At 37.0% G+C, this 57363-nt stretch carries 63 protein-coding genes, 6 tRNA genes, 1 rRNA gene and 1 pseudogene (1 of these 71 running past the window's edge); 54 read left to right on the top strand and 17 right to left on the bottom strand.

Features of this window, described 5'->3' with window-relative positions:
- The first annotated feature begins 44 nt into the window (after positions 1–44).
- The 6 genes from BN990_RS17740 (at position 45) to BN990_RS17715 (ending at position 6515) form a co-directional block, all read left to right on the top strand.
- Positions 45–791, top strand: coding sequence for an SDR family oxidoreductase (locus tag BN990_RS17740; RefSeq protein WP_021292657.1), 747 nt, complete (start codon positions 45–47; stop codon positions 789–791).
- A gap of 127 nt (positions 792–918) precedes the next feature.
- Positions 919–1791, top strand: coding sequence for an ATP-binding protein (locus tag BN990_RS17735; RefSeq protein WP_021292656.1), 873 nt, complete (start codon positions 919–921; stop codon positions 1789–1791).
- Between the two features lie 8 nt (positions 1792–1799).
- Positions 1800–3716: a vWA domain-containing protein gene (locus BN990_RS17730; protein WP_238323684.1), complete on the top strand. Its 1917-nt coding sequence runs from the start codon at positions 1800–1802 to the stop codon at positions 3714–3716.
- A 57-nt stretch (positions 3717–3773) separates the two neighbouring features.
- A complete protein-coding gene (locus BN990_RS17725) occupies positions 3774–4211 on the top strand; it encodes a GNAT family N-acetyltransferase (protein WP_238323683.1) in 438 nt (145 codons plus the stop codon).
- A gap of 238 nt (positions 4212–4449) precedes the next feature.
- A complete protein-coding gene (locus tag BN990_RS17720) occupies positions 4450–5124 on the top strand; it encodes a hypothetical protein (protein ID WP_021292653.1) in 675 nt (224 codons plus the stop codon).
- Complete coding sequence (locus BN990_RS17715; protein WP_021292652.1) at positions 5124–6515, top strand: efflux RND transporter periplasmic adaptor subunit; 1392 nt, start codon at positions 5124–5126, stop codon at positions 6513–6515. Before BN990_RS17720 ends, BN990_RS17715 begins: the two co-directional genes overlap by 1 nt.
- Positions 6516–6547: 32 nt before the next feature.
- On the opposite strand, the gene BN990_RS17710 is transcribed toward BN990_RS17715, so the two are convergent.
- Positions 6548–7399, bottom strand: coding sequence for a YihY/virulence factor BrkB family protein (locus BN990_RS17710; RefSeq protein ID WP_038245905.1), 852 nt, complete (start codon positions 7397–7399; stop codon positions 6548–6550).
- A gap of 130 nt (positions 7400–7529) precedes the next feature.
- Here BN990_RS17710 and BN990_RS17705 point away from each other — a divergent pair, with 130 nt between their 5' ends.
- The 3 genes from BN990_RS17705 to BN990_RS17695 are packed head-to-tail and all read left to right on the top strand — an operon-like array spanning position 7530 to position 8693.
- Positions 7530–8012 (top strand): DUF948 domain-containing protein, encoded by a 483-nt coding sequence (locus BN990_RS17705; RefSeq protein WP_021292650.1) that lies wholly within the window; start codon positions 7530–7532, stop codon positions 8010–8012.
- A 2-nt stretch (positions 8013–8014) separates the two neighbouring features.
- Positions 8015–8479, top strand: a complete 465-nt coding sequence (locus BN990_RS17700; protein WP_021292649.1) for a DUF948 domain-containing protein — start codon at positions 8015–8017, stop codon at positions 8477–8479.
- Positions 8460–8693, top strand: coding sequence for a hypothetical protein (locus BN990_RS17695; RefSeq protein WP_038245902.1), 234 nt, complete (start codon positions 8460–8462; stop codon positions 8691–8693). The genes BN990_RS17700 and BN990_RS17695 overlap by 20 nt, the downstream gene beginning before the upstream one ends.
- Before the next feature lie 98 nt (positions 8694–8791).
- Here the strand turns inward: BN990_RS17695 and BN990_RS17690 are convergent, their stop codons facing one another.
- On the bottom strand, positions 8792–9229 hold the full coding sequence (locus BN990_RS17690) for a DUF948 domain-containing protein (protein WP_038245900.1): 438 nt from the start codon (positions 9227–9229) through the stop codon (positions 8792–8794).
- A gap of 243 nt (positions 9230–9472) precedes the next feature.
- On the opposite strand from BN990_RS17690, the gene cwlD reads away from it, so the two are divergent.
- Both cwlD and BN990_RS17680 read left to right on the top strand, forming a co-directional pair.
- Positions 9473–10207 (top strand): N-acetylmuramoyl-L-alanine amidase CwlD, encoded by a 735-nt coding sequence (gene cwlD, locus BN990_RS17685; RefSeq protein ID WP_021292646.1) that lies wholly within the window; start codon positions 9473–9475, stop codon positions 10205–10207.
- 113 nt (positions 10208–10320) lie between these two features.
- Positions 10321–11379, top strand: coding sequence for an Mrp/NBP35 family ATP-binding protein (locus BN990_RS17680; protein ID WP_021292645.1), 1059 nt, complete (start codon positions 10321–10323; stop codon positions 11377–11379).
- 31 nt (positions 11380–11410) lie between these two features.
- Here BN990_RS17680 and gerD read toward each other — a convergent pair whose 3' ends face one another.
- Positions 11411–12055, bottom strand: coding sequence for a spore germination lipoprotein GerD (gerD, locus tag BN990_RS17675; RefSeq protein ID WP_021292644.1), 645 nt, complete (start codon positions 12053–12055; stop codon positions 11411–11413).
- A gap of 164 nt (positions 12056–12219) precedes the next feature.
- Here gerD and BN990_RS17670 point away from each other — a divergent pair, with 164 nt between their 5' ends.
- Complete coding sequence (locus BN990_RS17670) at positions 12220–12876, top strand: KinB-signaling pathway activation protein (RefSeq protein WP_021292643.1); 657 nt, start codon at positions 12220–12222, stop codon at positions 12874–12876.
- 50 nt (positions 12877–12926) lie between these two features.
- On the opposite strand, the gene pdaB is transcribed toward BN990_RS17670, so the two are convergent.
- Complete coding sequence (pdaB, locus tag BN990_RS17665; protein WP_021292642.1) at positions 12927–13685, bottom strand: polysaccharide deacetylase family sporulation protein PdaB; 759 nt, start codon at positions 13683–13685, stop codon at positions 12927–12929.
- A 241-nt stretch (positions 13686–13926) separates the two neighbouring features.
- On the opposite strand from pdaB, the gene BN990_RS17660 reads away from it, so the two are divergent.
- From BN990_RS17660 to BN990_RS22085, 7 genes and pseudogenes are all read left to right on the top strand, one after another.
- Positions 13927–14148 carry a hypothetical protein gene (locus BN990_RS17660; RefSeq protein ID WP_021292641.1) on the top strand — a complete coding sequence of 74 codons (222 nt, stop codon included), beginning with the start codon at positions 13927–13929 and terminating at the stop codon, positions 14146–14148.
- Between the two features lie 606 nt (positions 14149–14754).
- Positions 14755–14870, top strand: a 5S ribosomal RNA gene (rrf, locus tag BN990_RS17655).
- A 24-nt stretch (positions 14871–14894) separates the two neighbouring features.
- Positions 14895–14969, top strand: a tRNA-Asn gene (locus tag BN990_RS17650).
- Between the two features lie 7 nt (positions 14970–14976).
- Positions 14977–15049 (top strand) — tRNA-Thr (locus BN990_RS17645).
- A 336-nt stretch (positions 15050–15385) separates the two neighbouring features.
- Positions 15386–16084, top strand: a complete 699-nt coding sequence (locus tag BN990_RS17640; protein WP_021290390.1) for a hypothetical protein — start codon at positions 15386–15388, stop codon at positions 16082–16084.
- Positions 16085–16111: 27 nt separating this feature from the next.
- Positions 16112–16354 (top strand): hypothetical protein, encoded by a 243-nt coding sequence (locus BN990_RS17635; protein ID WP_038245899.1) that lies wholly within the window; start codon positions 16112–16114, stop codon positions 16352–16354.
- Positions 16355–17164: 810 nt separating this feature from the next.
- Positions 17165–17302: pseudogene (locus tag BN990_RS22085) on the top strand (SDR family oxidoreductase); the annotation flags it as partial.
- Between the two features lie 63 nt (positions 17303–17365).
- Here the strand turns inward: BN990_RS22085 and BN990_RS17630 are convergent.
- Together BN990_RS17630 and BN990_RS17625 are read right to left on the bottom strand one after the other, a co-directional pair.
- Positions 17366–17857 carry an ImmA/IrrE family metallo-endopeptidase gene (locus BN990_RS17630; protein ID WP_021290392.1) on the bottom strand — a complete coding sequence of 164 codons (492 nt, stop codon included), beginning with the start codon at positions 17855–17857 and terminating at the stop codon, positions 17366–17368.
- 91 nt (positions 17858–17948) lie between these two features.
- The gene (locus BN990_RS17625) at positions 17949–18293 is read right to left on the bottom strand and encodes a helix-turn-helix domain-containing protein (RefSeq protein WP_021290393.1); all 345 of its coding nucleotides are present in this window, start codon (positions 18291–18293) and stop codon (positions 17949–17951) included.
- Positions 18294–18460: 167 nt separating this feature from the next.
- On the opposite strand from BN990_RS17625, the gene BN990_RS17620 reads away from it, so the two are divergent.
- The 5 genes from BN990_RS17620 to BN990_RS17600 all read left to right on the top strand — a co-directional run bounded on the left by BN990_RS17620 (position 18461) and on the right by BN990_RS17600 (position 20618).
- On the top strand, positions 18461–18661 hold the full coding sequence (locus BN990_RS17620) for a hypothetical protein (RefSeq protein WP_021290394.1): 201 nt from the start codon (positions 18461–18463) through the stop codon (positions 18659–18661).
- Positions 18600–19022 carry a hypothetical protein gene (locus tag BN990_RS17615; protein ID WP_031335339.1) on the top strand — a complete coding sequence of 141 codons (423 nt, stop codon included), beginning with the start codon at positions 18600–18602 and terminating at the stop codon, positions 19020–19022. Before BN990_RS17620 ends, BN990_RS17615 begins: the two co-directional genes overlap by 62 nt.
- 250 nt (positions 19023–19272) lie before the next feature.
- On the top strand, positions 19273–19551 hold the full coding sequence (locus BN990_RS17610) for a hemolysin XhlA family protein (protein ID WP_021290396.1): 279 nt from the start codon (positions 19273–19275) through the stop codon (positions 19549–19551).
- 3 nt (positions 19552–19554) lie between these two features.
- Positions 19555–19788: a phage holin gene (locus tag BN990_RS17605; RefSeq protein WP_021290397.1), complete on the top strand. Its 234-nt coding sequence runs from the start codon at positions 19555–19557 to the stop codon at positions 19786–19788.
- 65 nt (positions 19789–19853) lie between these two features.
- On the top strand, positions 19854–20618 hold the full coding sequence (locus tag BN990_RS17600; protein ID WP_021290398.1) for an N-acetylmuramoyl-L-alanine amidase: 765 nt from the start codon (positions 19854–19856) through the stop codon (positions 20616–20618).
- Positions 20619–20645: 27 nt separating this feature from the next.
- On the opposite strand, the gene BN990_RS17595 is transcribed toward BN990_RS17600, so the two are convergent.
- From BN990_RS17595 to fabI, 4 genes are all read right to left on the bottom strand, one after another.
- Positions 20646–21281: a glycosyltransferase family 29 protein gene (locus tag BN990_RS17595; RefSeq protein ID WP_148530726.1), complete on the bottom strand. Its 636-nt coding sequence runs from the start codon at positions 21279–21281 to the stop codon at positions 20646–20648.
- Between the two features lie 155 nt (positions 21282–21436).
- Positions 21437–22108: a cupin domain-containing protein gene (locus tag BN990_RS17590; protein WP_021290400.1), complete on the bottom strand. Its 672-nt coding sequence runs from the start codon at positions 22106–22108 to the stop codon at positions 21437–21439.
- Positions 22109–22199: 91 nt separating this feature from the next.
- Positions 22200–22841, bottom strand: a complete 642-nt coding sequence (locus BN990_RS17585) for a YwaF family protein (RefSeq protein ID WP_074436693.1) — start codon at positions 22839–22841, stop codon at positions 22200–22202.
- A gap of 187 nt (positions 22842–23028) precedes the next feature.
- Positions 23029–23805 (bottom strand): enoyl-ACP reductase FabI, encoded by a 777-nt coding sequence (fabI, locus tag BN990_RS17580; RefSeq protein ID WP_021290402.1) that lies wholly within the window; start codon positions 23803–23805, stop codon positions 23029–23031.
- Between the two features lie 251 nt (positions 23806–24056).
- Here fabI and BN990_RS17575 point away from each other — a divergent pair.
- The 9 genes from BN990_RS17575 to rocF all read left to right on the top strand — a co-directional run bounded on the left by BN990_RS17575 (position 24057) and on the right by rocF (position 30222).
- Positions 24057–24131 (top strand) — tRNA-Glu (locus tag BN990_RS17575).
- Between the two features lie 7 nt (positions 24132–24138).
- A tRNA-Val gene (locus tag BN990_RS17570) sits at positions 24139–24214 on the top strand.
- A 3-nt stretch (positions 24215–24217) separates the two neighbouring features.
- A tRNA-Thr gene (locus BN990_RS17565) sits at positions 24218–24293 on the top strand.
- A gap of 67 nt (positions 24294–24360) precedes the next feature.
- Positions 24361–24433 (top strand) — tRNA-Lys (locus BN990_RS17560).
- Between the two features lie 288 nt (positions 24434–24721).
- Positions 24722–26011 carry a hydroxymethylglutaryl-CoA reductase, degradative gene (locus BN990_RS17555; protein WP_021290403.1) on the top strand — a complete coding sequence of 430 codons (1290 nt, stop codon included), beginning with the start codon at positions 24722–24724 and terminating at the stop codon, positions 26009–26011.
- Positions 26008–26976 (top strand): mevalonate kinase, encoded by a 969-nt coding sequence (gene mvk, locus BN990_RS17550; protein ID WP_021290404.1) that lies wholly within the window; start codon positions 26008–26010, stop codon positions 26974–26976. The genes BN990_RS17555 and mvk overlap by 4 nt, the downstream gene beginning before the upstream one ends.
- Before the next feature lie 29 nt (positions 26977–27005).
- On the top strand, positions 27006–27980 hold the full coding sequence (gene mvaD, locus BN990_RS17545) for a diphosphomevalonate decarboxylase (protein ID WP_021290405.1): 975 nt from the start codon (positions 27006–27008) through the stop codon (positions 27978–27980).
- 9 nt (positions 27981–27989) lie between these two features.
- A complete protein-coding gene (locus tag BN990_RS17540; protein WP_021290406.1) occupies positions 27990–29096 on the top strand; it encodes a phosphomevalonate kinase in 1107 nt (368 codons plus the stop codon).
- A gap of 220 nt (positions 29097–29316) precedes the next feature.
- Entirely contained in the window at positions 29317–30222 is a 906-nt protein-coding gene (rocF, locus tag BN990_RS17535; protein ID WP_021290407.1) for an arginase, read from the top strand.
- Between the two features lie 136 nt (positions 30223–30358).
- On the opposite strand, the gene BN990_RS22080 is transcribed toward rocF, so the two are convergent.
- On the bottom strand, positions 30359–30511 hold the full coding sequence (locus BN990_RS22080; RefSeq protein ID WP_021290408.1) for an aspartyl-phosphate phosphatase Spo0E family protein: 153 nt from the start codon (positions 30509–30511) through the stop codon (positions 30359–30361).
- Positions 30512–30657: 146 nt separating this feature from the next.
- Between BN990_RS22080 and sigW the strand changes: the two genes are divergently transcribed.
- From sigW to glmS, 17 genes are all read left to right on the top strand, one after another.
- Entirely contained in the window at positions 30658–31221 is a 564-nt protein-coding gene (gene sigW / locus BN990_RS17530; protein WP_021290409.1) for an RNA polymerase sigma factor SigW, read from the top strand.
- A gap of 7 nt (positions 31222–31228) precedes the next feature.
- Complete coding sequence (rsiW, locus tag BN990_RS17525) at positions 31229–31870, top strand: anti-sigma-W factor RsiW (RefSeq protein WP_308436514.1); 642 nt, start codon at positions 31229–31231, stop codon at positions 31868–31870.
- Between the two features lie 303 nt (positions 31871–32173).
- Positions 32174–32995, top strand: coding sequence for a diadenylate cyclase CdaA (gene cdaA, locus BN990_RS17520; RefSeq protein ID WP_021290411.1), 822 nt, complete (start codon positions 32174–32176; stop codon positions 32993–32995).
- Positions 32988–34229 carry a CdaR family protein gene (locus BN990_RS17515; RefSeq protein ID WP_021290412.1) on the top strand — a complete coding sequence of 414 codons (1242 nt, stop codon included), beginning with the start codon at positions 32988–32990 and terminating at the stop codon, positions 34227–34229. The genes cdaA and BN990_RS17515 overlap by 8 nt, the downstream gene beginning before the upstream one ends.
- 52 nt (positions 34230–34281) lie before the next feature.
- Entirely contained in the window at positions 34282–35628 is a 1347-nt protein-coding gene (gene glmM / locus BN990_RS17510) for a phosphoglucosamine mutase (protein WP_021290413.1), read from the top strand.
- A 352-nt stretch (positions 35629–35980) separates the two neighbouring features.
- Positions 35981–37315: a S8 family peptidase gene (locus BN990_RS17505; protein ID WP_021290414.1), complete on the top strand. Its 1335-nt coding sequence runs from the start codon at positions 35981–35983 to the stop codon at positions 37313–37315.
- Between the two features lie 154 nt (positions 37316–37469).
- Positions 37470–38396, top strand: a complete 927-nt coding sequence (locus tag BN990_RS17500; protein ID WP_021290415.1) for an endonuclease I family protein — start codon at positions 37470–37472, stop codon at positions 38394–38396.
- Positions 38397–38766: 370 nt separating this feature from the next.
- Positions 38767–39363 (top strand): TetR/AcrR family transcriptional regulator, encoded by a 597-nt coding sequence (locus tag BN990_RS17495; RefSeq protein WP_038245897.1) that lies wholly within the window; start codon positions 38767–38769, stop codon positions 39361–39363.
- Positions 39364–39377: 14 nt separating this feature from the next.
- Positions 39378–40061 carry a YqeB family protein gene (locus BN990_RS17490; protein WP_021290417.1) on the top strand — a complete coding sequence of 228 codons (684 nt, stop codon included), beginning with the start codon at positions 39378–39380 and terminating at the stop codon, positions 40059–40061.
- Between the two features lie 345 nt (positions 40062–40406).
- Positions 40407–41081 (top strand): response regulator transcription factor, encoded by a 675-nt coding sequence (locus BN990_RS17485; RefSeq protein WP_021290418.1) that lies wholly within the window; start codon positions 40407–40409, stop codon positions 41079–41081.
- 21 nt (positions 41082–41102) lie between these two features.
- The gene (locus tag BN990_RS17480; protein WP_021290419.1) at positions 41103–42476 is read left to right on the top strand and encodes a HAMP domain-containing sensor histidine kinase; all 1374 of its coding nucleotides are present in this window, start codon (positions 41103–41105) and stop codon (positions 42474–42476) included.
- 66 nt (positions 42477–42542) lie between these two features.
- Positions 42543–43586, top strand: coding sequence for an ABC transporter permease (locus BN990_RS17475; RefSeq protein WP_021290420.1), 1044 nt, complete (start codon positions 42543–42545; stop codon positions 43584–43586).
- Positions 43583–44236, top strand: coding sequence for an ABC transporter ATP-binding protein (locus BN990_RS17470; protein ID WP_038245896.1), 654 nt, complete (start codon positions 43583–43585; stop codon positions 44234–44236). The genes BN990_RS17475 and BN990_RS17470 overlap by 4 nt, the downstream gene beginning before the upstream one ends.
- Before the next feature lie 160 nt (positions 44237–44396).
- Positions 44397–46190: a S9 family peptidase gene (locus BN990_RS17465; protein ID WP_038245895.1), complete on the top strand. Its 1794-nt coding sequence runs from the start codon at positions 44397–44399 to the stop codon at positions 46188–46190.
- A gap of 71 nt (positions 46191–46261) precedes the next feature.
- Positions 46262–46762: a DinB family protein gene (locus tag BN990_RS17460; RefSeq protein WP_021290423.1), complete on the top strand. Its 501-nt coding sequence runs from the start codon at positions 46262–46264 to the stop codon at positions 46760–46762.
- Between the two features lie 104 nt (positions 46763–46866).
- Complete coding sequence (locus BN990_RS17455) at positions 46867–47412, top strand: DUF2812 domain-containing protein (RefSeq protein WP_021290424.1); 546 nt, start codon at positions 46867–46869, stop codon at positions 47410–47412.
- A gap of 443 nt (positions 47413–47855) precedes the next feature.
- Positions 47856–49658: a glutamine--fructose-6-phosphate transaminase (isomerizing) gene (glmS, locus tag BN990_RS17450; protein ID WP_021290425.1), complete on the top strand. Its 1803-nt coding sequence runs from the start codon at positions 47856–47858 to the stop codon at positions 49656–49658.
- Positions 49659–49877: 219 nt separating this feature from the next.
- On the opposite strand, the gene BN990_RS17445 is transcribed toward glmS, so the two are convergent.
- The 5 genes from BN990_RS17445 to BN990_RS17425 all read right to left on the bottom strand — a co-directional run bounded on the left by BN990_RS17445 (position 49878) and on the right by BN990_RS17425 (position 53465).
- A complete protein-coding gene (locus BN990_RS17445; RefSeq protein WP_021290426.1) occupies positions 49878–50342 on the bottom strand; it encodes a DMT family transporter in 465 nt (154 codons plus the stop codon).
- An 11-nt stretch (positions 50343–50353) separates the two neighbouring features.
- Complete coding sequence (locus BN990_RS17440; protein ID WP_021290427.1) at positions 50354–50782, bottom strand: DMT family transporter; 429 nt, start codon at positions 50780–50782, stop codon at positions 50354–50356.
- 88 nt (positions 50783–50870) lie between these two features.
- On the bottom strand, positions 50871–51185 hold the full coding sequence (locus BN990_RS17435) for an ArsR/SmtB family transcription factor (RefSeq protein ID WP_031335345.1): 315 nt from the start codon (positions 51183–51185) through the stop codon (positions 50871–50873).
- Between the two features lie 85 nt (positions 51186–51270).
- Positions 51271–52317, bottom strand: a complete 1047-nt coding sequence (locus BN990_RS17430; protein ID WP_038245894.1) for an NADH:flavin oxidoreductase/NADH oxidase — start codon at positions 52315–52317, stop codon at positions 51271–51273.
- A gap of 14 nt (positions 52318–52331) precedes the next feature.
- Complete coding sequence (locus BN990_RS17425) at positions 52332–53465, bottom strand: NADH-dependent flavin oxidoreductase (RefSeq protein WP_038245893.1); 1134 nt, start codon at positions 53463–53465, stop codon at positions 52332–52334.
- A 148-nt stretch (positions 53466–53613) separates the two neighbouring features.
- Here BN990_RS17425 and BN990_RS17420 point away from each other — a divergent pair, with 148 nt between their 5' ends.
- From BN990_RS17420 to BN990_RS17405, 4 genes are all read left to right on the top strand, one after another.
- Positions 53614–54027: a MarR family winged helix-turn-helix transcriptional regulator gene (locus BN990_RS17420; protein WP_021290431.1), complete on the top strand. Its 414-nt coding sequence runs from the start codon at positions 53614–53616 to the stop codon at positions 54025–54027.
- A gap of 412 nt (positions 54028–54439) precedes the next feature.
- Positions 54440–54742, top strand: coding sequence for an NADPH-dependent FMN reductase family protein (locus BN990_RS17415; protein ID WP_021290432.1), 303 nt, complete (start codon positions 54440–54442; stop codon positions 54740–54742).
- Positions 54743–54887: 145 nt separating this feature from the next.
- On the top strand, positions 54888–55409 hold the full coding sequence (locus tag BN990_RS17410) for a TetR/AcrR family transcriptional regulator (RefSeq protein ID WP_021290433.1): 522 nt from the start codon (positions 54888–54890) through the stop codon (positions 55407–55409).
- A gap of 69 nt (positions 55410–55478) precedes the next feature.
- Positions 55479–56432 carry an NAD-dependent epimerase/dehydratase family protein gene (locus tag BN990_RS17405; RefSeq protein ID WP_038245892.1) on the top strand — a complete coding sequence of 318 codons (954 nt, stop codon included), beginning with the start codon at positions 55479–55481 and terminating at the stop codon, positions 56430–56432.
- A 927-nt stretch (positions 56433–57359) separates the two neighbouring features.
- Here the strand turns inward: BN990_RS17405 and BN990_RS17400 are convergent.
- On the bottom strand, positions 57360–57363 hold the end of the coding sequence (locus BN990_RS17400; protein WP_038245891.1) for a Ger(x)C family spore germination protein. 1067 nt of this gene lie beyond the right edge of the window; only the last 4 of its 1071 coding nucleotides appear in the window; the start codon falls outside the window, past its right edge; it ends in the stop codon at positions 57360–57362.

Genomic DNA, 57363 nt, shown 5'->3' with positions numbered 1-57363 from the left:
CCAATACTTGCCTTAAAGAATAATGATAATGGAGGTTTGTAAATATGGCGGATTGGAAAGGTAAGTCCATCGTAATTACAGGAGCAAGTAGTGGAATTGGTGAAGCGACAGCGGAACGTTTTGTTAAAGAAGGTGCAAATGTTGTTTTAGCAGCAAGAAGAGAAGATAGACTAGCTGAGATTCAAAGCCGCTTACAACCTTATGCTGGGGAGGTAAAGATAAAAGCAACGGATGTTACTTCCCAGCAAGAAGTAGAAGCGTTAATACAATATGCCATTCGTGAACATAATCAAGTAGATGTGTTGTTTAATAATGCCGGTTTAATGCCACTTAGTTTCATGAAGAATACGAAGGTGGATGAGTGGGATCGAATGATTGATGTAAATATTAAAGGTGTGCTGTATGGAATAGCAGCTGTCCTACCACATATGCTAGAGCGAAATGAAGGTCATATTCTCACCACATCTTCTATTGCGGGACATGAAGTAATGCCTTCTGGAGCTGTATATTGTGGAACTAAATTTGCTGCGCGTGTAATTATGGAAGGTTTGGGCAAGGAGATAGCAAAAAGCAATGTCCGTACGACTACCATTTCCCCAGGTGTGGTTGAAACAGAACTTACCAATACGATTACAGACCTAGAAGTTCAAGAAATGATGAAACAAGGTTTTGGTGAAGGAATGGTTCCTCTTGAAAGCTCGGATATAGGAGAAGCTGTCTTTTATGCTGTAAACCAACCACAAAATGTCGATGTGGGTGAAATCATTGTTAAGCCAACAAATCAACAATAATTAAATAGTAGTGATAGGAAGCAGGCACATAAAACGTGCTTGCTTTTTTTCTTTTTTAAGGAAAAAACGCTCTTACTTTTGTAATTCCAGGCAAAAAGGATACAATAGCTGTGAAAGGAGTTTATGCATGACTACGAACTATGAAATACCAGAAAACATTACAAAATTAGTAAGTACGTATAAACGGAATCAAGATTCTTACAATGAATTAATTCGTAATGGCGGCTATCTACCGCCAAATCAAGAATTATTGATAGATGCGATTACAGCATTAAGCATGAGAAAGAATATCTTATTAAAAGGACCAACTGGAGCAGGAAAGACAAAATTTGCTGAAACACTCTCTAGTCTTTTTCAACAGCCGATGTTTAATGTTAATTGCTCTGTAGACTTGGACGCTGAGAGTCTATTAGGGTTTAAGACCCTTGCTTATGAGGGAGATAAACAAGTAATTGACTTTGTACCTGGGCCAGTAATTAATGCAATGCAACATGGCACCTTCTTATATATTGATGAAATTAACATGGCCAAACCAGAGACGTTGCCATTAATTAATGGTGTGCTTGATTACCGAAGAACGATTACCAATCCATTTACGAATGAGATTGTAACCGCAAATGAAGGGTTTAATGTAATTGCAGCAATTAATGAGGGGTATGTAGGCACGGTCCCATTAAATGAAGCACTGAAAAATCGGTTTGTGGTAATTGAGATTCCATATATTGAAGGAGAACAGCTGAAGCAATTAATAGAAACGAATACACAATTAAAAGACAGAAAAACCATTGACTTATTTGTTAAATTATCAAGTGATTTAATTCAAGCAGTCTACCAAGGCAAGGTAGCTGAAGATGCTGCTTCCATTCGTGCTTTATTGGATGCTTGTGATTTGAGCACGTTTATTCCAGCAAGACGCGCGATACAACGAGCGATCATTGATAAACTAGATGAAGATCGCGAACGTGAATTTGTATTGAACTTAACGGAAACCCTTTTCTAGATAGGAGAATGAGTATGTATCGTTTTCATGATTCGAAAGTAGATACGAATTTATTTCGACAGTTACAAGACCTTACTACTGTACTCTCAGGTAATTCAGAGTTAACGTTTGAATACAGTTTTGGGTCGTATATGGATTTAGTCGACATGAAAGTGACAGCAAGTAGGACATGGGATACGGTTCAAGCAGATATGCAAGCAGCTGGCCTAAAAACCGATGTATTGCTACGAACGATTGGGTCATTTCGATATGCAAACATACCAGCAATGAAAGACTTTCTGGAGATAGCAGGTGAATCTTCATTACCAAAATTCGCTACTCAATTATTTGCTTTGTTTGAAGATATTCGGTTAGAAGAAACGATTAAACAAGAACGACCTGGTACACGGCGGTTATTTGAAGTACGAAAAAACTATTATCGGCATAAATTTGAAAATGAGCGAGCTGCTCATGTAACGAGGGGGCTGCCACTAGATGAATTGTTTTGCTTAATTTATTTAACACTTCAATCGAATCGTCCAGACCCGAGTTTTCCTGGAGCAACCGACGAGCAACTTGAGCAATTAAAAAAGTTGAACACCCTCATTTATTCCGTATTTGAAGCAAGAAACACGTATCAGATTTCGCAAATTGCGGCAACTATTGTTACCCAATTACAACAATTATACAAGGATACTGTTCATCAGTATTTTGTGTTTCCAATTATGCATATTGATAATTATGAGAAAAACACCCTATTCGATGAGTTAACGCGCACAGATGAGCTAGCAAATGATGATAAAGAAGAACTAAATGAGGATAAGAATGAGTATATTGACGAACAGTTCTCTACATGGCATAGGGAAAATGAAAATAGTGATCGGAAGCAAACCTTTCTCCAATTTGAACTGGAAGTTGGTACAAAAACAAATGTTTTGGGAAATGGAGCCAGGGAAACCGAAGATGGGGATCAAGCAATGGGTACGATTCAAGGATCGTCTGGACAAACTAACAATAATGATTATTCGGATTTAGAATCACTAGATAAGCAAGAGACGAAGCAAGGAAGCAGCGGAGAAAATAGATACGGAGAAGAAAATAAAGATGCTGTTAAACTGGAAAAAGAAGCAGATCCGCCAACAAAAGAACAGATGGATTTATATCACGAGTATATGCTTGAGGTTGAGCCGTTTAAACGAAAATTATCCAATGTGATAAAGAAAACAATCGAGCATAAGGTGAATGCTCCGAGAAAAGATTTGATGGTTGGTAGACTATCCAAAAAATTATTACCAATCGTACTTGATGAAAAACCACGTCTGTTTTATAAAAAAAACCAAGAATCGAAAGAGTTTGATGCCGCATTTACATTATTAGTAGACTGTTCTGCTTCGATGCAAGGTAAGATGGAGGAAACGAAACGTGGGATTGTATTATTTCATGAGGTTTTAACCTCCTTCCATATTCCTCATTCCATTGTTGGTTTTTGGGAAGATGCAATGGAAGTGAAGGAGCATTATCAACCGAATTATGTCCACCGAATTCACTCGTTTTCTGACTCTTTCTATGAATCTCAGGGGGCGAAAATGATGCAATTGGAACCCCGGGAAGACAATCGTGATGGATTCAGTATTCGGGTAGCAACAGAAGAATTAGAGAAGCGCCGTGAAAAGAATAAGTTTTTACTTGTTTTTTCAGATGGCGAACCTGCTGCTGCGAATTATAATCAAAATGGGATAGTCGATACAAACCTTGCTGTACTTGAAGCTCGTAAGAAAGGAATAGAGGTAATTGGGATATTTCTTGCTGATGGTGCAGTAGATGAATCAGAAGACCAGTTAATGCGTAATATTTATGGGAAAGAGCGGGTTATTGTACCTAGTGTTTCAGAACTTCCAGAGCATTTTGCTCCGTTATTGAAAAAGTTATTATTAAAGGTTATTTGATCATTTAATGATTACCAACGAAAGTGAAGTGGAAAAATGAACCTCCAAATCCGAGAGGTGAGTAAAGATAATTGGAAGACGATCGCTTGCCTGTCTGTTAGTCAAGAGCAAGAAGCGTTTATCGAAAGCAATTCATTCTCGATATTACAATCTATCTTTGAGGAAGAATGGTATTCCGTAGGATTGTATGTTGACGATAAAGCAATTGGATATGCGATGTATGGAGAGGATAAGGACAGCGGTGATATTTGGCTTGATCGTTTTATGGTGGATAGGCATGCTCAAGGCAACGGATATGCAGCAAAACTATTGCCTAAACTATTATCGCTTATTGAAAAGCAGTATGATTATCCAGCTCATATTTATTTGAGTGTCACATCAGATAATATTCACGCACAACAGTTTTATAGGAAATTCGGTTTTCGTTTTAATGGGGAACAAGATAATAATGGTCTGATTCACGGAATGATAATGGTCCGATATAATCAGTCATAAACTATAACGTTCTGGTTTTCGATTTTTTTCGGAGCCTGAACGTTTTACGTATTGTTGGAAGCATTCATCTTTTCGCTGAAAATCCGACAGGAATCCGTTTTTTGCTAAAAAGTTGTAATAATATGGAATCTTATTAGCAATCATTTACAAAAATAATAGATTTTTATCTGATTCTGCGATAAAATTGAGGAAATATTTGAAATTATGATAACTGAGATACAGAAAAGGGATGTAGCGGATGACATATCGTAGCAACGTGTTTAAATTTCTTTTTTCCACGGAGGATCATTTATTTCGAATAAAGAAAGCAGAGAAATTACATAATCTGTGGAAAATGAATAGTCTACTTCTATTGAGCGCAGTCATCTTATATGCGTGGATGGCGTATTTGGGAATAGGAACAAATTTTCTTTCCAATGGCGCTGTAGGGCTCACCCCGCTGGAATATGAACAACAGAAGTTCTGGTTCTTAATAGGAAGGGTCCTATACGCCTTATTAATTGCGGCCTTTATATTATTTATTCCTTCGTTGATTTATTATGCTATTACAGGTATCCCTTATCAAAAACTAGTAATCTTGCAACAAGTGGTACTACTAGTTATGTTATTGGAGCGGTTGATTTGGATTCCCCTTGCCCTTTTTAATGGCTTGGACTGGTACGTTTCCCCATTGTCTTTGGGTATTATTGCTTCCTACTTATTCGATCATGCTTATCCTATTTACTTTTTTGGAGCAATTTCATTGTTCCAAATTTGGATAATTTGGTTTCAAGTTACGTTTATAGGTTATTTATCAGAAATAAAAAAGCGATGGCTATGGGTAATTATCGTCGGATTACATATTTTTTATTGGGCACTTGCCGCTTTATTAGCATTTGCTGATCAATACATCATAAATGGGTGGTTTGGGTAATGCGAAAATATAAAAAGCGTTTCCTGCAAGCAGCAGTTATCTTATTTATTGGTTTGAACTTTATTCTAGTCTATATCGATAAGGAAGAAAAGGTTGATCGAATTGCCTATATATCGGAGTGGTCAAAGGCTTTTCAAACAGATTTAGAAGAAAACCTTCATACTTCAGGAGTCTTAACAGCAGTGGATGAGAATTATGTGTACTTTGATGAACAGGCAGGGAGTTTTGCTGAGTTTTTAGTTGAAAAGGGGGACCAAGTAACTAACGGTGACCCCCTGTTTTCTTATACAGTAGATAATTATTATGAAGCCGAATCGCAGTTACTACAAGCAATCACGCAACTAGAAGGCGAAATAACAGCAATTCAACAAGCTATTTCGCAAATGAATGCTGTCCAAATTCCGCAGACGAATACAGAAGCCCCGCCATCTTTAGAAATTACCGAAGAAGAAATACAAGTAGAATTTCCGCAAGACCCAATACAAGCTGCAATTGTGAAGGAGCAATACCTTGTTGAGAAAGAGAAAGAGCTGGCTCAAAAAAATGCTGCATTAACGAGCATGGAAGACCAGTTAACAGAACTTCAATCAACTGGAGATACGATCACAGTAGAAAGTCCATATTCAGGAAGTGTAGCTGCCATTTCACCAGAATTAAAAGACCCTATTATGATAATCGAAAGTCAAGAACTGCAAGCAGAAGGGGAATTATCTGAACAAGATCGAGCAGCAATCGAAACTGGTCAGCCCGTAGAAATAGAAGTAGTTGAGAAGGATATTCATTTACAAGGAACGATTGAACAGGTAAGTGATAAGCCAAAAGATACACCTACTGTAAATGATGCTAGTATTTATCCGTTCATTGTAAGCTTACAAGATGATGGTCATGATAGTCGAACAACAGAAGCTACACTACCATCAGACGAATCAGCAGATGAAACCCTGCCTACTGAAGGTGGAGATACCCAGGATAACCAAACAGACCTCCCAGAAAAAGAAGTAGACAAAGAAAACAACGTTGATCAGCAGTTGCCAGAAGAAACAAATTTGTTACCTGGTTATCATACGAGACTAGTGATTACAACGAAGTCATCTATGCAAGCGACTGCCCTTTTTGAAGAGATGGTTCATCAAAATACAGTATGGAAAATGACAAATGAAGGGAAGATTGTGGAACAGCAAATCGAATCAGGGATTTTGATGAATAAAATGCTTGAGATAACTTCCGGTGTCCAACCTAATGAATGGGTGGCGGGAAATCCTGAGAGTCAACTTCGTAATCAAGCTGCTTTTATTACACCGTTAAAATGGGGTAATGGGTTTAGAAGCACAATAAACCCTAAGGAAATAAAATGGTACGAACCACTCCTTACTGGATTGGTATCAAGGTAAAAAGAAATCGGTTCATTGCCGATTTCTTTCTGTTATAATGATGAAACATTCGTAGTTTTATCGTATATATTCGATTGTCGAGAGTGAGAAATAACATTAATAATGGCACCACTCATAAAAATCATACCCGTTAGAAAGAACCAAATCATAAGAATGATAATTCCACCTAAGCTACCATAAGTTGCGGAGTAGTTACTGAAATTGCTAATATAGAAAGAGAATCCGAACGAAATAAATTGCCAAAGAATACTAGCTGTAATAGCTCCTGGTAAGATATGTGTAAAAGGAAGCTGTTTATTTGGTGCAAATCGATACAAAATAAGTAAAAAGCCAGTTAAGATGGTTAGACTTATTAACCAACGTAAAGTCTGGAATAAAATTCCCATCCCAAGGGAAAATCCAAGTAATGAATCCAAAAATTGTAGTATAACATCTCCGAATACAGGAACGATAATAGCGATGACTAATGCAGCAATCATGCTTAAGGTTAGTCCAAGTGCAATTAGACGTATGAAGGCAGCGTTTCTTGTCTCTTTGATTTCATAAGCTTCATTACTTGCCTTAATAAAAGCGTTCATAGCTGCCGATGCGGACCATAAAGCCCCAATAATACCAATTGTTAATATACCACCATGTGGTGTTTCAACAAGGTTTATAATATTATCTTCTAAAATGGAAGCTAGTTCATTTGGCAATGCCGTTTCAATAAAGGTAACTGCATCATGGGGGTTAATATTAAAATAGGGTATTAACGAAAAACATACTAAAAATAGCGGGACGATAGATAACAGAAAATAATAGGCTAATCCAGCTGATAACAAAGGTACATTGTCCGTTTTAAATTTTGACCGGAATAATCGAGTATACGCTTTTAATTTTGACATATTTAATCCTCCAGGATAGGGTTTGTTATGGTATACCCGACTCAAAGAGGCTTTAATCATTGAAAGGCTTGAAACGTTTTATTCCCAATGACAAGTGGTATAATGCAAGTATAGAAAGGGGGAGTTATTCATGGAAGAAATATTATATATAGCTATCATTATCGTTGCTATTGCTTTTGCTTTAACTGCAATCTACATAGCCTTTGTATTACATCGTGTATCAAAATTATTAAGATCAGTTGGAATTACATTAGGAGAATTGGAACAGGAAATGCAGCAGATAACTCCGGAATTAAAGGAGAGTTTACACCAAACAAATCAAATGCTTGATGACATAGACGATAAACTAAAGGCAACCGATTCTGTGTTTGATACTATTGATAACATGGGCAATTCTGTAAGTAATGTGAATCAAGCCATCAGAAAAAATAGCGACAAACTAACAGATGTTGAAATGGCAGAGAAAACTAAACCTTATATTGAAGGAATTCGTTGGTCGGAGGCTGCTACGTATTTATATAACAAGTGGAAGAAACGGACAACCAACGGGGATAAAAGGCAAGAAGTAAATACACCTATCGCAGGAAGTAATCATATTAGGAGAGAGGGATAATTATGTTAACAGGAATTGGAGTACTATTAATTGGCATTGCTTGTTTGGTTATTGCCGTTTTTATTGCTCATGTGTTGAATAATTTAGCAGGGGTACTTAGAGGTGTGGAGAAGACGGTTAATCAGCTACCTGACCAAATGAATTCCATTTTTAGTGAAACTAGCGGGCTGATCAAAGAAAGTAATCATACATTAGCTGATATTAATGATAAAATGAAACAGTTAAGTCCGTTATTCTATATTGTCAGTGATGTTGGGAATGTTACACGAAAGTTTTCTTCTTCTTTAGTAAACGTAACCGATACATTGAAAACCAAAACGGGAGATACGAAGGACGTTGCTAATAAGAATAATGCAGGTGGTTTATATGGCACGTTTGCTCTTGGTTACTATTGGTTGCAAAAAAAGAGACAGCAAAAGAAGAATCAACATGAAGGGGCACCAGTAAATGGCGAGGATAATAAGTAGGAATGTCGGTTCTATTTCCGCAGGAACGATTATAGGAATTGCTGCTGGTTGGGCATCTAAGAGTTATGTGAAAAGGCGCAATCAACGAGATGAAAACAGGTCGCTGGTTGAAACAATAAAACGCTTCGAACGAAGATTATATGAAGCTGGGCATATTCGTGCAAAGAAAATCGACCAGCTTAAGACCGATATTAATAAAAAGATATCATTATAAATAGCCAGATGGAAGGCATATACTTATCGTATATGCCTTCCATCTCTTTGTACGATATGTAGAATAATCAGCTTTTTACTAACTATCCTTTGCTGCAATTATGACATATCTATTGTTTTGCGATTTTTGCTTGTTTGAATCATAAAGTAAACTAAGGTCATCATACCATACAAACCTTCTAACTGATTTCTGCTTGTAAATACATTCCCTTCAGACTTATCCTCCCTCACTTTCATTACGACATCTGCCATTGATGAGGAAGCATGATTAGCTGCTCTTGTCGCATTCCCGAGCATGTAGAAAATGGGGCTTAGCTCCTTCACTTGTTTATTCACAGTTTGTAGGGTATCATTACTTGCACTCAATGTATCTCTCGCTTGGCTTGTTAAGTCCTCTACCTGGTTAGGTAAATTTTTAGTGCTCTTCTGTAAATTACTTAAAACGGCAGCTAGCTTATTTAATGGTCTGATTAATAATAAAACGAGAATTAATAATGCAACGCCGATAATCGAAACTCCAATTCCTAACCAATCCATATTCTCCATCCTTTCTTTCTTTTTATGCAGCACCTATGTTCTAGGTAATATCTCAAATTATATGAGTACTGACTTTTCTTTAATATACCACGAAATGGGTATTTGTAAACGAAGAAGCGGTAGGTAAATACTGACTTGAGACATATTTCCAAAGCGTGTCCCATAGAATAGAACAGCATTATTTATTCTAGAAAATGTGAAGTAAAAAACGGCTATATGGAATGGAAAAGGGGACGAGGATAGATGAAACAAGCATATAAATGGATGTTGTGGGGAATAGGTGCACTGATATTATTATATTTAATTCAAATGCCGATTCAACAAAATGAGTCAAGCTGGGTGGGCACATCATTCTCTTTGCCTTTATCTGGAAAGACGATTGTAATCGATCCTGGGCATGGGGGTCCAGATGGTGGGGCTGTTGGGAAGGATGATACACAAGAAAAAGACATCGCTCTAGAAGTGTCGAAGAAATTACAGAAGTACTTACAGCAATCAGGTGCTTTAGTTTATTTAACGCGGGAAGAGGATACCGATCTGGCTGCAAAAGAAACGAAAGGATTAGCACGTAGAAAATCGGAGGATATTCGCAACCGATTGAAATTCATAAAAGATAAAGAAGCTGATTTATTTATTACCATGCATTTAAATGCCTTATCTTCAACACGCTGGAGTGGAGCACAAACATTTTACTATCCAGGTAAAGATGAGAACAAACATTTAGCGAAAATGATACAAGCTGAGATTATTCGTAATTTAGAAAATACAACACGTACTGCGCTTCCAATAAATAGTGTTTATTTATTAAAACATGCGAACATACCAACTGCTTTAGTCGAGATTGGTTTTTTGTCAAATGAACGTGAACGAGAATTGTTAAAATCAGGAGATTATCAACAACAGATGGCCGCGAGCATTTATGAGGGAATCTTACGCTATGCAACCGAAGATATTCCAGAAGAGGAAGAAGAGCAATAACTGTGCCCTCTTTTAAGCTATTGCATATTACTTAGAAATTTCATTTTTTATGTTATACTAGCGTTGTATGCATTTACAAGAAGCATTAGCTGATAAAGGGATGGTGAATTATTATGCTTACAAAAGAAGAGATTATAGAACTGCTTCATCCTGTTAAAGATCCATTTTTACATATAACCCTCGAAAAAACAGACGGTATAAAAGAAATTACAATTAAAGAAGAAAAGAAACATGTCAGTGTAAAGATAGCAATTGCTAAAACCAATACGGCTGAACAGATGCAGCTTCAACAAGAGATTGTAGGTATTCTAAAGAAAAATGGAGCATCTACGGTAGGGTTGCGTTTTGAACAATTACCCGATGAGATGATACAAAAATATCAACCTGCAGCAGAAAAAGAACAAGAAGCGGCATTGATGGGAGGGAATACGAATACCAATTTTATTGCTGTATCAAGTGGTAAAGGTGGTGTCGGTAAATCAACGGTTACTGTCAATTTAGCCATCTCCCTAATGCGGTTAGGTAAAAAAGTCGGAATCATTGATGCAGATATTTATGGTTTCAGTGTACCCGATATGATGGGAGTCGAAGAGCGCCCACAAGTTCGTGGTGAAAAAATTATCCCTGTGGAACGTTTTGGTGTTAAAGTCATCTCCATGGGTTTCTTTGTAGAAGATAACTCTCCGATTATTTGGAGAGGGCCGATGCTTGGGAAGATGTTGAATAGTTTCTTTAAAGAAGTTGAGTGGGGAGACCTTGATTACTTATTACTTGATCTTCCTCCAGGCACGGGCGATATTGCAATGGATGTCCATGAATTACTTCCAACTTGTAAAGAAGTAATTGTCACTACACCACATCCAACTGCTGCTTTCGTTGCGGCACGCGCCGGTCAAATGGCGTTAAAAACGGAGCATGAAATTTTAGGTGTTATCGAAAATATGGCATATTTTGAAAGCAAAACCACTGGAGAGAAAGAATATGTCTTTGGTAAAGGCGGCGGCCAGAAACTAGCAGAAGTACTGAAAACAAAAGTACTCGGCCAATTACCTTTACAACAACCTTACGAAGAAGAGGATGAGTTTGCTCCATCTATTTACCAGCAGGATCATCCAAATGGACAAGCATACCATAAAATTGCTTCAAAAATTTTAGCCCAAATGGAAGACTAAGCAAAAGCGGACGCAATGAGCGTCCGCTTTTTTAGCCTCCTCCACTGGATTCACCGGCTCCGCCGCCGCCTTCACTACCCTGCTCTTGATTACCTTGCCCATTACCACCACTACCGCCGCTTTGTTTTGCTTGCTTTTCAGCAGCTTTCAGCAATGTTTCTTGCATTTTTTGTTGGAATGTTGGTGTTTCCAATGTTTGTTGTATGGTTTCTTCTAAATGAGCACGGAACTGTTGGCTTTTTACTACCTCCAGCATTTGCTCCGTTATTTCAGGGTTTTGTAATAGTTCCAGCATTTGTTTTTGATATTCTGCATCATTCATTAAATTCTTAATAAGTTTGATATGTTCTTCTTTCATCGATTTAGTATATTCTTTTACAAAATCATTATCTTGAAATAATGTGGTCCACATTTCTTTCCCTTTCTCTGAAACAAGGGCTTCGTTAATGGAGTTTTTCACTACATCTGATTCCATGATGAGATCTTGTTTCATTGCCTCATCTTTCATAATTTCACGTAATGCTTTTTTTCCATCTTCTGTTTGTAGTATATCAACAACCATTTTCTTTGTTGTATCATAATCTCCTTTTTGTTCAGAGGCATTTCCATTGTTGCAGCCACTGACGATTAGGATGACAGATAACATCATTACGGTGATATACATGGACCGAATCATACGGAAATCCTCCTTCCTTTTCACCTTTAATATGCGTGCTAATAAAGAAAATTATTCGCTAATAGGAGGAAAAATTAGGCCCTTCGTGATAAAATACCAATGGAAAGCATTATCAAGGGATAGTTAATAAATGGTATTTTACATAGTAGTGGGAGGAAGCTATTTTGAATAGTCGAAAATTAGTGCATTTCTTTTTCAAAACGTTGTTTATTGGTGGAATTGCAGGACTTGTTACTAGCTTTTTTGTGAAAGCGGATGATTATGCTGCATTTCTAAATCCGTTTGATTTAATGGAGATTTTTGGACTTGTTATATTTTTTATTGGTATCGGATTTGTGTTTAGTGTCGTCAGCCAAACAGGATTTTTTGCTTATTTATTCATTCATCGATTTGGTCTAGGAATGTTTCGTTCATTTTGGCCAACAGTACAAGTGCTACTCATTGCTTTTGTCGTTTTTGATTTAGTTTACTTTCCATATAAAGCTACAGATGGTGAAGTTGCTTTATACTGGTATATCCTCATGTCGGCGGCAATTTTAGGGTATGGTTGGATTGTGGCAAAGATTAAAGCGAATGAAACAAACAAACAGGCGTTTATTCCTGCTTTATTCCTAATGGTCGTGATAACAACGATTGAATGGGTACCGGGGTTACGAACAGAAGGAACTGATTACGCATGGTTAATGATTATTCCGTTATTAGCTTGCAATACATATCAGCTTTTAGCATTGCATAGAATCAATAATCGTGTCGATGATAAGAGTAAAAAATCAACATCAAAAACTTTAACGAAAGATAAAATCCAGACAAGCAAAGGATAATAAACGTCGATAAGAGTGATACTCTTATCGACGTTTTCATATAAGAAAATTTATTCTACAAGCTTGGGTTCAGCATGTGCTTGATTAATCAACTCTGTAATGGATACAAATGAAAAACCTTTATTTTTCAAACCAGGAAGGATTGTTTTTAATGCATTTGCTGTTTGTTTTGCGGAATCAGAAGCATGAAGTAACAGGATATCCCCATTCGTAGTAGATTTCATAACAGTATCTACGATGGTATCTGTACCAGGATTTTTCCAATCATTCGTATTGACATTCCAATGAATCACCTTATAATCCATATTTTCGGCCAACTCAATTACTTCTTTATTAAAATGTCCGCTTGGTGGCCGCAAAAGATCTACATCTTCATAGCCTAGTTTATCAAATGCTTCCCTTGCTTTTCTTAAATCTGCCTTAACTTGATCTATATTTTGATCTAAGTAACTCTTATATTGATAACCAAGAATGCCGAGGTCGTGTTTATCTTCTGTGATTTTTTCTAAGATATCTGGATGCCTTTCTGCCCACTCCCCATTCACGAAAAACGTAGCTTGTACATTTTTTTCATTAAGTTGATTTAATATATCGTGAACTCTATCTTCTCCCCAGCTTATATTAAAGGTTAAAGCAATATTACTTTCATTTGCATTTCCTTTTGTCATTGCGCTTGGTTGATTATTGGAAAATACCGAAAAGCTTCCATCTCTTTCAAACCAAATAAATGTAGCTGTAAATAAAGCAAATAATACCACAACAAGCCATCGCTTCCATTTATTAAATCTCCATACATAAAAATGCTGCATCTTTTTCCCCTCCTTTATACAACTTGTCCTTAATAAATGCATATGAGCTTATATGAGATTTAAGAACAAAAAGATATAAAAGTAGAAAGATGATGGATGAAAAAGCGGTCTTTAAGGAATAGTATATAGTAGTTAAATGTTAGCGAAGAACCGACAAATTTTTAGTTTTATTGCGAATACATTTGATAGAACGATTTTTCAACAGTATCCCAATTGATTAGAAAAACACGAGGTGAACGTAGTGCTTGGCTTATTAATTAATGAGATAGAACAGAAGGAAATGGAATATCTATTAAGACGAGAGTTAGAAGAAATATTAATGGATTTAGAAGATCAACGTATTGACCATATGGTAAAAAGAGCCATGAAAGAGAGATATAATATTCTATTTCAACTATTCCGTAGGGTGGCAAGTGAGAGTGAATGCATAAAATATATGCCAAAACGTAGCGAAAATCAATAACGGTTAAAGTGAATTTCCTAACGTGCTTTAATTTTGGAGATTCACTTTTTATGCTTTTCGAATTAAAGCATATAGCATTTTTTGACGAAAAATTATATTTTTTTATTTTCACCTATTGATCTCCATAAATTTATATGCTATATTAGTTTCTGTTGTCAACAAGGCATGGCAACAACCCAATGAAGTATTTAATTAAATAACTTAAAAAAAGTTATTGACAAACACTTCGAATCATGATAAATTATATCTTGTCGCAAAAAACGACAAAACAATTAATTGCTCTTTGAAAACTGAACAAAACAACCAGTATGTCAAGAAAAACAGGTAACCTGTTATTTCTATAAAACAACCAGAAGGCAACTTCTGGAGAAGCTAAGAAGAATGATTAACGGTGGAAGCGTGGTGACACGTGGAGCTGACGAATACTAATCGATCGAGGACTTAACTAACCAATTTGGCTTTGAAACGTCGTTGAATGATCTCTTATTTAGTTTTTAGGGTACAAATCCCTACATATTTTTTGAAATTGTACTTGATTTTTTCCAAGAAACAATTATAATAATGGTTGTCACTGTTTTTTCGACAATCACTTGGCAGATATCATTGTCTGGTAGCAATAGCGGAGAGGTCACACCTGTTCCCATGCCGAACACAGTAGTTAAGCTCTCCAGCGCCGATGGTAGTTGGGGCTTTGCCCCTGCAAGAGTAGGACGCCGCCAGGCAAGGAAAATCCTAATTGGAATTATTCCACAGTAGCTCAGTGGTAGAGCTATCGGCTGTTAACCGATCGGTCGTAGGTTCGAATCCTACCTGTGGAGCCATTTTTATGCTTCCATAGCTCAGTCGGTAGAGCACCACCATGGTAAGGTGGGGGTCAGCGGTTCAAGTCCGCTTGGAAGCTCTCTTAAAAACGTTAATATTATAGGCTTTTACTCTTCATTGGGTGAAAGCCTATTTTTGTTATCAATAGAGGAAGCCCCTTATAAATTTCTTGCTAAGAAGAAGTACTGGACGTCGTATTAATATAACTACAAGAAATTTATTTTCACGCTTACCTTGTCCAGGCTAGCAGGTATGCAGTGAACGAAAGAAGTAAAAATATCTAACATTTGATGCGGTGTTTATATACTATAATAAACCTATAATAATTTGTTATATGTAAAAATTCGGAATAATATTGAAATAATTACCTTTTTATGAGATCATTCTATGTAAATAAATAGGAGAGGGAGATTTCATGAAAAAAGTTTATTCCATTTTAACTATTATGGCGATTTTATTATCATTTTCAGTAAATCAAGCATTTGCATCAACAAAAACTGAAAATGAATTAAACCAAGAGAAAATGTTAGCAGAATTAGATAATTTTGAAGAAATTCAAGATAAAAATAGCCTTGATGAGCTAAAATCAAAATTCGATGAATTTTCCACGACTTTAGAGATTGACAATAATTTATTCAAGTATGATAATGCAAAAGCATACAATGTTAAAGAATCCAATATTAAAGCTTTAACTATTCCAGTGACTGATGGGGAAAATTATAATGAAATTAGTAATATCTCCGTTTATTTTGATAGTAATGGAGAAGTATTACATTATACAGAGTTATACGTATCTAAATCTGATAAAGGTACATTTGAAATTGAACTACTACTAAACGGTAAAGTCCAAGCACAAAAAATTACAGATGAAAAATTTACAACTGCTAAAGAATACCAAGAAAAACATGGTGGAGAAATTCAACCAATGGGTGTAAACTGGGATAATTTCTTAGAATGTATGGGTATAACAGGGATAGCAGCTGGTTTCATTTCTTCCGTCTGTGGCTTTGCTTGTGCCCTTACCGCTGGAACTGCTTGTATAGTATGCGCAGCAGGCGTATTAGGGTTTAATTCTGGCGCTATTGGAGGTTGTTTAGCAGGAAGTTGGGAATAATAATAAATAAGTAAGTGGGTGAAATAAATGGAATTTATAGTATCAGCCGTATTAACCTTAATGATGATTTCCATTGGAGTTATTTCTAGAAGAAATAAACAAAAGAACAAAATTGCCGCAGCATATTTATTCTTAGTTGTAGCATCTGCTTCCCTAGCTGTATACTTTAATAATATGTATTCTTTAGTATTATATGGGCTGGCTTTATTATCAAGCCTACTTGCATTTGTATTTGCTCTTAAAATGAAAAAAAATTATAGTACTCAATAGTGAATGTAATAAAACCTCACTCTATTAATGTAGAGTGAGGTTTTATTATAACTATAAATAGTGAACATTGGAAAGTTTCTTTAAGTAAACCTTACATAAGTCCGATTAGCAGTAATGTACAAACCACTGTAAATATAGTCACCTCTATAAAGAAACTAATCAAATTGTGTCTGAACAATTAGATGATATTCTCCAATTAAATGCCATTAAAAACAAGTAAAAAAACATCAAAATATCCTAATAGAAACAGTCATGACTCCTAAGATACTACCCAATTGGTGCACAAGGGTTACTAAGGAGGATATCTCATTGTCGTACGTGAGATGTTGCATTTGATCAAGAAAGGAGAGAATTCTTACCGAATACAGTGAAGGCAAAGGAAGGATTTTTCCCAAGGATATTTTGGCGATATTGCATGACAAGGGTATCACTATTTCTAGTCCTATCATCCCAAAGAACTAAAGCAGAAGAATATTATTTATTTGGTTAAAGAAGAAAGCGAAATTTTTATCTATTTAATAAAGCAGGTTTTTAAGTAATTTTAAGCTGGTTTAAAAAGATGATGGAAAATTAATACACACTGCCATCAAAAAAGAAAAGGCGGATATAGTCAAGTTGAGCATAATAGTTTTATTATATTATCCCATGAAAAAAGGCTTTTGTTTATTTCACAAAAGCCTTTCCCTTTATTATTTAATCTTCATTATTTGTACGAATATATTCAAATGAATAAATATGCGTTTTTGTTAAATCAATAACTTCCTCTATAAATTCTTCTTGAGTTTCCTTGAAACCATTTAGAATCCAATTGTTGAACCGAATCCGATGAAACGCTTTGGAAAACCAGAAGAAGTGGGGTACTTGGTTGCATTTTTATTGTCTAATCAAGCTAGTTTTATTAATGCGGCTGTTGTTCCTATTGATGGAGGTCAATCGTATAAATATTAAAGATAAATTGAAGTAATATCAAGAACTCCCTATCTGTAAAAGATGGGGAGTTTTTTCTTAAGCTCAAAACTGGTTATCTTTTAATGTAAATGGCTTATTGGAATCATATAAGAGCTTATTCTCATACATTTCTAACCTATGGCATGCGAAGTCATACTCTACGTTAAATAATTCCATCATTTGATAAGGGGAAACCATGCCAATTTGTTGTAACATGAATGTTGGTATGCATAAATGATAGCTAAAATATTTTGCCTGCCATTCTTGCAGCTCAACAAATAAGTGAGGCATATGTTCTTGTCTTCCTGCGTGCCAAAGATTGTGAGCAATTTCATGAGTGAATTCCTGCCACTGTGTTTGTTTATTCTTGGTTTTATTTAAGAAAATCAAGTTTCTACCACCTTTACAAACACTTTCGCTGCTGAATTCCCAAAAATAAACGGAGATACCCAAGGTATTGGAGAGGGTTTTTATTTTTAATTCATGCGGTGTATGAATGCCTACTTCTGTTAAAAGACGCCTAATATAGTCTTCCGTTCTTGAGTAAATAATCATTGCTTCCCCCCTTTTAAAAGAATGTGTGTTCTTATTTCGTTAAAATTAATGGTGTACATTCATGTACACCGAAAGATAGATACATATTATGTCAATATTCTTCTTTAAATGCTTCCCAAATCCGTTTGAGGCGACGAAGATCTTCTTCGTTATTCTTTGGTAATTCCTTGTACCACCTTTCCAGTGATGGATCATTACGGAAGGCTGCAAATGCTTCTTCTTCGGATAATGTTGGCTGATCCGACCTTCCTAATAGAAAATCCGTAGTAACTCCTAATTTCGTCGCAAATCTGTCTAGTTTGTGGTCTTTAATGGATCGCTCTCCCAATTCAATTCGATTCATCACGCTAACATTTAAGCCAACTTGTTTGGCTAATTCACGCTGACTCCAATTTTGGTCTTCTCTTAATTCAATGATTCTCTTTCCTATATCCACGCAAACTCCGCTTTCTATGTAACAGTTACATCGTAACATTATTTCTAAAAGAGAAAAAAGTTCTGCTTAAAATGCAAGAACAGAATTTGACATTTCTATTTTAGCAATGTAATATGAGAACAAACGTTCTATAAGAAATATATGGTAATTGTAAAGGAGGGATGTCAATGAACAAAAATCATACAGACAATCATGATATTTGTTGGATTGTGAATGAATATCGAAATGATCAACGTACCGGTGCTTTATCTCCGATCGTTAGAAGTGATTATGCTCAATTACTTTTTGATAAGGGGGCTGGTTTTCATGAACAAAGAAGAAATCGAGAGCATCTTGAGGGATTACAATTGGATGATAAAAGAAATTAATAGGCAGCATGCTATAGTAAGTAATGGTGTAGAAACTAGAATGGTGGCTAAATCTGGAATTGAATCAACCCTTCCTCGTGCTAGAGGAGGTGTGAGTGATCCGGTTGCTAAAGAAGTCATTCGGAGAGAGAGGAAATATGCGTGGATCACGAAACTTGAACAGAAAGTTATCTATATTCAAGAGCGGTTATCTGCTATTGATGACCCTGAAGAGATAGCGGTATTAGAATGCATCCTAGATGGGATGACAATAACAGCAATTAGTAAATATATGGGATTACCGAGGAAGCGAATATATAACATCAAACGATCAATTATTTACAAGCTTTCCCAATTTACACAGACTCCCGAACATATGTAAAACTAGGAAAGGTAGATATAGAATACAGTTCAATGAAACAAGCTCCATGCCCATAACAACCGCTCTTGTCCGAAATGACATTAAACTAATAATTGTACGAATAAATTAGTAGTCGTAAATGCGTCCATACGTAATTTAGGGCTTTTTTTAATGGGGGTGAAAGAATAATGCTTTTGTAAACTATCAATTTGGTATTGTGATGATTCTTAATCCTCTTTAACCAATTTTGTCAGATAAGGAGGGGGAGTCGTTGAAAGAAAAGGTATCCTGGGAAGAAATAATCCAACAGGATATAGATGTAATTAAAACAGAGCAGAATGATCTAAAGCAAAGCATAAACGAATTAAAGCTCAAAGACCTAGAGCATGATAAAGAGATATTTGCGCTACGTCAGACATTAAATGAAATAAAGGAAGATACGAAATGGATTAGGAGAATGGTCACAAAGGCAATCGTGTCAGCTGTTGTTACTGGGCTGATCGGTGGTTCCTTAGCATTGTTTTTCACAAGTGTCTTTCAAGGAGGTTAAATGATGGACAAGGCTACATGGGTGCGTACCATAGTTTTGCTTTTGGCGTTAATAAACCAATTTCTTATCGCCTTTAACCTACATCCCATACCGGGCAGCCAAGAGAGGTGGGGAGAGGTCATTTCCTTGCTATTCACGGCAGTTGCAAGCGGATGGGCATGGTTTAAAAACAACTATGTAACTGTTAAGGGAAAGCAGCAACAACAAGTATTAAAACAATCAAAACTTATTTCGTAGTCAAACGGCTAGTTCACTTGGACAAGCCGTTTTTCTATATAAAAATACTAATTGGAGGAGATACTATGACAAAATTATTTATTGATGCAGGACATGGCGGCTCTGATCCAGGAGCTGTAGGGAATGGTTTACAAGAAAAGAACGTTACATTAGCTATTGCACTAAAACTAAGAGATATTTTAAATAGTGATTATGAGGGTCACTCTGTGATGCTATCCCGAACGACTGACCAGACGTTATCCCTAGATCAACGAACAGCAATGGCAAATAGTTGGGGGGCAGATTATCTTGTTTCCGTTCATATAAATGCTGGTGGGGGGACAGGATTTGAATCGTATACGTTTAATGGTAACTACGAAGGAAAGGAAGAAACAAATCGGTTACGTCGTTTGGTGCATCATGCGATAGTGGCTGAAACGGATTTTAGAGACCGTGGCATAAAAGAAGCAAATTTTCATATGTTGAGAGAATCAGCAATGCCAGCTGTGCTCACAGAAAATGGGTTCATTGATAATACTTCGGATGCTGCGGCATTAAAAAGTGATACCTTTCTTACAGCAATAGCCCGTGGACATGCAGTTGGGCTCGCTAACGCATTTGGTCTAGTAGAATCTACCAATGACAATGAGAAATTTGTTGAAGTGTTAGTAGATTCCCTTTGGACCTATCATACAGCGAATTGGGGTGATAAAGCAGTAGTAGTTAATCAAGGAGATGTTTTTACTGTCATTCAGGACAGGTTCCCAGTAGATGGCGGGTATATGTATCAGATTAAAAGTGGTTTATATATTACGGCGAATCCTAGTTATGTTCGCTATTACACGAGATAATTTATTGCCCCCACAGCAACGTGGGGGCTATTTTTTAGTTTTATCCTCTTGCTCGAAATATAGATCCAATCCCTTTAATTGTTCCCGTGTTGCTTTTATTTTTGCTAAATGCTGATATCGGTAAGTGTTTTGTTGTTTAATTGCTTTATGACGCCACCATAAAAATTTTAAATAGATAGGGTGCAAGAAAAACAGCTGTTTCGATGGCTGGGTTAACCTTTCCAAGTGTTTATAGTCATACGATTTTCGTCCCCTATGAACATTGCTTGCCAAATATTTATGGCCGAAAAAATCCATATAAACGAGCATATATTGAACATCATGTTCGAAACTCTCCTCTTTCGTAATGGTAAATTCTATTGCTGTATCAGGTTGTATTTCTCGTTCTGGTTTAGACATATAATATTGTGTTCGATTGTTTACGTCTTTTTCTTTTAATAATAAGAAGGAATCAATGCATACACCATTACCAAGGTTCTTTACTGTAATATTAAAGCGGCTTTCATCCATCTGATTAGATTGTCTCAATTTATTACTAGTTATTGTAATTACGGGTGCATGATTTGCTTGAAACTGCAAACGTGCTAAATATAGTGTGAGTAGTGAAATGGGATACAAGATAATGCTAATCAATTCAGTAGTTCCTAGATCTTGATTTTTCACACTGAAATAGAATAAAGCAGTTATCACACAAATTAAGATGAGTAATTTGAAAACTTGTATCACCCCATATTATATATATCATGCGAGAACAGGAAATATGTTCCAAAATGAAAAGGCTGTTGCCTATTCTTTCTTACAGCAAAAGCGCTTATCTTTTATTGGTATCCGTAGCCTAGATAATAATAATTAGGGTAGGGTTGCATGTATCCATATTGTGGAACAGTATACGGATAATTTGTATTAGTTTCAGGGTAATATGGCTGGGAATAACCTTGATGGTCTTCTCTTTCTCTTGTGCATTCATCCGTTGGTCCAATAATAACGGATTCGTTAATAGGAGCGATTGCTTCCTTCCAAGTTTCAGGATCTAAGCAATACGTATGTGCCATGATTTCAACAGGCGTTTTTGTAAGTATATCCGATCCAAGAATATATTCTGGATAAGGCGCATCAAAGATGGCAAAAAGATGCGTATTATTATTGGTTGCTTCCTCCCAATGCCACCATCCTTGAGGGATATTTGCTACTTGCCCAGGTGTTATAGGGATGTTAGAAACTTCATTATTGAAAGGATTAATTAGAGAGACAACAGCTGACCCACTGATACAATATACAAGCTCTGAAGCATTTTGATGATAATGAGGCTCAACAACACGTCCATTACTTAAGTAGATATCAAGCATCGACACATTACCTAGTGTATTTAATTCATTTCGTCCCAATTGATTAATGTAATTTTCATCATTTCTAGTAAATAAGCGGTTTTTGTTTACATCAGAAAAAAACGCTACACCTGGTTTTGTATAGTCCATATAAGAAGTTGGCATAAGTACGTTCAACTCCCTTTCATAATAATAGTTACAAACATATCCTATGTATGGGCGTTAAAAGTGTGACAGATGCCTAATAATTCGTATTTTAGTGGTTTCTTATGATTATTCGTCGATATATCACCATATAACAAACTACAAAAACTAGAAAAGCTAGAATACATAAACTCAGATAATACAACCACCCATCCCCAAGTAAATCTAATGGCGTTTTAGCTGTTGGAGAGGAGGATAGGTATAAATAGTTGGATTGAAATAGAGGATTAATGATAAAACCAATGAATATCGCATAAGCCAATAAATAACCATACGTTTCTAATACTGACCTAAATGTAATTGATTGTACTATAAATAACAGTAAAAATATACTTGTTAGCGATATGGCCATGTGATGAATAAAGAACTTCCAATAACGAAAATGGGGAAAATCATATGGGAGTTCAGGTGTAATTAATGCTAAAAGAGCTGGAATGAATCCAATATAAAAAGTAATGTAGGAGAGCTTCTGACTTTTCGTTGCCAAGGCAATAGCACCTGTAATACTAGCTATACCACAAAGATGAAGAGGTATATGCTCTTGTAAATTCCATATACCAGTTGTTAGTGTCCACCATTGGTAGCTGATTTCAGATAAAATTAAGATAGTGAATAAAAGCCAGCGTGTAAGTTGAACGAAGAATTTTTGGGTGTGTTGGTGATGGGATAAAGCAATAATCAAAACGAATTCCAACGATATAAATAACCAGTATAATTACATGACTAATACCAAATTGATTAAAGGGGGGAGTATGCATCTTCTATCCATCATTCCCTTCATTATGCCATTTCATCTTGACGTCGATAGCTAATAAAGGCGCTTTTCCCAGCTTGTAGGATGAAGCGCCTTTGTTCTCTGTTAACTATAAAAGTAAAAAGGATTAGCCTCCAATAATATGGTAACCGGAATCAACATGAAGTACTTCCCCTGTTATGCCTCTTGATAGTTCACTCATAAAGAATAATGTGGCATCTCCAACTTGATCTTGATCTACATTCTTACGAAGCGGAGCTTTTTCTTCAATCACTCCCATTTTTTCGTTAAAACCAGAGACTCCTTTTGCGGAAAGTGTACGAATTGGACCAGCTGAAACAGCATTTACACGAATCCCATACTTACCCATATCCTCAGCGAGGTAACGAACGCTTGCTTCAAGTGAAGCTTTTGCCACTCCCATCACATTATAGTTCTGGATAACTCGTTCTGCACCAAGGTAGGTTTGGGTAACAATGCTTCCACCTTCTGTCATTAATTCTTTCGCTGCCTTTGTTACGGCTACTAAGGAGTAGGCGCTAATTTCCTGTGCCAGTAAAAAGCCATCTCGCGAGGTGTCAGCATATTCCCCTTGTAATTCATCTCGATTGGCAAAAGCAACAGAGTGTACAACTCCGTGAATAGTTCCAATTTCATCTTTTATCGTGTTGAATGCACTCGTAATACTTTCGTCACTGGCAACATCACAGGATACGACTAATTGAGCTTCGATATCATGTTTCTCCAAAAGCTTTGTTAGCTTTTTGTATGACCGTTCTTGTCTATATGTAAATATAAGATTTGCTCCTGCTTTATGTAAGGATGATGTAATTCCCCAAGCAATACTTCTTTCACTTGCAACACCCATAATAACAATATTCTTTCCTTCTACTAAATGTCCCATCATCGAACCTCCATGATCATTTCTTTCATACATTATAACCTAATCCATATTTCGAAAGAAAGCCTTATCTATTTTGAAGTTATTTATCATCGTAACCTGCTTTATACTCGTCTATACAAACGAATAAAAAGAAATGATAAAAAAATAAAATTTACCCTTTACAAATGATATAGAACTGGGTATAATAAAATTCGTTGGTTTCGACGGAACTTAACAAAGACATCCAAGAATCGACATTTTTAAAAAGATATGGCCCGTTGGTCAAGTGGTTAAGACACCGCCCTTTCACGGCGGTAACACGGGTTCGAATCCCGTACGGGTCACCAACAATACGGAGGATTAGCTCAGCTGGGAGAGCACTTGCCTTACAAGCAAGGGGTCGCAGGTTCGAGCCCTGCATCCTCCACCATATGCCGGCCTAGCTCAACTGGTAGAGCAACTGACTTGTAATCAGTAGGTTGGGGGTTCAAGTCCTCTGGCCGGCACCATTTTTAATTATTAAATGTACGAGCTATTCGTTCATTATAACAACTAGAAATCACTTATTTTTCATATGAGCCATTAGCTCAGTCGGTAGAGCATCTGACTTTTAATCAGAGGGTCGGAGGTTCGAATCCTCCATGGCTCATCAAAGTATCATAACAATAAATAAGAATTAGAAATAAACAAGGTGTTATAACTGTAGCAGCCTTGTTTATTTGCATTTTACGGTGATTTTTTACATAATAGAAACAGTTATTTTTATATATAACATGTGGTATTATGTTACCATGTGCGAGGACTAGGGAATTCAGTAGAAAGATGAGTTTATATAACGAAAAAGTGTTAAATCGTGATATAATTTACTATAGATAAATGCCTTAAAAATTTTTTGACGTACGAAATTCTATGATAACGATATAAAGGATGATAGGCAATGGAAACCTCGAGGATTCCTGGTTTTTACAATAGATCGGTGGAAGGGCGCAGAGAACTTTTAAAAAGTATGGATGTGTTCTCGGAGGAAGAGCTGCAGGGTTTAGAAGCAAAAGAAGGTTTACCTACTGAAACAGCTGATAAGATGATTGAGAATGTAATTGGTACTTATCCCCTTCCGCTTGGATTAGGATTGAATTTCTTAATAAATGGGAAAGAATATGTAGTACCGATGGCAATTGAAGAGCCTTCCGTAGTCGCTTCTGCTAGTCATATAGCCAAAATTGTTAGAGATTCCGGCGGTTTTACTACTGAAGCAACCGAAAGAGTCATGATTGGTCAGATTCAGGTTGTAGGCTGCGAGGATTTTCAAAAAGCGAAGCAAGTATTAGTTAATCATAAAACATATTTGCTAAAACAAGCGAATGAAGCGTACCCAAGCATTGTTGCTAGGGGAGGGGGAGCTGAGGATTTGGATATTCGGATCCTAAATGAAGCATCGAATTCCTCTTATCAACAGATGCTAGTATTACATTTATACATTAATACATGTGATGCAATGGGAGCGAATATAATAAATACAATGGTTGAATCACTTGCTCCTTACATTGAAGAATTAACAGGCGGGAAAGTGTATTTGCGTATTTTGTCGAATTATGCTGATAAGTGTTTAGCTCGGGCAAAATGTGTTATTCCACCTGATATTCTTAAAACTGGGGATTTTACTGGGGAAGAGGTGCGTGATGGCGTTGTACATGCGTATGAGTTTGCTGCCTCTGATCCATATCGTGCTGTCACCCATAATAAAGGAATAATGAATGGGATTGATCCAATTGTAATTGCTACAGGTAATGACTGGAGGGCAGTGGAGGCTGGTGCCCATGCCTATGCTTCGCGCCATGGGCAATACAGTTCCATGACGTCGTGGTCCGTTGATCAAGAAGGGAATCTTGTCGGTGAATTAGAATTACCGATGTCGGTAGGGACAGTTGGAGGATCAATAAACGTACACCCGATTTCTAAGATTGCGCTACGCATGTTAAACGTCGAATCTGCCCAAGAGCTTGCACAGGTTATTATTGCCGTTGGATTAGCGCAAAACCTTGGAGCCCTAAAAGCGTTAGTTACAGATGGCATCCAAAAAGGACATATGGCATTACATTCTCGTTCTGTTGCCATAGCAGCAGGAGCTACTGGGGAGTTGATTGATATCGTTTCAGAAAAATTAGTAGAAGCAAAAGAAATCCGTGTCGGAAAAGCTAAAGAATTGGTGGAAGAGTATACAAAATGAGTGCAGAAAAAGCTACAACAACAGAAAAAACAGCTATAGGTATAGCTCATAGTAAACTAATTTTAATTGGAGAGCATGCAGTTGTACACGGGCAACCAGCTATTGCTATTCCATTTCCTTTAGTCGGTGTTGAAACTTCGGTAGAGTATATCCCTGGTTCAGTAATGATTGATACAACATTTTACCATGGCCCCCTTTCTACGGCACCTGAATCATTGCAGGGTATTGCACAATGTATTCAAGAGACGTTAAAACATATCAATATGCCGGCTGAGGACCTTGTTATTCGAATTAAATCTTCTATTCCTCCTGGTAAGGGACTTGGTTCAAGTGCATCTGTAGCTATTTCTGTAGTGCGATCGTTATTTGCTTACTTTGAAGAGGATTATACAGATGAAGATTTATTAACATTAGCTAATATATCCGAAACCTTTGCACATGGTGCACCTTCAGGAATCGACACATTGACGATTACATCACAGTCGCCGGTTTGGTATGAGAAAGAACATCCAATAGATTTTATAGAATTAAGTGATGATTTCCATTTTGTGGTCGCGGATTCTGGAAGAATCGGCGATACTCGTATGGCTGTAGAGTCAGTTGCCCAACTGTTAAAGATGGCTCCAAAGCGAATTCATCGCAAGCTTGAACGGATTGGCCAATTAACACACCATGCAAAACAGGCATTGGAGAAAAAAGGCAAACATATTCTAGGTCATATGTTAAACGAAGCTCAGAAAGAATTAGAGGCTTTAGGTGTAAGTGATGCAGGTTTAAATCGGTTAATACACTTCGCTCGTAGTGAAGGAGCATTAGGCGCAAAATTAACCGGAGGCGGTAATGGCGGTTGCATAATTGCACTTGCTCAAAATGAAGTACATTCAAGGCAATTAGCAGAAAAGCTGCGGAAGTTCGGTGCTCATGCAGTATGGCCATTTGTGCTAAAAGGAAATCAAGAGAAATAGTAGCTTGTGAATAGTGAAGGGGAATTATCATGAAGGCAACAGCTAAGGCACATACGAATATTGCCTTAATAAAATATTGGGGAAAGCGCAATGAACCCATTATATTACCGACAAATAATAGCTTGTCGCTTACCTTAGATGGATATTTTACGACAACGTCCGTAGAATTTGATGAAACACTTACAAAAGATCAATTTATCTTAGATGAACAAGTAATTACAGGTGAGCAATATGAGCGGGTTGCATCTTTTTTGGATATTATACGTAAGCTAGCGGGGAAGCAACTTTACGCAAGTATAACCTCTAAGAATGAAGTCCCTACGGCTGCAGGGTTCGCTTCTTCAGCATCTGGATTTGCTGCATTAGCAGCAGCGGGAACGAAAGCAATAGGATTAGGTTTAAGTAACATGGAGCTCTCCCGCCTAACTCGACAGGGGTCTGGTTCAGCATGTCGTTCGATTTACGGCGGTTTTGCTGAATGGCAAATGGGTAAGAAGGAAGATGGTTCCGATTCTTATGCGATTCCAATTGCTCCTGCAGAACATTGGGATATTCGAGTTGCTGCCGTTGTATTATCTTCGACAAAGAAAAAAGTTTCCAGCAGAGCTGGAATGAAACGAACGGTCGAAACTTCTCCATTCTTTCAAGGGTGGTTGGATAGCATTCCCCAAGATTTAACAACGATCAAAGAAGGTATTCGTCATCGTGACTTTCAAAAGGTGGGGGAAATAGCTGAGGCTAATTGCCTAAAAATGCATGCAACAACACTTGGAGCGAATCCCCCGTTTACCTATTGGCATGATACAACTATTGCTGTTATGCAAAAAATTCAAGAAATGCGTACACAGAATATACCAGTTTATTTCACCATTGATGCTGGTCCTAATGTAAAGGTGCTTTATTTGCCAGAATATGAGAAAATTGTCGAAGAAACGCTTCGTAGTCTATCTGGTGTAGCTGATATACGGTTAAGCAAGCCGGGACAAGGAGTAACCTATTTATAGGGGTTGAACATGTTGCAACAAACACCAATGACCATCAAAGTTCCAGGAAAGTTAATGGTAGCAGGCGAGTTTGCTGTATTACAGCCAAATAATCATTTGGTAGTAATGGCAGTAGATCGTTATGTGTATGCTACGATTCAACCAACGGAAACAAATGAAATTAGTCTACTCGATTTTCAATTAGAACAATTAGAATGGGAATTTACAAATGATCGTGTAAAGATTGACTGTGATGATATCCGAACAAGCTTTGTTGAAGAGGCGATGACGATTGCGATAAAGTATTTGAAGGAGCAGCGTATTGCAATAAAGCCGTTTCAATTAACGATTAAGAGTGAATTGGATGACACATCCGGTGTGAAATACGGACTAGGATCTAGTGCCGCAGTAGTAACTTCTGTAATTACTGCTATCCTGCATCAATCACTCCCCTATAGACCTAGCGCAAGATTAATCTTTCAACTTGCTGCTATCTCTCATGTGGTGACGCAAGGGAATGGCTCTGGGGCTGATGTAGCTGCATCATCCCATGGAGGCTTTCTTAACTATTCTTCGTTTCAGGCTGATTGGTTACGACATGCGTATCAAAATGCTTTATCACTAACTGACGTAGTAAATCAAAATTGGAAGTACTTATCCTTAGAACGCGTACAGCTGCCAGAAAATATACATATGTGTATCGGCTGGACTGGTAAACCGGCATCTACGGCGAGACTGGTCGATGAGATTTTGAAGTTAAAGACGGATAATTTAAGCCACTTTAATCAGTTTCTGTTGGAGAGTGAACAAGCGGTTACGAAGATTTTAAACGGAATGAAGGAAAATGATGCATCCTTATTTTTAAACGGTATTACGGAAAATCGTCATGCTTTAGCTAAAGTGGGGCGATATGCTAATGTGGATATCGAGACATCATTATTATCGAAGTTGTGTGACCTTGCCGAAGCTTATGGTGGTGCCGGAAAGCCTTCAGGTGCAGGAGGTGGTGATTGTGGAATCGCCTTTATGCCTTCGAAGCAACAAGCGGATCAATTGATTAAAGCTTGGGAAGAAGTGGGGATAAAACCACTTTCGCTTAAAGCAAACCCTTTTGGGGCAAGAAAAGTAGAGGTTTAAAAGAGATTCAGATAGTATCCGAATGGATAGTATCTGTTTTTTAGTTAAGAAGGAATAGTTACTGTCTGATATGAGTCGTTGACTAGATCACCAATAATCTAACACAAGCAAACCCATTTTATCTTGCTAATCCGACTCCATTGTATATATATACAGTCTAATGTTGAGTTGAGTCATCATGCGTATTTTGTCTACAATGGGAAAGGGAGGAGGCGATTACATGACAAAAAACAAAATTTCAATTATTGGTGTACCGATGGACTTAGGACAAAGCCGCCGTGGAGTCGATATGGGGCCAAGCGCACTGCGATATGCTGGAGCCATTGAGAAATTGGAGGAATTGAAATACCAAATTTATGATTTAGGGGACATTCCAATCATCCGTCCGGATAAGCCGAATACGGATCATGATAGTAAATTAAAGAATCTTAAACAAGTAGTAGAAGCCAACCAAAAGTTATCAGAAATGGTGGATCAAGAAGTAACAAAGGGGCATTTTCCACTTATTTTTGGTGGTGATCACAGTATTGCCATTGGAAGTTTAGCAGGCATTTCAAAACATTATGACAATCTTGGAGTAATCTGGTATGATGCTCATGGGGATTTAAACTCAAGTGAGACATCTCCATCAGGGAATATCCATGGGATGCCACTTGCAGTTAGCCTAGGGATAGGTGATGATAAATTAACTGCGATTGGAGATTATGTTCCAAAGGTAAAGCCAGAAAATATTGTTATCATTGGAGCTCGTTCTCTCGATCTAGGTGAAAGAGAATTGATTCGTAATAAAGGCATTCAGGTATATACGATGCATGAAATCGATCGCTTGGGAATGCCAGCTGTTATGGAAGAGGCAATTGGTTATTTACAAAACAGGACCGATGGTGTTCATTTAAGTCTGGACCTTGATGGACTTGACCCTTCAGAAGCACCGGGAGTAGGAACACCGGTAATAGGTGGAATTACATATCGGGAAAGCCATTTAGCGATGGAAATGTTAGAAGAGTCATCAATGCTGACATCAGCAGAATTTGTAGAAGTAAATCCAATACTTGATGAAAAAAACAAAACGGCAACCGTTGCAGTAGGGTTAATGGGATCGCTCTTTGGTGAAAAATTAAAATAACACAGTACGAAATTTGAAGCGTTATAAAAAAGACATTAAATTTCAAACTGGAAATTTGATGTCTTTTTTACCCTATTTCTATCTCTTTTTATAAAGTTGTGCGTTAATACGTGCCGTATTGTGAAGATCATGCATTCTAATCGTGTTTGTTAAGATACTCATTAATAAGTTGATCTAGCTTGGTACTAGAGGAAATGACAACTTCTGAAGTCAATGCATGTGAGTCACTAAGTGAGATCATTTCTTCACGACATTTCTCAATTTCTTCCAATAATACATAATTACTCACAAAACTATCCTCCTATCTAGTATACTATAATAGGAGAGTATCCAAATTATTGCAATTATAAACTAATAATTTTTTTAATTTTTTTTGAAACCTTTTTGAGGTCTATTTCGTAACAGAAATACCGCATAGTTGGCGGAGGTACCAATATGGATGAAATGATACGAGAGAGAATAAAACAAGTGAAAAAAGGAGATCAATCTGCTTTTGAGGATGTGGTCTCATTCTTTCAGAATAAGATTTACCAGCATTGTTATCGGATGCTCGGTAATACACACGAGGCGGAAGATATAGCGCAGGAGGCTTTTATCCGTGCATATGTTAATATCCATTCATTTGATGAACGCAGAAAGTTTTCGACATGGCTTTATCGGATAGCTACGAATTTAACCATTGACCGAATTCGTAAACGAAAGCCTGATCATTATCTTGATGCAGAAGTAAAGGGAACAGAAGGATTAGATATGTACTCTCAATTGGCCGATAAGGGTCGAAAACCGGATGAAGAAGTTGAAGGTTTAGAGCTGCAACGCTATATTCAGTATGAAATTTCTAAGCTTCCACCGAAGTATCGAAGTATTATCATGCTTCGATATATTGAGGAATTTTCCCTTCAAGAGATTAGTGAAATCTTAGATATTCCATTAGGAACGGTAAAAACCCGTATCCATCGAGGAAGGGAAGCTCTACGGAAAAAGCTTCGTCACGTGTAAAAGGAGTGTGACTCACTTGAAATGTAATAAAGAAGCTGTAGAACTAATGCATCATTATTTAGATGGGGATATTACCAAAGAGCAGGAACAAGCTCTAAGCAAGCACTTAGAAGTTTGTGAAGCCTGTCAGGAGCATTTTCATGAATTAAAAAGGACGATAACTTTTATTCAAAGTGCAGAACAGGTGAAAGCCCCTGCCAATTTTACAGCGAACGTTATGGGAAAACTTCCTACAGAAAGAAAAAGATTAAAATATACAAGATGGTTAAAGGCGCATCCAATGATTACAGCGGCCGCCATCTTCTTCCTGTTTATGTTTAGTGGTATTTTTTCTGTTTGGAATCAAGATAATCAACTGGTTGTCTCAAAACAAGAAGACCTTATTATAAAAGGGGATACTGTAATTGTTCCAGCGGACGTTACAGTAGAAGGAGACTTACTTGTTAAAAATGGCAACTTAATTGTTAATGGAACGATTGATGGAGATGTAACCTTAGTAAATGGGAAATTTATTGAAAAGCCTCTAGAAGGTGAAGGTTTAATGGCTTCTGTTGGAGAAGTAAATGGAGAATTAAAACAAGTGGATCAGGTGTTTGAATGGATATGGTATAATCTAAAGCAATTGTTTCAACGTATTTTTGCATTATAATTTCAAATGGATTAACCTGAATCGTATTTTGTATTCAGGTTTTTTGTTGTCAAAAAAATAGTTACATGCTTTAGATCTCTTGCTATAGATGTGGAGCTTTTTATCGTATTTTTATAGGAACAAGCTTTCCGCTGTGCTCAGAGTTTGGCGATAAACACAGCTTGTGCGTTACATCCTTTGTGAACTTTTATTATTCGTGAGTGTTATCATACATGTTGTTGGTAAAATTATGTTATAATAATAATGTTATAATGCGATAAATTTGGGTATTACTGAAATTTTGTTGAAGAAGGATGTGTAATCATGCTTGATGGGGGATTCGACCTGATACAGCTTCTAAGGATAGGCGTAGATATTGCTCTCGTCTGGTATGTTCTATATAAATTAATCATGCTGATTAGAGGTACAAAAGCAATTCAGCTTTTAAAGGGAATTGCAGTCGTATTAGCTGTATGGCTTTTAAGTATTGTGCTAAATTTACAAACTGTCCAATGGATTACAAGTCAAGCAATTGACTGGGGTCTTATCGTAATTATTATTTTATTCCAACCAGAACTAAGACGTGCATTGGAGCAATTAGGTAGAGGGAATATATTTGGAAGGAGTTCCAGATCTGAAGAAGAGATTATTGAACAAAATATAGAATCGATTATTCAGTCTTGTAATTACATGGCGAAGCGTCGTATCGGTGCCCTCATCTCCATTGAACGGGAGACAGGAATTGGTGATTATGCTGAAACAGGAATCCCGATAAACGGTAAACTGACACATCAGCTTCTAACAAATATATTCACTCCAAATACCCCATTACATGATGGTGCGGTCATTTTAAAAGGAGATAATATCTTAGCTGCAGCTTGTTATCTTCCGTTATCAGAAAGTCCCTTTATTTCTAAGGAGTTAGGGACAAGGCACCGTGCTGCTATGGGAATTAGTGAAGTTACAGATGCATTAACGATTGTTGTATCCGAGGAAACAGGAAATATATCTTGTACAAAAAATGGTGAGCTACATAGAGAGCTTAATCAGGAAAGTCTCCGAGAACTATTACGGGAGAATTTATCATTAAGTATGAAAGCCCCTGATAAAAAGTCAAAAAAATGGAGGGGAAACAAAAATGGATAATTGGTTTAGAAGTAAGTGGTTTGTCCGTGTCGTTTCCTTAGCCTTTGCCGTTTTATTTTATGTTTTCGTATCCGTAGAAGTCAATAATGCACCAAATAATGCAGATTCAACTTTCCCATCTGGGGGGGATTCACAGAATTTAGAAACAATTGATGAGGTACCAGTCGATATACGTATCAATAATGATAAATATGTCGTTAGTGGCGTACCTGAGCATGTATCTGTGTCGATGGAGGGATCTTTGTCCATACTAACTCCAACAATTAAAAATAGAAACTTCAATGTATTTGTGGATCTTCAAGGATTAGAGGCTGGAAATCATACAGTTGAATTGCAGCATGATATACCTGAAAAATTGGATGTATTTATTGAACCAAAGCGAATTGAAGTCACCATTGAGGAAAAAGCAACACAAGAATTTGATGTTAATATCGACTTCTTACATGAAAATCAGCTTGCTGAAGGATTTGAGTTAGGTGATTATGAAGTAAGTCCACAAAAAGTAACCATTACAAGTGCGCAAAGCGTAATTGATAAAATAGGTATTGTGAAGGCGTATGTGGATTTAAATGGCTTGGATAAATCAATTAATAATCGAGAAGTTCCTGTCAATGTGTATGATAGCCAAGGTAATGAATTGAATGTAAATGTACAGCCGGAAAATGTAGTCGTCTCTGCCGATATTAATAATCCAAGTAAAAAAGTACCAATTAGTGTGGAGACAAGCGGTGAACTACCGAAGGGCTATGAATTAACTTCAATTTCTGCTAATGTAGAAGAAGTGGAGTTATTCGGTACAAATCATGTACTGGAAAATATTGAAGGAATTTCGACCGAAAAAATAGATCTATCTGAAATTACCGACTCAGGTACCATTGAAGCAGATCTTGCTTTACCTGATGGAACAAGTGCTAAAGATATCGAAAATGTTGAGGTAACGGTAGAGTTAAAACAGACAAAAACCATTAATGCTTTACCAATTAATGTAGAGTCCCTGGCAGAGGGACAGGAAATAACATTTGCTGATCCAGCAAACTCCGAAATGGATATTACTGTAACGGGTAATCCATCAGATATTAAAGAACTCACTGATGAAGATTTTCGTGCATATATAAATGTAGAAGAATTAGAAGTAGGGGAACATGATGTTCCTATCTCAGTTGAAGGACCTGAAGAGGTATCCGTAGAAGCTGAATTCGAACAAGCTACGATTGAAATTAGTGAACCCGAATAGGGGTTACTTCGCTTGATAAACGGTGGAAATGGATATAAAGGAGAGAAACTACATGGGAAAATATTTTGGAACAGATGGTGTGCGAGGAGTAGCTAATAAAGACCTTACTCCAGAATTAGCCTTTAAACTAGGTCGTGTTGGAGGATATGTACTAACAAAAGAAACGCAACGTCCAAAAATTATTATTGGACGCGATACACGAATTTCTGGACATATGCTTGAAGGAGCACTAGTAGCTGGTTTACTTTCCATCGGAGCAGAAGTGATGCGAGTTGGGATTATTTCTACACCAGGCGTTGCGTATCTAACAAAAGCAACAAGCTCGCAAGCAGGAGTAATGATTTCAGCGTCCCATAATCCTGTGGAGGATAACGGAATTAAATTCTTTGGTCCAGATGGCTTTAAATTAACAGATGCAGAGGAACATGAAATAGAAGCATTAATGGATGGAGAAGATGAATTACCTCGTCCAACTGGTGCTGATATTGGCAGCATCAATGACTATTTTGAAGGCGGGCAGAAATACCTTTCCTTCCTAAAAGACACAGTAGATAATGATTTCGATGGCTTAAAAATTGCTTTTGATTGTGCGCATGGTTCAACCTCAAGTTTGGCTACCCATCTATTTGCGGACTTAGAAGCAGATATTTATTCAATTGGCTCATCCCCGGACGGGTTAAATATCAATGATGGTGTGGGCTCAACCCACCCTGAGAAACTACAAGAATTTGTATCAGATAAGAATGCAGATGTCGGATTGGCTTTTGATGGAGATGGAGATCGGTTAATTGCTATAGATGAACGAGGAAACCTTGTTGATGGTGATCAAATCATGTTCATTTGTGCGAAGTATATGAATGAAAAAGGTGCTTTACGCCATAACACAGTAGTTTCTACAGTAATGAGTAATATTGGTTTTTATAAAGCATTAGAAAAAAATGGTATGCGCAGTGATAAGACGGCTGTAGGTGATCGGTATGTGATGGAAGAAATGCGTCAAGGCGGTTATAACCTGGGTGGAGAACAATCTGGTCACATTATCTTTTTGGATTATAATACAACTGGAGATGGAATGTTATCCGCATTACAGCTTGTTAATGTAATGAAGGAAACAGGAAAGCCATTATCAGAACTTGCTGACGAGATGACTATTTATCCGCAAATACTTAAAAATGTAAGAGTTACTGATAAAGAAAAAGCATTAAATCACCCAGACATTACTAAAGAAATAGAAGATGTTGAAAAAGAACTTGGTGATCAAGGACGTGTATTAGTGCGCCCTTCAGGTACAGAGCCATTAGTCCGTGTCATGGTTGAGTCACCTACAAAAGAAGATTGCGACAAATATGTAACTCGTATCGTTAATGTTATTGAAAAGCTACTTGGAGCAACGGAATAAGGAAATAAAGGATCTGCTCTTATTAACAGAGCGGTGCTTAGCTTGTAGAGAGCCCTGCGGTTTTCTACAAGCTTTTTTTGTTGTTTATAGTATCCGCTCGCTCGGTTTCGGTAAATGGACGTTCAAGTTGATTAAACAACAGCCTTTTTTCTTTTTCGCTTGTTCATGGTTAATTCTATAAACGATCAATTAAACAATGCTCGCTCATTCCTTGGTTATAAAGAATATGTCGTATTATCACATGAACGAGTCTATTAGATAAGCGCCTCATTTAGTAACTTTCTAAACAAATACCGCCACTTCCATGCTGTTGGTTCATAAAATGAATCATCAAGTAAAAGGAGGTGAGAGAATGTTAGGGTTCTCTATGGTTCAATTAACTAGGAAATATAGTGCAAAATTCGACAAAGGAATACGCCAAAGTCTACTTCATTTATATAAACCTATGCGTCGTACTCCTTGTTTCTTGCATCGACCGCTTGAAGGCATATTGAAAAAAACAAAGAAGTTCCCTGTTATTATTGAATTTGACCAAGAGAATACAATCTCACAAAAATCAGAAATAGATAAAGTGCATCAACTTGTTAAACCGCAACTTCGATCAAAAGTGAAACACCAATTTCCCAATGTATGTAGTTGTTCAGCAAACTTAACCGCCTCTGCCATTGAAAAGCTGATGGATAGCGATTGTAATATTAAGAAGATTTATTACGACCGTGAAGTCAAAGCTTTAATGGATGTTGCTTCTCCTTCTATTCATGCTCGGGAATTAAATGAACAGGGATTAACTGGTAAGAATGTTAATATTGCAGTGGTAGATACAGGTGTGCAGCCTCACAAGGATTTAACAGAGCCAACGAATCGTATCATTGCCTTTAAAGATTTTGTTAAAGATAAAACAGAACCTTATGATGATAATGGTCATGGGACGCACTGTGCCGGGGATGCTGCTGGTAACGGGTTTTTATCAGATGGTAAGTATCAGGGATCCGCTCCAGAAGCTGGAGTTATTGGTGTAAAGGTTCTTAACAAAATGGGCTCAGGTTCGCTTTCTACTATTATTGCCGGTATTCAATGGTGTATTGACCATAAAGATGAATACCAAATTGACATTATTTCCTTATCCTTAGGTGCAGAAGCGGATGAGTCCGATTGTAATGATCCCCTTGTGCAAATTGTAAACGCTGCGTGGGAAAACAATATAGTTGTCTGTGTAGCCGCTGGGAATTCTGGTCCAGATCAAAGAACCATTGGTACACCGGCCATTAGTTCGAAGGTTATAACTGTTGGAGCTATCGGTGACCAAAATACTGTTGAACGCGGTGATGATGAAATCGCCTCTTTCTCAAGCCGTGGACCAACATGTGGAGAAACATCTAAACCGGATCTATTAGCGCCCGGGGTAGATATAATCTCCTTACGAGCATCAGGATCTTTTCTTGATAAGACAAATAAAACTAGTCGAGTAGAGAATGATTATTTTTCTTTATCTGGTACTTCCATGGCAACTCCAATATGTGCCGGAGTAGCTGCCCTTGTATTACAAGCGCAACCAGAATTGTCTCCAGATGAAATGAAACAGCAATTGCTTCAAGCCTCTGTTGATATCGGTTTACCGGAGTACGCTCAAGGAGCTGGGTATTTAGATGCAAGTAAAGCAATAATAACGAATCCTTCAGGGAAGTAATCAAATGGGGATACGCATGATAATTGTGTATCCCCATTTCTCATCGATGGAAGTTTTTTATGGATAAGGTTGTTTGATAGATGTGATTTCGTGGTATAGAGTTAAAAGTAAATTTATTCCACTATGCTCTGATTAAATTTAAGGAGGAATTAATTTGAATTTATCGCCTCAAGCTCGCGAAAAGGTCTCACCTGTAACCACTGACAGGCAACGGATTAACGAGATTATCTCCCAACTTAGAAGCGCAAAGGCATTAATCCAGCAAGATGAAAAAGAATACTACAATGAAGAAGAGGATCAACAAACGATGGATCAGTACTACAAAACGATTGACTTTGATTCTTCCGATTATAATGCGATCATCCAATCATTAACCCAGCTGATTAAAGAAACCCACAATAATCAAGTTCGTTATGATCCAAGTGAATATGTTTATCCTTGGGTCGATTTGCGACCCGATGGAAATCTTATAAGTATTTATTCTGGGCAAACAAGGGATCCAGAAGAAACGATTCTAGAGGATCATTTGACTTCTATAAAGCGTGAGGAAGCGTTAAAATTAGTTAGCGATCATAATCAGAAACACCTCCTATCTACACTTCAACAAATTAGTAAGGATCTTAAATTTAATTGCGAGCATTCCGTACCCCAATCTTGGTTTAACGAACGAGAACCGATGCGTGGTGATATCCATCATCTATTTACGTGTGATCCAGTATGTAACTCTATTCGCAGTAACTACCCATACCATGATTTTTTAGATTATAATCCAAATGCAATAGATGGTCAGCGAATTGAGGAAGCTTGTGGAAAATCAGAGGAAGAACGATTTGAACCTGAGTATGGGAAGGGGACAGTAGCTAGAGCGATGCTCTATTTTATGATGAGATACCCTAATGAAATAGAGTCATCTCATAGAGAAAGCATTGATATAGACTTATTAATAGAATGGCACCAACAATTCCCCCCTGATTTATATGAGAAACACCGTAATCGAGCCATATATGAAATTCAAGGGAATCGTAATCCATTCATCGATTTCCCAGAAATACTCACTCAACCGTTTACCATATCAATTTAAAGAAAGAGACGAAGACAAAGGTATCTTATTCTAATCCGAACGATAATTCCGTTCGGATTATTTGCTTACATAAAACCGTCAACATACTTCGCTTTCCACGGGCACGGTTTCAGTTTCCTTGCCCCTCATTAGAACACTTTCCTGCGGGATCTTCAGTTCGTGCTGTCCCCACAGGATCCTACGTACGTTGACTGCACGTTTATCAGCATTTATTTCATTCCGTTTTTATCGTTTGCTTTTTGGTTACCTCTTTTGGTTATTTATCATCCTCTTTCTTATTACCGATAGAATTGACAGGTTTACGATATCAATTTATAATTTGATTGATCAGTCAAACAACTAATGAATAGATAAACAAGAGGTGTTTTCATTGAGTGATATACCATCTTTTATTGGCAAGACAAGGAGAGAACAAATTATTACAGCAGCTATCGAAGTGCTCGAAGAAATTGGTTATATTCATATAAGTTTAGCTAAGATTGCCAAGAAAGCAAAGATAAGTACAGGACTTATTTCCTATCATTTTTCAGGTAAAGAGGATGTTATGAATCAAACATTGTATTATTTAATTCAAAAGGAATGGCAATTTATAAATGAGAAAGTACAGGAGAAAAAAGCACCCTTAGACCGTTTGTATATGTTTATTGAAGCAAGTTTGCTATATCAAAAGACACATCGGACTAATCAGATTGCTTTAATTGAGATTATTTTTCATGCACGTTCCGAAGATCATATTCCATATTATCTTATTGAAGGCAATGAAGAAGATGATTTATTACGACAATTATTAAAAGCTATTTTATTACAGGGGCAGGAATCAAAAGTGTTTGCTTCTTTTCATATTGATGCTGTTACAACAATTATTCAAGGCGCTATCTCGGAGTATATGTTTTCTACGGAAACAAAACTCGATGCAGATCGTTATGCTAGCGAATTGAAATATTTGGTGCATAAGATGATTACGTAAAGGAGAGAAAAACGGTGAACCATGATAAAACGATTATTGGTCTAAAACGTATGGAGAAAGCAATTGTTATCATTCTTCCTATTCTAAGCGGTGCGATTTTAGGCTGGTATATACCTGTGCTAGCAGATTGGGTGCTAACATTGCCGATTGTACCACTGGAAGATTTCATTTCATTGATCGCCTCGTTAAATAACTTTTGGGTATCTATTGTTTCGTTAATCCTTGGGATTATTGCTGCCATTGTATTTATTATTATTGTATTTAATGAAACCTTAAAGGTAGAAGTGTCAGATAGAATGGTAGAACTAATTATCGGTGAAAAGCAAGACAAATTTGAAAAACAACAGATATCAGCTATATATGTGGAGGGAAAGCAGCTTGTAATTTTAGGGTTATCAAGTGAAGAAAAATATAGAGAAGTAGTCGAATCAAAATTTGATTATGTAAAGGAAGTTTTTCTTGCTTATGGATATCCATTTAGAAACGAAGATCCATATATAAACTACTACCAACGATGGGAATTAGGTAATGGAGATCTGCCTTCGGATGTTAATTCAATTTTGTATGCAAGATCTAGAGCATTACGGGAAGATCAAAAAAAAGAAGCGAAACGATTACGTGAGGACTTAGCACAGCTAGGGGTAGTAATAAGAGATGAGCAAAACAGTCAATTTATACGAATGGTACAGAATAAATGATTATAAAGATGGGGCTAAGAAACTATCGGCTTGTTCATTAAAACCACATTCTCAACTAGGCATGTTTAACGTGGGTGAGTATTGCTAACTCGTATATATCAAAAACGCTAACCGATTGAATCTCTGTACCTGTGCTGTACCTGCATAAGACAGGCCTTTTTCAGTTGCTATAATCTACAGACAATATCAGGTTATCCTATTCCTTTTAGTAGTAATTATAACTATAATTTAACAAATCGAACAGAAAAAATTTGAACTATTGTTTATAAAAGTCACTTTATTATCAAAATCTATGAATTCAACTAGGATAGGATAGACTAAGTAATGTCAGGAGGAAACGCGGAAATGGTTACAATATTACTTGTCGATGATGATGCTCATATTAGAGAACTATTACGATTCTATCTGCAAAAGGAAGGGTATCAAACAGTAGAAGCAATTGATGGAGAAGAAGCTTTGGACAAGCTAGAACAAACTCCATGTAGCATAGCTATTGTGGATATTATGATGCCAAAAGTAGATGGCTATCAGTTGTGTGAGGAAATTAGAAGTAGTTATGATATTCCAGTTATAATGCTTACCGCTAAAGGTGAAATAGCAGATAAAGAAAAAGCGTACATAGCAGGAACAGATGACTATATTGTAAAACCCTTTGAACCGAAAGAGGTGTTATTTCGTATTCGGGCATTGCTCAGGCGTTTTCGTATGGTACATGATGAAAAAATTCAAGTTGGGGATACGATAATTGATCGAAAAAGCTATGAAGTCTATATTAACGGGGGAGTCATCATTCTTCCTTTAAAAGAATTTGAATTATTAGCACAGCTTGCAAGTTACCCTAATCAAATTTTTTCTAGGGAAAAACTGATTGAGTTGGTTTGGGGATCTGATTATGAAGGAAATGATCGTACGGTGGATGTACACATTAAGCGACTACGAAAGCGATTTTTAGATCTCCATCCTAATTTTATGATTCAGACAATACGTGGACGTGGTTATAAGTTAGATATCGTGGAATAGAGGTATGGAGGGAGTATATGAATGCGAACCCTATACGTTCGAATAATTGTAACCACCATACTTATTATGATAGCAAGTGCAGTCATAGCATTTGTCGTAAGTAATGGTTACTATCAATATGTTTTAAAACCGCAAAATGATGAGAAAGTTACGCATATTGCTAAGAATATTGTGGACTTATACAACAGCAGTGAGCAGTCGATTGACGACTATTTAACGGAGGTTACGGATTTAGGTTATTCTTTTTATTTAGTGCATAATAATGGTGATACGCAGGCGTTTGGTAAATCCTTCGAATCGAAGGATTTACCTTCGAATGTTATTAAGGATGTACTTGCAGGTGAGGTATATCATGGTATCGCTAACTACCCCTGGCGTCTATTTATAACTGGCTTTTTTGATCATACACTTTCCAATACAATAGGTGTTCCTATTAATGAAAACCAGCAAAATTACGCGTTGTTTGTACGCCCGTACGCATCCCAACAATTTGGTGAAATGCGTGTTTTCTTTGCTATAATTATTGGCTTAATCCTTATTCTTAGCTTTTTGTTTGTTCTTATTAGTACACGTTGGATTGTAAAGCCAATTCAAATATTGAAAGAAGCTACGAATAAGGTAGCTGCTGGTAATTACCATTTACAACTCCCAGTTACGCGTAAAGATGAATTTGGACAATTGGCAAAAGACTTTGCAACAATGAGTAAAAGTTTACAACAAACGGAGCAACGAAGGCAAGCGTTTGTATCAAATGTTTCACATGAAATTCAATCACCATTAACCTCAATTCAAGGTTTTTCGCAAGCGCTTCAGGAAGCAAATCTAACGAAGGATGAAAGGGACCACTATTTAGCTATTATCGAAAAGGAAAGCAAGCGATTGTCCATCCTTAGTAGACAATTACTTACACTATCTCAACTTGATCGAGAAGATGAGAAAATAGAACGGACTCCTTTTGAGTTAGAAGAACAGCTGAGGGATGTTTTGTCTACGTTGGAATGGCAGTGGCGTCAGAAGGAGTTAACGGTAGAATGGAAGGTGCAGAAAACAATTATAAATGGTGATCCAAGACTATTGCATCAAGTTTGGATGAACGTGATGACAAATGCAATTCGCTATACACCAGAAGAAGGAGCGATAACCATAGCTGTAGAAAAGACAAAGTCTGAAGTAGAGGTTACTGTGACGGATACAGGTATCGGCATTGCTGCAGAGGACCTTTCTCAAATATTTGATCGTTTCTATAAGGTGGATAAGGCAAGAACAAGAAAAGAAAGTGGAACGGGGCTAGGTTTATCCATTACAAAGAAAATAGTAGAAATACATCAAGGAACGATTATAGTGGATAGTAAACTTGCTTCAGGGACAACAGTTACGATAACACTCCCGCAATAGTAATGATTCGTTCATCTTCTGTTCATATAAAGGAGTTATAGTAGGGACAGTAGAGGAGGGAATCAAATGTTTCTTGCAATTCGGGAATTACTATTTGCAAAGACAAAATATATTTTAATTGGGCTAATTATGGTGTTAACTGCAAGCCTTATCTTTATTATTTCTGGATTGGCACAAGGGCTATCTTCGGATAATGCCTCAGTAATTCAAGACCTTCAAGCAGATGCTCTGATTATAGAAGAAGGAGCTGAAGGGGAGATTGGTAATTCATTTATTCCTGCTGATGAAAGAGAAAAAATGATAGAAGCTCAAGGAGGAAACAATAATGCCAGTACACTTGCAATTCGCATGATGAATACAACCATAAATGACGCTGATCAGCAAATTGATATTGCTCTATTTGCAACCGAGCGTAATGGAATTTTAATGCCGGATGTTGCTGAGGGAATGTTTCCTCAAAAGGCGGATGAAGTATTAGCTGATGCTACCTTGAAGCAAGAAGGTGTTCGATTAGGAGATCAATTACAAGTTGAAGAGAATACATCTTATACGGTTACAGGATTTACGGCAGATCAACGCTATAGCCATACACCTGTTGTCTTTATTAGCAATGATGAATTAGAACAGTTCAATGCTGTTGCTGTCCAAGGTGAAGCTAATACGGATGGATCCTATGAAGTCATCACGAAAGAGACAGCATTAAACGGGATTCCTAGTTATTCCCAAGAACAAGCATCCTTAAATATGATGATTATTTTCTTGTATGTTATTGCTGCTTTTGTTCTAGCAGTGTTTTTCTATGTGATGACCTTACAGAAGCGGGAACAATTTGGCGTCTTAAAAGCTTTAGGTGCGAAAAGCATGTACTTAATTCGTGGGTTAATTGGTCAGGTCATTCTATTGTCACTTATTAGCATTAGTATCGCAGTAGTCGTTACCTTTGGTATTGGTGCCCTGTTTCCAGCCGATATGCCATTTACATTAGAATTAGAGACAATGCTTCAGCCTGCAATCATTATCATAGTTGTTTCCACGATTGGAGCCATTGTATCTCTTTATCAGGTAATTCAAATTGACCCAATAGAAGCTATTGAGGGGGCAGCATATTGACACTTATTTTAGATCATATTACCAAAGCATATACAGACGGACCGAATGAATTTAAAGCATTAGATAATGCATCATTAGAAGTGAAAGCTGGTGAATTTATATCAATTGTTGGCCCCTCAGGTTCAGGTAAAAGTACCATGCTATCTATTGCCGGTGCACTATTATCACCAACAAGCGGAAAGGTACTGTTAGATGGAGAAAATATTGCTGGTCTTTCTTCCAAGGAAGTAACCAAACGACGTCTTGATAAAATCGGATTTGTTTTTCAAGCTGCTCATCTAGTACCTTATTTGAAAGTCAAAGATCAATTAAACATTATTCAAGTACTTGCAAAAAAAGGGAAGAAGCACGGAAATGATTTACTTGCACACTTTGGTTTAAAGCATCGGATGAACAATTTTCCAAATGAACTATCTGGGGGAGAACGTCAGCGTGTAGCAATTGCCCGTGCACTCATGAATGATCCGCAGTTAATTCTTGCTGATGAACCGACAGCAAGTCTTGATTCAAAGCGGGGACAGGAGGTTGTCAAACTACTTGCAGATGAAATTAAAAACCGAAATAAAGCAGGAATTATGGTGACTCACGATGAACGCGTGTTGTCGTTTGCAGACCACATCGTAACAATAAGAGATGGGAAAATTGAATAAGGTATAGAGCTGTAGAAATTTATTTTCTACAGCTTTCTTTGTTTATAGGCAGATTACATCTAATTAATTATATTCTATAGTATTAGCCTAGGTCATAAGGTATAATTGGACTGTAAATAGTAAGACTAATTCGAATTTGCTAATAACCGAAGGGAGAGTGATGAGGATCAAATTTCCAAAGCCGACCGTAGAGCAGTTTTTCAGAACTTATGTCATTACTAATTTTTCAGTTAGTAATGATGAAAAACGCCTTGTGTTTAGTACGAATTTAAATGGAAAGATGAACTTATGGGCAATGGATTTGCCTGATGAATTCCCGTATTTATTTGCCCATCACGATGAATCATGCAGCTTTATTAAGTTTGATTCCGAGAATCGATTTGTATTAGCTGGATTTGATAAAGCTGGCGATGAAAATCATCAAATCTATGCATTACCTATGGAAGGAGGGCTACCTCAGCCATTAGTCACCGGTGATCCAAATGAAAAATATTTCTTTGCCCACCTAAGTGGGGATGGGGAACGACTTTATTATGTAACTTCCGTTGGCAATCCTTCATTTTTGAATACACATATTCGGCATCTGCAAGATGGGAAGGATGAGTTAATTAATAAGGGAGATCTTTCTCCAACTGAATTAGCGGCAGTTTCTGATGATGAGAATAGCTTTGTTTATACGCGGGTTTTTGCCAATACTTATATAACAGGGGTTGTAAAGGTGGGGAATAAGACATTACATTTAACACCTGATCCAAATAAGGTACATGTCGTATTTGATCCTATCTTTGTCGATAATTCCACCATTTATTTTATAACAGATTATGAAAGCGAATATAGTTATGTGGCGAAATTTGACTTGGAGACTGAGGACTTTGAACAAATCATATCGGTTGATCAAGAAAGCATCCAAACATTGAAATGGAATAAAGACAAAGAAACCCTCTATTTTATAACAGAGAAAGGTGTAGTTGATCAATTATATCGTTATAATCTACAGACAAAGCAGTTGCAAGCATTGGATGCGCCAGTAGATGTGATTGACCAATTGCAAGTAACGAAATCGGGTTCCCTTTATGTTTTAGGAAGAAGTGCTACTGTTCCGCACAATATCTATCAATCTATCGATGGAGAAACATGGAAACGGTTAACAAATAATCCTGTGCTAGGAGTAAGTAATGATGCTATGGTCGATCCGGAAGTTGTTTCGTATGCGTCATTTGATGGAATGAAGATCGAAGCACTCCTCTTTAAAGCACATCCGGAATATGATAACGGCCATACCATATTCTGGCCGCATGGTGGACCACAAGCTTCTGAACGAAAGATGTTTCGATCGATGTTTCAATGCTTTTTAAATCGTGGATATTCTATATTCGCACCTAATTTCCGCGGGAGTTCAGGATACGGCTCCTCATTTGTGAAAATGGTTGAACAAGACTGGGGAGAAGGTCCTCGTTTAGACTGTATCGCTGGAATTGAATGGCTATTTGAAAATAATATTAGTTCCCAGGACAAACTATTTTTGGTAGGCGGCAGCTACGGTGGATATATGGCGTTATTATTACATGGGCGCCATCCAGAATACTTTAAGGCAGTAGTGGATATCTTTGGCCCGTCTGATTTATTTACATTTGTTACATCGGTTCCTCCTCATTGGAAACCGATTATGGATCGTTGGTTAGGGGATCCGGAACGTGATAAAGAGCGGTTTATTAAAGACTCACCGGTAACCTATTTGGATGGAATGAAAAAGCCGATGCTTGTTATACAAGGGGCTAAAGACCCCCGTGTAGTAAAAGAAGAGTCTGATCAAATTGTAGCCAAATTAGAAAAGGAAGGCCGTGACGTCGAATACCTTGTCTTAGAGGATGAAGGGCATGGCTTTTCTAAAAAAGAAAATGAAATTAAGGTTTATCAACGCATGCTTGATTTTCTACAAAAACATCAAGGGTAGTTGTGCCAAAAAACACAGGGATACGGTTCCTGTGTTTTTTAGCAAATATGTTAGATAAGGAGATATAAACAATGGATTTGATTAAAGAACAATATGATTGGGTACGAATGACAAGAGAAAAATTATTTGATTTTCTTGAGAATATATCTGTTAAGGACTTTCAAACGGAGTTAGAGGATTTTGGGTGGGGCTCTATGAAGCATGCACATTTACATGCTGCTATGTGTTACCATGCTTGGCTAGAGGGATTTGCATGGAAGCGGGAGGTGAAACATGTTTCACCGGAACAAATAACAAAACCAGCGGATATGAAAACAGTCTTTACAGAAGTGGATCAACTTGTTTATGAATTTATCAAGTCGAGTAAGGGAAGATGGAATACCAAAATAGCAGGAACGGTACCATGGCATGAAGAGGAAGTGGAATTTACTAATCTCTGGTTAGTTACGCATATAATGACGCATGAATTTCATCATAAAGGGCAAATTGTTTCGATGGGCAGAAAATTGGGATATGTACCTACCGATACGGATTTAATCGATCCCGTAGAAATAAATCAATACAATAATTAATTTACCCTTTCAAAAAATGTAATTTTTCGGCAAACCATGCCATATAAATGAATAAAGGGGGAAGTAACTTCAACAGTTTGGCAAAGGAAGGAGGTTAAGTTTAGATGAAACGAATCTTCAGGCCATTTTGGAGTTATGATGTAAAGAGAACAGAAAGCTGGCTAAATAACAAGGCCTTATCAGGGTATCAATTAACAGAGATTCATCCGAGTAAAGGCTTATTTTTATTTGAAGCTGGAAACGATCCCCAATCCATTCATTATCATATTGGATATGCCAAATCAGAAGTGCATTCTTTACCTGCCAGCATATCTCATGATGGTTGGAAAGAAGTATGCTGCCAAGGGAATTGGTTCATTCTTTCCAATGAAAAACCGGCGGTTCAGTTGAAGTGTTATCCAATCCGTGAAGGTATTATTAAGCGTAACCGTAATTTGCTATATGTTCATGGCGTGCTCTCTGTGTACATTATTCTAACGGCTTTATTATTCCTTATTCTAGGCGCAACGACGGTGCTCTTTTATGGAGGTGCTTTAAGTTTTAATCCATTTTCGCTTTGGATAACGATCCTCATAATAGGCAGTATTCTCTTGATCGTTGCTCCTTTTCTAACTGTACGGCTATATAAAGCAAATAAACAGTTTTGGTAAAAGCACTTCTATCGAGGTGCTTTTCCTTGTGTCTATTTCATGAACATTACATGTTTGTAAACATATATTAAAATGAAACACCACAAAAAAGGATTGACTGAATTTGGGAATTAGGGTTAAAATGTGGTGTATCCTATTAAGGATGATTTAAAAATAGAAAGGAGCTTTAGCGAAGTTTTATTCGGTTCATAAAGCGCCAGGACTATTTTGCCGAACGGTGGGAAAATAGTTGACGAGGTTGGAGGTTATCGAGTATTCGGCGGGTGCCTCCCGATTGTACATCTCAATTGTTATGCTGTTTCTTAAAACAACAAGGCAACTTGTTGGCCAAAGGAAATGAGCAAGATGATTATACAACAATCACGAGAAAGGGGCAGAACAGCGCCCCTATAACCAAATTTATTGGATCGTTTGTCTGCCCCTTGAATAAGGAGGCCACAAACATGTGTGGAATAGTAGGATATATCGGACAAAATGATACAAAGGAAATTTTATTAGACGGTTTACAAAAACTAGAATATCGTGGCTATGACTCAGCAGGTATTGCAATGCTTAATGAAAATGGTGTCAACCTTTTTAAAGTAAAAGGACGTATTGCAACACTTAGAGAGCGCGTAGATCATTCAATTCATGCAACAATGGGAATCGGCCATACCCGTTGGGCGACACATGGTGTGCCAAGTGAAGAAAATGCACACCCGCACCAAAGCGCGTCTGGAAGATTCACACTTGTTCATAATGGAGTAATTGAAAATTATCAAGCAATTAAAGATGCTTATTTAAGTGATGTTGACTTTGCAAGTGAAACCGATACGGAAATTGTTGTTCAACTAATTGAAAAATTATTTGCTGAATTAGGTGACACACCAGCGGCTTTCCGCAAAGCAATGGGCTTATTAAAAGGATCGTATGCTATTGGTATGATTGATAATAAAGATAAAGAAACCTTCTATGTTGCAAAAAACAAGAGTCCATTATTAGTAGGTTTAGGTGATGGATTTAACGTAGTTGCAAGTGATGCGATGGCAACATTGAAAGTTACTGATCAATACTTGGAAATTCATGATCAAGAAATAGTTCTTGTGCATCGTGATCAAGTTGAAATCCAAGATTTAAGTGGTACGGTATTAGAACGTGAACCTTATACAGCGCAAATTGATGCTAGTGACATTGAAAAAGGAACGTATCCTCATTTCATGTTAAAAGAAATCGATGAGCAACCATTTGTTATGCGTAAAATTATTAATGAATACCAAACGGAAGATAGTGAATTAAAGCTTGATAAAAACGTACGACAGGCAATGAAAGACTGCGATCGTATTTATATTATTGCAGCAGGTACCAGCTACCATGCTGGTTTAGTTGGAAAAGCGTTCATTGAGAAATTAGCCAATATTCCAGTTGAAGTTCACATCGCTAGTGAATTTTCCTATAATATGCCATTACTATCAGTGAAACCACTATTTATTTTTATTTCACAAAGTGGAGAAACAGCAGATAGTCGTGCAGTATTAGTACGTATTAAAGAAATGGGACATCCAGCATTAACGATTACAAATGTACCAGGATCAACCCTTTCTCGTGAAGCAGATTACACGTTGAATTTATATGCAGGACCAGAGATTGCTGTAGCATCAACAAAAGCCTATACAGCACAAATTGCAGTGCTAGCTATTTTAGCAGTAGATACTGCAAAAGCAAAATGCCTAGAATTAGATTTCGATCCAATGCAGGAGCTAGCCATCGTTGCAAATGCAATGGAAGTACTAACCGATCAAAAAGAAACAATTGAAGAATTGGCTCGTGATTATTTAAGCAAGACCCGTAATGCCTTCTTCATTGGTCGTAGTACAGACTACTATGTATGTATGGAAGCAGCTCTAAAATTAAAAGAAATCTCCTATATTCAAGCAGAAGGTTTTGCTGGAGGAGAATTGAAGCATGGAACAATTGCTCTAATTGAAGAAGGTACACCTGTGATTGCCATTTCAACACAAGAGAACGTAAATTATTCCATTCGTGGTAATGTGCAAGAAGTAGTTGCCCGTGGAGCCAATGATATGGTTATCAGCATGAAAGGATTAGAGCAAGATACAGATGCGTTTGTCATTCCACAGGTGCATGAATTATTGACACCACTCGTCAGTGTTGTGCCAATGCAGTTGTTAGCATATTACGCTGCACTTCACCGTGACTGTGACGTAGATAAACCACGTAACTTAGCAAAGAGTGTGACAGTGGAGTAAGGTTAACTGTTTATAAAAAAGTTGCTATAGACTGGAAATAAAGTTGTTTACTTTAGCTGTTACTATGAGTTAATCATAGTAACAGCTTTTCTTATATTTTTATTTGGAGGAATAACATGTCGAAATGCTCAAATAAATGGACAGAGGAGCAAACAGAAATTTCTGGCTGACCATTTATAATTCAAACCGGTCCAGTTTAATTGAATAAACGTCTAAAATTCAAGAATTGGTTTCCATGTTAGAGCGTTTATTTCCTCTGTAAATGAAATAAATAGCAATAATCATAAATAGTAGTGCAACAAGCCGCTTCCAGTCTAAAGGTATTACTAAACTATCGAACCAGCCAAAATGATCAATAATCATACTAATTGAAAGCTGTCCGCTGATAACGGCAACATTGGTCGCTATGACCCCAATTCTTGGAACAGCTATGACAGAGAGAAGTAAGAACGCCGTACCTAAGAATGCAGCGCTTAACTGCCATACTGGTGCCGAAAGTATCCGGAGCACATTACCTTGACCGAAAAATATAATAATAATTGTCAGAAATACTAACCCAGTTAACATGGTTAAAAACGTCGTTTCAATTGTTCCGGCTTTCCGGCTGAATGTTCCATGGACGGATGATTGTGCGCTTAATGTGATACCAGCTAATAAGGTAAATAGAATCATTAATATATCCATTATTAGACCTCCTAGTTAATTAATATAAGGGCAATTATCATGGAAATAACTGCAAATACTTTTTCTTTATTAATTTTGGTTTGCTGAATACCAAGCCAACCAAAATGTTCAATAACCATACTCATAATCAGTTGACCGATAATTACTGTAACCATCGTTATACCAACACCAACAAAAGGCACACTAATAACGATAGCTGTTAAATATACGACTCCTAAGATTCCGCCAAGAAGTGACCATTTTGGTGCTTCCATCGTATAGGAAAGTTTCCCCTTCCCAAAGAATAACCATAATAATCCCATGATGAGAGTACCCATAAAGAAGTTATAAAAACTGGTTTCCAGCTCTCCTATTGTTTCTCCAAGTTGACCGTATATTGCACTTTCGAAGCTAAGTGCTGTCCCTGCTAATACGGCTAAAATATATGCTAAGTAACGCATGACATAACATCCTCCTTAATCCTTATATTTAAATATCTAAAATAACCGATATATCGATTTGTAAAAAAAACAGAAATCTACAATCAATTTAGATTTCCGTTTTAAAATATTCAGCTAACCGAGATAAGATTTCTTCATTTCGCCGATAATAGGTCCATTGACCATAACGAACAGATTCCAGGATTCCTGCATTCTGCATCATATTTAGGTATTGGGAAACCGTAGATTGAGAAGCTTTAGCTTTTTCCTGAATATCTCCTACACATACTCCTCCTTTGATACTTACCCCCTTTGGTAGATGAGCGCCTTGTTTAGGAAAATGCTTCTCTGGTTCCTTCAACCACTTCAAAATGTTAAGTCGAGTTTCATTTGATAATGCTTTAAATACACGAATAGGTTCCATAAACATAATTGTATATCTGGATTTCTCGATATGTCAAGCAGATAAAGAAAGAACATAGTACCAAAAATGAAGTGAAACTTATTTCTTATCTTATTCCTCTTGAATATTGAAAAGGTGAGTTTACTTTATGAGTTAATCTCTTTTCTGCATGTAAACTCCAATAAGGATCATTAACCATGCCTCTTGCAATGGCCACAAGTTCTGCATCTCCATTTGAAATGGTTGCTTCTGCCAGTTCTGGGCTGCTTAATTTACCAACAGCGATAACCGGAAGGTCTAATTGTTTTTTAAACTCACGTGCAAAGGGCACTTGATAACCCGGCGTATTTTGTGGTTTACGTTCTCCGGGGGGCCCTTCCCCACCACTTGAAACGTGAAAAACATCTACACCAGCTTTTTTAAAACGTTTTGCCATATCAATAGAGTATGGTAAGTCATAGCCCCCATCTATATACTCAATAGCAGACATTCGCATGATTAGTGGCATATCTGCTGGCATTACACTTTTGACCGCCTTTATAACTTCTTCCCCAAAGAGCGCTAGGTCTTCCCCATACTCATCTGTACGATTGTTGCTGCTTGGTGACATAAACTGATGCAAGAGATAACCATGAGCGCCGTGTAATTCAATTGTATCAAAACCTGCTTTTATAGCTCTTTCAGCAGCGAGTTTAAATTTCTGAACGGTTTCTTTCACTTCTTGGTTTGTTAAAGCCCTTGGGGGGCTAAGTTCACCATTCATGGTTTCCTCTGGTAATACTTCTACAGGTATATCGGAAGCTCCTACAGGTTGAACGGCATCTTCTGCTTTTCTGCCTGCATGAGCAATTTGAATTCCAACCTTGGTGTCGTACTTTTTTAATTCATTAACAAGTCGTTGGTAATGTGGTATTTGTTCATCAGACCAAAGACCAAGATCTCCATTTGTAATACGCCCCTCGGGGGTAACACTAGTCATCTCCATAATAATTAGACCTGTTCCTCCAATCGCTCTTGAAACATAGTGAACAAAGTGCCAATCGTTTGGGGCACCATCTTCTTTAGTGACTGAGTACTGACACATCGGAGACATAACAATACGATTTTTCAATGTTAGATTTTTAATTGTATATGGGCTGAATAAACGACTCATAACAGAAAAACTCCTTATTTTTTAGGATTGCTTTCAGAAAAAGGCAGCCAGCCAGGTCGACTTTGAACATATTCCCACATCGCATCAGGGAAATATAAATCTTTATAATCTTTTGGTTTGATTTCAGTACGAATGGAGGTTTCATTACCATCTTTAATTTTGCGTATCCAATCTGGCTCAACGAGTAATCCTCTGCCAATGGCTACTAATGGAAGCCCAAGTTCCAGAGTGTTTAAAGCATCATCAGGAGTTTGAATCTTACCAACGCCTATCAAAGGTATATCTTGTCCAATTTCTTCTTGAATATTGGCTAGTACGGCATCCTTAGATTCTTTATTTCGAATGGAAGACTGCTGCGCATCTCCAACAGATACATGGATATAATCTAAGCCTTCTTTTTTAAGTTTGCTCATTAATGCAAGGGTATCATCTAAGGTAATGCCCGGTTCTTCAATCTCTTCTGGGGAAATACGGTATCCAAACAAAAATGGCTTTTTGGAATAAGTGTCAATCATTTCTTTTGCTGATTGGACCACTGCCAAAGGAAATCTCATTCTTTTTTCTAATGTTCCGCCCCATTCATCATTTCTGCGATTAGAATGTGGAGAAAAGAATTGTTGGATTAGATAAGTGTTAGCTCCATGAATTTCAACACCATCAAATCCTGCTTCAATTGCTCTTCGAGTAGCTTCTCCAAATGCCTTAACCATTTCATGAACTTCTTCAGTGCTTAATTCTCTTGGTGTCTCAGCATCCTTTCGGGGGGCAGGTATAGCACTGGCGCTTACCGTTTGTTCACCAATTGCTGCGCTCATTCCCATTCTCCCAACATGAAAAATCTGTAAAATAGCCTTCGTTCCACAACTCTTTATTGACTCAGCTAATTTAGATAGACTTTCGATGTGTTTGTCTGAAGACACACTAAGTGAACCTGGAAACTTTCCGTTCTCCATCACTTGAGCACAAGAAGTAATGACCATACCAACGCCAGTTGCTCTTCGTTTGTAATAAAGGTATTCATCTGTGGTGACCATGCCATTTTCAAATGATGATTGAGTTGTCATTGGTGCCATAATTATGCGGTTGTCTAGACGAAATCCAGATTTAAACGTAAATGGTTCAAAGAGACTTGAATATTTCACATTCATTTTTGTTCTCACTCCTTTCATATGTTTGCGCATGAAATATCATATTCTAGTTCAGGGAAAAAACTAAAAAAACATTTGTATGCACATGCATATAATATAACTTATGATATAATGATGTCAATAAAAAGAATTGGAAAGGGTTATTATCATGAATAATAATGAGTTGTTTAATGCTTGGATTAATCTGACAAAATATCACGACCGTATACTGAAATCAATGGATTATACACTTCAAGATCAATTCCAATTAGGGATTAAAGAATTTTATCTTATGTATTACTTGGTACAATCAGAACAAAAGAAGATGAGGTTATCAGATTTAGTTTCAAAAGTGGGCCTTAGTCATAGTGCTCTATCACGCTTAGTTACAAGACTGGAACAACATCGAGGCGAGTCGTTAGTTGAACGCCAAACGGATGCAATTGATAAACGATCAGTGGATATCTTTCTCATGAAAAAAGGAGAAGAACTTTTTAATGAAATGCAAATGGTAATTAATAATAGCTTACGATCTCAAATGAGTGAAAAGGATATACAAAATATTAAAAGGCTTGTTGAATAAGTCGGCAATACGGATTGAAATAACCTAATGCTATTCCATTTTGTTTAATAAAAGTAAATATTTTCTTATTACAGTTACTGTAGACGTGAAGTAAAGTTCTTTAAAAAAAACTTAAAAATCCCCCATCAATTAAAATAATAGCTAAGTGTTTAATTTGAAATACATATATGTGAAGAGCCTATGGTTTTTCTATATATTTTAAGTCATGTGAACTTTGAAATGGTTATGTGAACGCAATTGGGAACTGAATCATTATCATTGTAGAATCATCATCTTAAGTACAAATTTTTCCAAACGTTATAATACTTTTAATAAAGTATTCTCGTTTTTGAATGCTCCTTTTCTGTAAGAGACTACGTGTTTACTGCAGAGTTTACATTTAAATATAATGAGGATGTTCGGTGGCCAGCTTATGAAAGATAAGAAAGTCGTACTGTTAAACGCGCGCGTAGGTTTTTATTCTGCTCTGGAAACAGAGATGTCCGTCAACTACAAGGAGATCATGGAAGAAGTCGTGATTGAATGTCATAATGTAAAGCGAGGTCAGGCGACTAAGATTACCGAATTCGGACTAAAAAAGCAGCAGAAGTGCCGGGGAAATTGGTTTGTAAATTCGCTCAAACGGATATTCACTATTTTTTCCAGAAACTTTCCTTTTGAAAATAAGACAAAAGAAGAAATCCCATATTGCACAATTAAGCTAGATCTTAGATAGAAAATACACAAAGTGTGAGCATAATTACTTCTTTTTATACAAATTTCTTTCCCTAAAGATTTGAAGCATATAGTTGCATTCGGTATTCATGTTAGTTATTATGTAATTGATCAATCAATAAATAAACATGAGTAGGTGTTTCCGTATGGCTAGACCAAAAAAAGAAAAACGTAAGGAAGATATTCTTGAAGCAGGGTTGGAAGTTTTTGCAAAAAGAGGTTACTATAATACAACTACTGCACTCATTGCAGAAAAGGCGGGCATTTCTCAACCTTATGTCTTTAAATTTTTTAAAACAAAAGAAGAGTTGTTTATCGCTGCGTTAGATAGAGCTTTTGAAAGAATCCTTCAGACTTTTGAAAATGTTGAGGCTAACCAAGATAATCTGGTTGCCAAAATGATTGATGCGTATGAGGAGTTGTCTGAATCAAATCCCAATGAAATTGCGTTACAGGTTATAGGTTTATCGGTGATGGAAGAGTCCATTCAAAAATCAATGAGAAAAGGCTTATCAAATATTAGAAATTATACACTAGAAAGGTTTCGATCTAAAGGAATACCAAACGGGGAAAGGGAAGTCACGACCTTTATGGCAAGGGGGATGCTCTGTAATATTTCCTTTTTCATAGAGTTACCCGAGCTTATTGGTGGTGAACAAGACCGATGACGAATTATCATCGGTTTTTTCACACTATGTTATTTATTGATTGATCACTAATTAAAAAAGGATGAGATTATGAAAACTGCAATTGTATTAGGGGCGACGGGTGGAACAGGTCAGGTTATCGTTTCAGAATTGCTGGAGAGGCAAGTCGAAGTTATTGCTTTCGGACGTTCCGAAAATAAATTGAAATTATTAATGAAGGAGCACGATTTTGATCAACGGTTGTCATACAAAATAGGTGATATATTCGATTACCAATCTATTGTTGATGCAGCAAGAGACGCAGAAGTTATATTTCAATGTGCCAACGTTAAATATCAAGAAATGGAGGGGAAGCTTCATTTGCTTGGAGAAAGTGTAATGAAAGCAGCAGATATTCTGGGGAAAAAGATTGTTATTGTAGATGGGATTTATGTTTATGGACATCAAATTGCGAAGGGGGATGAGAATCATCCACAACAGCCACATACTAAAAAAGGTGAATTACGAGTAAAATTTGAGAAATTAATATTTAGTAACAAATGGAAGAATGCAAAAGCATTAATTGTAAGGCTACCGGATTATTATGGTGTGACTTCACAGAATTCTTATTTACAACCCACCTTGGAAGGAATGGCTGCTCAAAAAGTTACCTTTTTTATTGGGAATTTAGCAACACCACGAGAATATGTATATTTACCAGATGCAGCTATGATGATTATAAATATAGCAGAAAAAGAAGATGCTTATGGAGAAAATTGGAATATACCTGGATCAGGATTGATATCAGGTAAGGAAATTATCCAGATTGCTCGTAAGGTAACTGGAAACAGAAAAATAGTCATCCCTTTAAATAAAAGTATTATTCGTTTAATTGGATTGTTTGACCCGTTTATGAGGGAAGTGGTTGAGATTATGTACCTCACTAAAGAAGGGTTTGTTTTAAGTGGGGAAAAATACGAAAAACGTATCGGACCCGTTCATGCAACTCCCTTCCAAAAAGGCCTTGAAGAAACGTTACGACTTTTAATGCATAAAAAAAATTAGAGGTTCAATGATGTAAAACAGAAGAATGGTTTAGATGAAAGCTGGTGAAATGATTTGTGTTAAACCTTATTCAGGAATCGGCGTAGTTCAAACAAGAACTATGCCTGTTCTGGATAAACATTTAGTTTTTCTTCATTAGCAACATTGAATAATCTTAAAGGAAAAGCATGAAGGTTACTAAGTAAAAAGGAATGTTAAAAATAATTTTAATATAATACATAGGATTATAAGTTTCTACACTATACTTTAAGTTCTTACACAGACCCCAATCGTAAGGAAAACAGATTTTCTTACTAACTTTATTTGAAGATATTAGAACTGGAAATCAATAGCTTTATTAAAATTGAACAACTTTATTTATTCACAGTCTGCAAAGGCGACGAAGATATGCATGGTGTCGTGTCAAATTAAGTAACTTTATTCTCATATGATCCGTTTCCCCCCTTTGGATATGATTGTCCAAAGGGGTGTTTTTATGTCCGAAAAAAGAAGATCTAAAGTTGATAAGTAGATTAAAGAAGGGAATCGGGTAGTGGAACATTAAACCGTATTGGTATAAAGAGGGTATTAGTACAAATGGTAAATCACTTTTATTTTACCAGAGCACTGAGCGGATGTAGAAGATCGCATGGTATTCGCCGACGCTGAAAAGAGCGGGCGTGGTGAGGAGGATTTCGGTCACGCAAAACACGAGCACTGCCAAGCCGATGGCTAAATCGTTGGTTTTGTCAACCAACGAGTCGACCGTTCACACCAGACCCGTCCCAACTGATTTAATCGGGAACTTCTTTTCCAGGTTCATCTAAATTAAGTTTCTATCTGAGTTTTGACTCCATAACATCTCCATTTTGATACACGTCATAGAACCCGACAGTGCCAGTACCTCGTCAACTCTTATTATTCTTAGACTAAATTGGATGAGAAATACTAT

This window comes from Virgibacillus salexigens, from assembly GCF_000723585.1.
Classification (GTDB): Bacteria; Bacillota; Bacilli; order Bacillales; family Amphibacillaceae; genus Virgibacillus; species Virgibacillus salexigens.
The sequence above is the reverse complement of the archived record's forward strand: the minus strand, read 5'-3'. Positions and strand labels throughout refer to the sequence as shown.

What these genes read in the sequence shown, in the direction of transcription:
- BN990_RS17740 (WP_021292657.1), top strand. Translation starts at nt 45, where the DNA reads ATGGCGGATTGGAAAGGTAAGTCCATCGTAATTACAGGAGCAAGTAGT.
- BN990_RS17735 (WP_021292656.1), top strand. Translation starts at nt 919, where the DNA reads ATGACTACGAACTATGAAATACCAGAAAACATTACAAAATTAGTAAGT.
- BN990_RS17730 (WP_238323684.1), top strand. Translation starts at nt 1,800, where the DNA reads ATGAGTATGTATCGTTTTCATGATTCGAAAGTAGATACGAATTTATTT.
- BN990_RS17720 (WP_021292653.1), top strand. Translation starts at nt 4,450, where the DNA reads ATGACATATCGTAGCAACGTGTTTAAATTTCTTTTTTCCACGGAGGAT.
- BN990_RS17715 (WP_021292652.1), top strand. Translation starts at nt 5,124, where the DNA reads ATGCGAAAATATAAAAAGCGTTTCCTGCAAGCAGCAGTTATCTTATTT.
- BN990_RS17710 (WP_038245905.1), bottom strand. Translation starts at nt 7,399, where the DNA reads ATGTCAAAATTAAAAGCGTATACTCGATTATTCCGGTCAAAATTTAAA.
- BN990_RS17705 (WP_021292650.1), top strand. Translation starts at nt 7,530, where the DNA reads ATGGAAGAAATATTATATATAGCTATCATTATCGTTGCTATTGCTTTT.
- BN990_RS17700 (WP_021292649.1), top strand. Translation starts at nt 8,015, where the DNA reads ATGTTAACAGGAATTGGAGTACTATTAATTGGCATTGCTTGTTTGGTT.
- BN990_RS17695 (WP_038245902.1), top strand. Translation starts at nt 8,460, where the DNA reads ATGGCGAGGATAATAAGTAGGAATGTCGGTTCTATTTCCGCAGGAACG.
- BN990_RS17690 (WP_038245900.1), bottom strand. Translation starts at nt 9,229, where the DNA reads ATGGATTGGTTAGGAATTGGAGTTTCGATTATCGGCGTTGCATTATTA.
- cwlD (WP_021292646.1), top strand. Translation starts at nt 9,473, where the DNA reads ATGAAACAAGCATATAAATGGATGTTGTGGGGAATAGGTGCACTGATA.
- BN990_RS17680 (WP_021292645.1), top strand. Translation starts at nt 10,321, where the DNA reads ATGCTTACAAAAGAAGAGATTATAGAACTGCTTCATCCTGTTAAAGAT.
- gerD (WP_021292644.1), bottom strand. Translation starts at nt 12,055, where the DNA reads ATGATTCGGTCCATGTATATCACCGTAATGATGTTATCTGTCATCCTA.
- pdaB (WP_021292642.1), bottom strand. Translation starts at nt 13,685, where the DNA reads ATGCAGCATTTTTATGTATGGAGATTTAATAAATGGAAGCGATGGCTT.
- BN990_RS17640 (WP_021290390.1), top strand. Translation starts at nt 15,386, where the DNA reads ATGAAAAAAGTTTATTCCATTTTAACTATTATGGCGATTTTATTATCA.
- BN990_RS17635 (WP_038245899.1), top strand. Translation starts at nt 16,112, where the DNA reads ATGGAATTTATAGTATCAGCCGTATTAACCTTAATGATGATTTCCATT.
- BN990_RS17630 (WP_021290392.1), bottom strand. Translation starts at nt 17,857, where the DNA reads ATGATTATTTACTCAAGAACGGAAGACTATATTAGGCGTCTTTTAACA.
- BN990_RS17620 (WP_021290394.1), top strand. Translation starts at nt 18,461, where the DNA reads ATGAACAAAAATCATACAGACAATCATGATATTTGTTGGATTGTGAAT.
- BN990_RS17615 (WP_031335339.1), top strand. Translation starts at nt 18,600, where the DNA reads ATGAACAAAGAAGAAATCGAGAGCATCTTGAGGGATTACAATTGGATG.
- BN990_RS17605 (WP_021290397.1), top strand. Translation starts at nt 19,555, where the DNA reads ATGGACAAGGCTACATGGGTGCGTACCATAGTTTTGCTTTTGGCGTTA.
- BN990_RS17600 (WP_021290398.1), top strand. Translation starts at nt 19,854, where the DNA reads ATGACAAAATTATTTATTGATGCAGGACATGGCGGCTCTGATCCAGGA.
- BN990_RS17590 (WP_021290400.1), bottom strand. Translation starts at nt 22,108, where the DNA reads ATGCCAACTTCTTATATGGACTATACAAAACCAGGTGTAGCGTTTTTT.
- fabI (WP_021290402.1), bottom strand. Translation starts at nt 23,805, where the DNA reads ATGGGACATTTAGTAGAAGGAAAGAATATTGTTATTATGGGTGTTGCA.
- BN990_RS17555 (WP_021290403.1), top strand. Translation starts at nt 24,722, where the DNA reads ATGGAAACCTCGAGGATTCCTGGTTTTTACAATAGATCGGTGGAAGGG.
- mvk (WP_021290404.1), top strand. Translation starts at nt 26,008, where the DNA reads ATGAGTGCAGAAAAAGCTACAACAACAGAAAAAACAGCTATAGGTATA.
- mvaD (WP_021290405.1), top strand. Translation starts at nt 27,006, where the DNA reads ATGAAGGCAACAGCTAAGGCACATACGAATATTGCCTTAATAAAATAT.
- BN990_RS17540 (WP_021290406.1), top strand. Translation starts at nt 27,990, where the DNA reads ATGTTGCAACAAACACCAATGACCATCAAAGTTCCAGGAAAGTTAATG.
- rocF (WP_021290407.1), top strand. Translation starts at nt 29,317, where the DNA reads ATGACAAAAAACAAAATTTCAATTATTGGTGTACCGATGGACTTAGGA.
- sigW (WP_021290409.1), top strand. Translation starts at nt 30,658, where the DNA reads ATGGATGAAATGATACGAGAGAGAATAAAACAAGTGAAAAAAGGAGAT.
- cdaA (WP_021290411.1), top strand. Translation starts at nt 32,174, where the DNA reads ATGCTTGATGGGGGATTCGACCTGATACAGCTTCTAAGGATAGGCGTA.
- BN990_RS17515 (WP_021290412.1), top strand. Translation starts at nt 32,988, where the DNA reads ATGGATAATTGGTTTAGAAGTAAGTGGTTTGTCCGTGTCGTTTCCTTA.
- glmM (WP_021290413.1), top strand. Translation starts at nt 34,282, where the DNA reads ATGGGAAAATATTTTGGAACAGATGGTGTGCGAGGAGTAGCTAATAAA.
- BN990_RS17505 (WP_021290414.1), top strand. Translation starts at nt 35,981, where the DNA reads ATGTTAGGGTTCTCTATGGTTCAATTAACTAGGAAATATAGTGCAAAA.
- BN990_RS17485 (WP_021290418.1), top strand. Translation starts at nt 40,407, where the DNA reads ATGGTTACAATATTACTTGTCGATGATGATGCTCATATTAGAGAACTA.
- BN990_RS17480 (WP_021290419.1), top strand. Translation starts at nt 41,103, where the DNA reads ATGCGAACCCTATACGTTCGAATAATTGTAACCACCATACTTATTATG.
- BN990_RS17475 (WP_021290420.1), top strand. Translation starts at nt 42,543, where the DNA reads ATGTTTCTTGCAATTCGGGAATTACTATTTGCAAAGACAAAATATATT.
- BN990_RS17465 (WP_038245895.1), top strand. Translation starts at nt 44,397, where the DNA reads ATGAGGATCAAATTTCCAAAGCCGACCGTAGAGCAGTTTTTCAGAACT.
- BN990_RS17460 (WP_021290423.1), top strand. Translation starts at nt 46,262, where the DNA reads ATGGATTTGATTAAAGAACAATATGATTGGGTACGAATGACAAGAGAA.
- BN990_RS17455 (WP_021290424.1), top strand. Translation starts at nt 46,867, where the DNA reads ATGAAACGAATCTTCAGGCCATTTTGGAGTTATGATGTAAAGAGAACA.
- glmS (WP_021290425.1), top strand. Translation starts at nt 47,856, where the DNA reads ATGTGTGGAATAGTAGGATATATCGGACAAAATGATACAAAGGAAATT.
- BN990_RS17445 (WP_021290426.1), bottom strand. Translation starts at nt 50,342, where the DNA reads ATGGATATATTAATGATTCTATTTACCTTATTAGCTGGTATCACATTA.
- BN990_RS17440 (WP_021290427.1), bottom strand. Translation starts at nt 50,782, where the DNA reads ATGCGTTACTTAGCATATATTTTAGCCGTATTAGCAGGGACAGCACTT.
- BN990_RS17435 (WP_031335345.1), bottom strand. Translation starts at nt 51,185, where the DNA reads ATGGAACCTATTCGTGTATTTAAAGCATTATCAAATGAAACTCGACTT.
- BN990_RS17430 (WP_038245894.1), bottom strand. Translation starts at nt 52,317, where the DNA reads ATGAGTCGTTTATTCAGCCCATATACAATTAAAAATCTAACATTGAAA.
- BN990_RS17425 (WP_038245893.1), bottom strand. Translation starts at nt 53,465, where the DNA reads ATGAATGTGAAATATTCAAGTCTCTTTGAACCATTTACGTTTAAATCT.
- BN990_RS17420 (WP_021290431.1), top strand. Translation starts at nt 53,614, where the DNA reads ATGAATAATAATGAGTTGTTTAATGCTTGGATTAATCTGACAAAATAT.
- BN990_RS17415 (WP_021290432.1), top strand. Translation starts at nt 54,440, where the DNA reads ATGAAAGATAAGAAAGTCGTACTGTTAAACGCGCGCGTAGGTTTTTAT.
- BN990_RS17410 (WP_021290433.1), top strand. Translation starts at nt 54,888, where the DNA reads ATGGCTAGACCAAAAAAAGAAAAACGTAAGGAAGATATTCTTGAAGCA.
- BN990_RS17405 (WP_038245892.1), top strand. Translation starts at nt 55,479, where the DNA reads ATGAAAACTGCAATTGTATTAGGGGCGACGGGTGGAACAGGTCAGGTT.